The sequence below is a fragment of the Streptomyces sp. NPDC054863 genome (assembly GCF_053610825.1).
This window is the reverse complement of record NZ_JBSGZD010000035.1, coordinates 1-42,849: the sequence shown is the minus strand read 5'-3', so window position 1 is coordinate 42,849 and position 42,849 is coordinate 1. Positions and strand designations below refer to the sequence as shown.

Sequence of the window (42,849 nt, the reverse complement as noted above, 5' to 3'; positions counted from 1 at the left end):
GTGATCGGCTTGGCGTACCGATCACCGCCAATGAGCAGCCAATCGCCGGCCGATCAGGATTCGGCGGCCAGGGCCTGGCGGACGGCTTCGGCGTAGTAGCCCTTCGGATCCCCGTCGAGCTCGGTGATCTTCTCCGAGGACAACGCCACCCCGAGGTTGCGCAGTTCGCGGCTCAGGGCTTTCCCGAGCTCCCTCAGGCGGCCTCGGTCATCGAGGTCGCCCCAGCGGTCCCAGCGATCGGGGTCCGCCTTGCGGAGGTACACGTGGAGCTGGTCCATGGTCAGGTACGCCGGATCCCCCTCCTGGTCGAACGCCTCGACGAAGGCCCACACGATGGACGGGACGTCCTCGGCGATCACGTCCGCGTCCACGACGCTGTCGTCTCCGGCCGCCGACGGGGCGCCTGCGGAGGGGCCCTTGAGTTCGCGCCAGGCGTCGATCAGTCCGGCTTCGGTGAGTGTGTGGGTCACATCCGGAAGGCCCATCCGGGCTCGCTCGGCACCGACCCGGGCCGCGTACTCGGGCGAGATTTCGCGTACCTGGTAGCGCAGTGCGCGGTTGGGCATACCGGGCAGCCCCATGGCATAGATCTGCCCAGCGTCGTTACGCTCCGTGTGGGTGGCAGGGCGCAGCAGATCGGCGCGGTACCCCTCGGCGAGAGCGCCGCCCCCCAGGAGTTCGGTGACGTCGACGCCGCGGCAGGCCCCCAACATCTTCGCGCTGAGCTTCGGCCCGATCGCGCCTCCGAGGTACTCCTTGGTCCCGAACTGGCTGCCCGCGTAGAACCAGATGGCCTCCTTGCGGCCCAGCAGCAGCAGCTTGATGAGGAGCTGCTTGTTCTTCTCCGAGAGCTGCGGCCACTCATCGACGAACACGCAGAACGCGGGGTGTTCCGGGCTGACCCTCCACTTGTTGCCCCAGCCGTACGCCGCGCGCTGCTGAGCACGGGAGCTGCACAGCTTCAGGAGGAACTTCAGGACGGCATTGATCTGCTTGTCGTCCATGCAGGCGTCCAGGGTGATCGCCGGACCCAGATCTCCGACCCCGGTACCGACGGGATCAAGGTTGATCACCACTGCATCGCGGGTGGAGGTGGCGGCCTCCGCCATCGCGAGCATGATCCCGCTCTTACCTCCGCCCGAGTCCGCCACCATCATCAGCATCAGCCCTGCCAGGGTGTAGGCGAGGGCGGCGGCGTCCATTCCGACACCGAAGTCGTGGGTGTCAGAGATCGAGCTGGACAGCGGCGCCCGGTAGGGCACCGTACCGACCAGCTCGGGAGTGAACGGGTCGCGCATGAGCATGCGCACGGTGCACGCCTCACCGGCGTCCGGGTCGGCCTCGACCAGCAGGCCGGCACGGCGCAGCTTCAGCACGGTGATCACGTTCTTGTTGGTCTCCACCCCGTTGAGCTGGTCCGGGGTGCCCGTGCGGAAGGTGACCCGGGCCGACCAGCCCCACGGTTCCTTGCGCCCGTCGGTGACGGATTCGATGTCGCAGCGCTCGTGCACGAGTGCACGACGCAACGCCTCCTCCGCCTCCTCGACCGTCGTGGCGTCGGCGATCCGGTACGGACGGAGCTCCTCGGGCAGTTCCTCCCCCGCAGTCGTGGCGTCCACCGCAGGAAGGGCCAGTTCGGGGCGCAGCAGCCGTTCGGGCACGTCGCGCTGGGCCAGGACGGGCGGGTGCCGGCCGACCCACCACAGGGCCACGACCGCTGCGGGAAGCATGAGGAGCAGCATCTGCGGGCGCGCAACGATCATCGCCGCGACCGCGACCAGCAGGGCGACCAGGGCCACGAACCTGCGGGTGCTGCTCGCCCGGCGAGCGCTGGTGATCTTCGCGCGGGATGGCTGGACGGGCGCGAAGGGCTGCTTGAGGAGGTCACGGAGCGCCTGTTCTCGCCGTTTGCGCTCGTCGCGCAGGGACTTGACCTCGTGGCGCTGCTCCGTGCTCCAGCCCTCGTCCGCACCCCGGAGCTCCAGCTTCGTGATCCGGGAGCGGACCTCGTCGAGCTCCTCGCGGGCAGTCTCGCGCAGGGCGTTGTACGCATGGAGCTGGCGTTGCACGAGGAGGCGACGGATCTCGTCGTCGGTCTGGTGGCGGGTATTGACGGTGTGCCTCAGTCCGGCCAGGAGGTGGCGGCAGCCGTTCGCGAGGCGGGTTCCGACGGCACTGGCCGGGGTGCTCTCCGAGGCGACCTCGGTCGTCTCGGCAGCCGGGATGCCCGGATCTGCAGAGGCAGGAGCAGGGGGTACTTCGACGGTCTTGGGGGTCTCGGGTTCTTCGCCGGCCATCAGGGGTTCTCCACAGCAGTCTCGCAGGCGGCCCCGTGCGGGCACGGCCGGTTCCTCCCGTCCGTGCCCGCACGGGAGTTGATCAGAAGAAGGAACCGATGAGCATGCCCCCGGCACCGTTGACCAGCGGAGTGATGGTCACCGCGCCGACGAACGGTCCAAGGGTCAGACCGCACGGAGCGCCCCAGAACAGCTCCTTCTTCGGCTTCCTTTTCGCCGACTTGAAGATGACGACGAACAGGACGATGAGCCCGAGCATGAGGACCGCGCCGAACGGGGTCAGCGTGCCGAATTCCGCAGTGCGGGTAATACTGACCTGCTCCGCTCCGGTTCCTTTGGTGAGGGCCCAGTCGCCGCCAGCGCCCACCTTCTCCCGCGACCAGGTCATGACCGTTCCGATGAGCCCACCCGCACATGCACCGGCTGCGGCAAAAGCGGTGGCGGAGAGTGCGAACGGCATGAGCAGATTCCACTGCCGGGAGTTCGACTTGAAATAGAACCAGCCCACCCTCGCAACGAGGATCAGGAATCCGACGGTGAACATTCCCAGCGTTACGGTTTTCACGATTACAGCCCTCCCACGAGGAATCCGGCCAGGCCGAAGACAATGGACAAAAGTGCAGGGAAATACATGACCGGGGCCAGGACGGAACCCCACAACACCAGTCGAGTGAACGGCCGTTGGATGCGCAGATGGCCGACCCCGGCGATCAGTGCGAAGAAGAAGGCCGCGGCGCCGCCGTGGTTCCCCGTCTCACGGCTGTAGGTCATCAGGATCAGGGCCAGACCCGGGCCGGTGCTGTAGAGCGAGCGCTTGAACGCGATGCCGTTCTCGGTCTCCCGGACCCACCGCCAGAACCAGTCGAGGCTCCAGTCCCGCTCCTTGGGCGGCGGACCGGGCGTCGCATCCCGCAGCGCTTCGGCGGCGTCCCGCATGTGGAGGGCCGCATCGGCGAAGGCTTCGGACTCCATCTGCCGGTCACGGTCGTCCTGCTCGGGGCGGGACTCGGGGTCCGCCTGCCACCACTCGGGCTCGGACTGGCTGCTCACTGGTGCCTCCCTACGGCGGCAGCACCGACACCAAACGCCCGCCACAGCCAGGCCCTCACACGCAGCTCGTCGCCGCCGTACGACGGCCAGCTGCGCACGGGCACCGGGGGCCACCCCTCGAAGGGGCGCGGCGGGAGGATGGTTCGGGTGTAGCCGTCAGTCTGTGATCGAGTCTTGTGTCGGGTCATACTGTGCAGACCTCCTGGTGACGCGCAGTCATTTCTGGGGAGTGGGGTCCGGCGGGGGCCTAATCCCCGCCGGACCCGTCACGAGACGATCACGTCCCGTGAGAGTAAAGACCTGAAGTCTGTTTGATCCAGGCCAAGTTCACGGCCCCTTCACGGGCGATAGCCCTGGGCGATCAGCTCCACGGCGTCCTTACGACGCTCACTGGCCGTGCTCTGGGAGACCCCCAGGGCGTCGGCGATCGTCAGGAGATCCACCGACTCGGAACCCCCGCCGGCCGCGAGGAGCATCCGGGCAACCTGCCGCGCGCCCCGCTCCGACGGCTTGAGCTTGGCCAGGTCCTCCGCTTCGCGGGCACGCAGCTCTGCTTCGGCAGCAGCCCGCCGCGCTTCGGCAGCCTCGTGCCTGGCCTTCTCCTCCGCAGCGACCGCCGTCTCCGTACGGGCCCGAGCCTCGGCCTCCCGGCTGAGTTCCACTTCCGCGTCAGCCCGCTTCTGGGCAGCGGCATACTCCGCTTCGGCGGCATCCTTGTCCGCTTCGGCAGCAGCACGGCGCACTTCGGCGGCGTCCTTCGCCACTCCGGCAGCACGGCGCTCCGCTTCGGCCGTCTCCTCCGCCTTGATCGCATCCGCCGAGACAATGGCCGCGCGGGACTTGGCGGTTGCGAGGGCGTCGGCTTCGGCCTGGGCGGCCCGCGCCTGAGCTTCGGCAGTTCCCGTACGAGCGGTGACGCGATGGTGGGCGACCTCGACATTGCCCTTGTTCTCCAGAGCTGCGACCGTTGCCCGGCTGGCGCGGTCGTCCGCACGGATCTTCGCTGCGAGTGCCTGCTCCGCCGCCTGCTCGGACCGGATCTGCGCTTCCTCCTCGGCCTGCTGGGGCAGGGCCAGGGCATCGCCCACGCTGTACCCATAGCGAGCCATCTTGAAGGGAAGCCGCTCGTCGGACGGCGCCTTCCTCCAGCCGCCCTTGCCCGCGTACTTGCGGTCCAGCCAGACCCGGTAGGCGATGCGCTGCTGCTCCAGCCTCCTGGCCTGCGAATACGGCACGTCCCAGAGCATCATCCGGCGGTGCATCGCGATTGAGGAGAACGGCGAGTACAGCCACCGGACGATCGGAATGCCCCGCGGTTCGTGTCCCTCCGCCAGGCGCATGGAGTGCATGTAGAGGCGGCGGCCGGCCTCGACGGAGGCGATGAACATCAGCGGGATGATGCCGTGCATCGCCGCGCCGATCGGGTCTGCGGTGATCGGCCCGTCCGCTGCCGCCGCGTTGAAGACGATCGTCGCACCGGTGAAGAGATGCGCCAGGAACCGGAGGACAGGCCACGGAGTCCGGCGGTGGATCAGGTAGAGGTCCAGCACCAGGAGGACGACGATGCCGACGTCGACGCCGATCGGAAAGACGTGGGCGAAGTGCCCGAGACCGTGGTCGGAGCCGAGGGTGACGAGCGCGGAGTACGAACCGGAGAACCCGATTCCGGCGAGGACGGCACCGCCCAGCAGGGCAACGATGCCGAGCAACCGAACCGTGCGACTGTCGGCCAACAGCTCCGGATCAACCTGGGCCGGAGCGGTTCCGGACGCCTCCGGAGCGGGGGACGGTGTGGTCGGAGTGGTCACAGATGCCTTCGAAGCGGCGGGCGGTGCAGCCGGAACGGGCACCGCCGGGGCCGAAGTGCGTGGCTCCGCAGTGGTGGTCATCTAGCTCTCCCTGGTGGTCGGTTGCGATGGTGCGTGCCCCCGGGCGGAATTCGATCCCGCAGCATCACGCATGGTCCAAGGGCTGCGCCACAGTGGCCTGCCATCCGATAGTCGGCTGGTGCACTTCTGTGATGCGGGTCGCTCAACTTCGTTAGGTATGGGCGGAATTACGGACGGTCAGCGGCTGGCGAGGTGCGCAGCGATCTCGTCGGCCTTCGCTTTGAGGTCCACGAGCGCCTGGCGGGCGTTGGCCAGAGCAGCGTCTGCGGACCGGGAGTCGGCGGCGGCGGTCTGGCGGACGGATTCCATCGCGGCCACCGCGGCGCGGTGTTCGGCAGCGGAACTCACGACGAGCACCCCTGCGCCCACGAGCTGCACTTGCTGCACACGTACTGGCCGGTGCGGGGGTCGAGCTCCATGGGGCGCCCGCAGCAGCCCGGGGCGCTCACGTCCGGTCCTTCTTCGGGGTGCCGGCGACCGGCTTGGTGTCCCGGAAGGATCCGCCACGCGACGGCTGGTAGACGGTCTCGTGCTTCGGGTCCCGGGGGTGGGAGCCCGGCTTGATCGAGATCTTCCGGTCGTTCAGAGCCACGTCGTCCACCCGCCCTTCGAGGAGCGGCGGACGGAGGTACGGGCGACGCTCTCGGGCTCCGGCTCCGGGCCGCGCAGGTCGTCGTCGCGCTCCATGTCCTCGATGAGGCCAGCGCACGGCCGGGTGAGCGTTTCCAGGGTCGTGCCGATACGATCCATCACGGATCGCACCTCCTTTGTGTAGGCAAAGGGGTTCGGTCAAGGCCCTCGGCAACGGTGTTCCACCACCAGCCGGGGGCCGCCTCGTTTCCGGGGCACCACCACCATGACACAGAAACCACCGGCGGTGCAACTGGAACACTGGCGGTGTTTGCCGTTATGCTCGTCCCCGTGACCGAGATCCCAGAGGAACGGCAAGCGGCGGCACTGAGGGCTGTCGCGGAGGCAGGCGCCCGACGAGCGGCCCTGATCAAGGAGGCAGACAAGATCCTGGCCGAGGAGATCAAGCCGCTCGTCCTGGAGGCGGCGAGGCTCGGAGCCGGGCGCAACCGGACCCGAGAACTCGCGCAGGTGGGCCCGACGATGTTCTACCGGTGGCTCGAAGAGGCCGACATGCCGGTTCGGACCAAGCAGGCGCCCGGCAGCGAGAGCTGACCGCGATCACGGAAGGGACCGCATGACTGAGCACGTCGTTGACCTGAACTCCCTGCCGGATACACGCACGGCACGGACGAATTCGCTGACGCGGGAGCAAGTCCGCCGCGGAAACGCCTTCCACGAAGCCGCCCACGCACTCGTCGGCATGGCGTACGGCATCAGCCTCCAGCGCATCCTGCTGACCGAGACCCCCCTCCCGGACTCCGATGGGGGCGTGGTGATGAGCGGGCTGGTGACCTGGAACCCCTGCTGGGTCGACGAGGTCGAATTCGCCGTGCAGTACGCCGCAGGAGCAATCGCTGAACAGCGGCAGTTCGACGCGGCCGGCCTCGATGCCGAAGCGGCGGAATGCCACGACCGCGACGCGGCGGTCGCCGTCCTGACGCAGTCCGACTACGACTTCGTTCTCTCCGGAACGGCCCCTGCGGGCGGAGTCACCTGGGAGCAGATCACTGCGCGGGCGCAGCAACGCGTCAGCAGTCTGTGGCCGGAGATCACCCTGGTCGCAGAGGCATTACTGGCCGCGCCCGGCATGGAACTGAGCTCGATCGAGGTCTGTGCGCTCACCGGCTGGACGAATGCAGCCCCGGGAACTCCACCGGGATCATGAGCCCTGGCCTGAGCTCCGTGTACTGGGCGTAAGCTCACCAGCACTATCAGCCAAAAACGTTTGAGGCCCGCCGTGGTAAACCCCGGAGTTGACGCTCCGTGCGGCGGGCCAGACCAAGCACAGGTCTGCTGCGGAGTGTACCCGGAGGACACCTCGGGACGCACGAGCCAGCAGACCGGACAGGACCGGACGCCGTGATCGGCGCTTTCAAGAACAGCAGGTTCCCCTTTCGAAGGGGTGTCCGCTTTGGCCCGTACACCCGAGCCATGACATACACCCCTTCGCCGAAGAACACCTCCACCACCGCTGGTACCAGGGCGGTGACGCGATGAGCAACGAAGCCCAGACCTACGTCGCCACCCTGAAGATCGGTGACATCACCGCCAAGTACGTACTCGGCCGGCTCGCCGATCGGGCCGACGAGAAGTTCTCGTGCTTCCCCTCGATCGCACTCCTGGCGGCCGAGGCCGAGAAGTCCGACCGTGTCGTGCAGCGAGCCCTGGCGAAGCTGCGGGAGATGAAGCTGATCTCCGACAAGGAACGGACCCGGCCGAACGGATCGAGCACGTCCAGCCGGTACTACCTCCACGGCCCGTGGGACGACTACGGCGGCACCGGCGTGCCCTTCGCAACGATCACCACGCCCAAACAGCGACGTGCCGAGCAGTGGGCCGAACCGCCCATCGAGGGGACGTTCCGGGCCGGGACAGCAGCAGCCCTGGCCCTGAGCGTTAACTCGGACGTTTCCGCAGGCCAGAGTGGGGTGACGTCTACGGCACCCGGCTCCCGGGAATCCGCCCTCGGCGTTAACTCGGACATTCCCGCAGCTCAGCAGGGGGTGACGCCCACGTCACCCCCCCTGGTGACGCCCACGTCACCCTCCCCCATGACGCCCACGTCACCCCCTGAACCAACAGAAACAACCCCCACACCAGAACCAACTTCAGCGCCTGCGGCGCGAGCCGCTGGTGACGCCCGCAGGGCTACTACAGGTAGTAGTGCGCGAGAGAAGAGCGGCTCCGCCGCGGCCAACGGCGCCAAGGCGCCGAAGCAGTCGTCATCTCGGTCGGGGAAGGCAGCCAAACCTCAGGTGCGGATGTCGCGGAAGCAGGCTGCCGCGGTGGCCGTGGTCGAGGCGGCCTGGCCGGCCGAACTTGCCGCACTGCTGCCACAGCACCGCCCTCCGGCGTTGCGCGACGCGATCCTTGAAGCCCTCGACGGTGGGCGGAGTCCGGAGCAGTTGGCGAACCGGGTGGCCCGACGGTGGGTCGTACACGGCTACATGGCCGACGTACTGCCTGGTGGCAAGGGCATCAGTTCCCCGGTCGGCGTGGCGGTCGGTCTCGTACGGCCCTCGAAGGACTGCCCGGACCCGATGTGCGAGGACCGCACGATCATCGACACCGGTGCACCCTGCCGGGCCTGCACCCAGCGGCGTGAAGACCACAAGGTCGACCGCCGCCAGGGCCGTCTGCCCAGCCCGCGCGCAACGGGGTCAGCCCCGCAATGGTGGCAGTGCGAGATCTCCACGTGCCAGAACCCGGGCAAGGGACCGCGCCCGCAGGACGGCCTGTGCCCGACCTGCCACGCCGCCCTTCAGGCCGCAGCAGATGAATACGCCGCTGCAGAAGCCGCCCGCGAGCGCCAGAAGGAAACTGTGCTCCTGGACGAGCTCCTGGAGGATGCGTACGCGGAGTACCAGGAACGCGAGGAACAGGCCGCTGCTGACCGTGCTGCTGCTGACCGCGAGCGTCAGGAGCGTGCCGAGACTCAGCGGCTCCGCGAGGAGATCGCCCGCCAGCACCCCGAGCTCGCGTCGTTCGCACAGACCGCCACCTAACGGCCCCAGGGGGCTTCTGAGTGTCGATCTCCTGCCCCGATGCCCACCGGGGTGACGGGTCGGGAGATCGGCGCTCAGAAGGACGTAGATCGCTTCTGAGGTAGCGCCGCTCAAGGGCGCCGCTCCATGTGAACTTTCCATGCCTCAGGGGAAGTTCACATGGAACTGGCTCCAGACCTTTGTGGTCCGGAGCCAGTGGTGTACTTGTCCAACTCCCTCCCTTACACGGGAGGGAGTTGAAACTCCCCCCTAATCGCACCGTCGAGGAAGCATTCCCAGACAAGGGGTGTGACGACGAAGGGAGGGTTGGTCAGGTCCTCGTTATCGCGCAGTGCGACGCGGCCGTCAGGAAGGTGAGCGATCTCCAGGCAGCCGCCGTTTGCGGAACTGGCCGAGGACTTAAACCAATTGAGGTGGGTCAGGAAAACGGGGTCCTGTCCCGGGTCGCTAGCCATTACTGACCTTTCGGGATTTCACGTAGGAATATTGCAGATTCTTCGGGGTCGAGAGCCGTAGCCCTCAGGAGATCGAAAGTCGCGGTAAACTTTCGGACGTCATGCTTCTTTTCGAGATAAAGGTTCCCGGCTGGTGAGTCGACGTAGACCACCGGCGGCTCTGTCTCGGATTCCAAGAGCGTGAATGCCCCTCCCAGGCCGGGGTGGGCCCCCTTGGCGACGGGGACGATCTGGAGGGTTACGTTAGGCAGCTGGGCAATCTCCAGGATGTGCTCCCGCTGTGCCTGCATCACGTCTGCCCCTCCGACGGGACGGGTGAGAGCTTGCTCATCCAAAATCACCCAGAATTCCAGAGGTGATTCGGTCTGAGTGATCAGCTCTTGCCGCTTTGTTCGTACCGCCACCATGTCGTCGATATCGTGCAGGCGGGTGCTCGGTGAGGACTTCAGAATGGCGCGGCCGTAATCGGGAGTCTGGAGCAATCCATGTACGAGGTCGGGCTCCCAGGCTCGTTCAGTAAGAGCATCTGTTTCCAGCGCAAAAAGAACTTCGAGACCTGAGGGCAATACCTCGCGATAGGGGTCCCACCAACCAGGCTGACGCGCGTGCGAAATCATGCCCACCAGCATCTGGACTTTCCGCTCGTCCTTGACGCCGTACAACTCACAGAGCTGGATGACTTCCTCAGGCTTGGGGACGACCCGGCCTTTCCCCGTCTCCATGCGGCTGGCCCGCGTCATGGACGTGCCGAGACGTACGGCAACGTCCTCCAGGCGCAGGTTGGCGGCAGTCCGCAACCGGCGCAGCTCGGCTCCGAGCTGCCGGCGGCCGACGGTCTGAGTGGTCGGTTTGGGTGTCGTCACGCGCCGCCTTCCCTTCGTCGTGCGGTGCACATTTACCTGCGCACTTGCCTGCGCCCAGTCTGCCGCACCAGGCCGTTTAGCTGCACACATGGTGGTCCCCTTCTCCGCATATTCCGTGGGCATGTACTGAAATTGCCTCGCACTCGCTGCGCACTTGCGCAGCGAGTGCGCAGGGCGTCACTGTAGAGCTATTCAGATGCACGAGGTAGCGGTCTGATCACGAGAGGTGAGTGGTGGCCGCGCAGATCCGCAACCCGGAGACCTTGATGCCCGAAACGGCCCGTCGCAGCCGCAGCCGCGACATCCGGTCGTACGACCTGGAACCGCTGACTATGACGAAACAACAGAACCAGCAGCTCAACGGCCTGCTTTGCGTGCGATGTGCCGGTACCGGCATCCTGCAGGACGCTGGATACGCCTACACCCGCGACCGCGAAGGCGGTCGACTCGGCTGGCGTGTGAAAGCCTGCCCGCCGTGTCTGGCAGCTGGAGGTGCCTGGTGAGCGCCGCCGCCACGTGGCTGACCGCCGCGGCCGACGATCCGAGCGACGTCTACGCCAAATGGGCAGCTGGGGAACAGGTTTGGCTGCCCACTGGACGCGTCTGGGACGTTATCGCCGTAACCGGCAGCGGGCCGGCCATCCTCGACGCCCTTCCCGAAGACTGCCGGGGGCCGGTCATCGCCGACCTCCCCGCGCAGCGCTACTTCTTCTTCGTGCCGCTCGGAACGGCCCGCTGGTGGACCGACCCCCGAACCGTCCAGCTGGGCTGGACGTCAGACGTCAGCGTCCCCGACCCCGATCAGGAGCCGGATCGCATCGAGCGGTGGATCATCCCACCCGACGGAAGCGGGAACCTCACGGACCCGCAGGCTCTGCGCGAGGCGATCAGCCAGGTGGCTGCCCAGGATCCTGACCACCCCATCGGCCAGATGCGGAAGGACGCCCAGTGGTGAGCCTCACCGAACTCCACGTCGTCCCCCCGCAAGGCATCCTCGACGCGTCTGGTTACCTGCGGAACACGCCGACCGGTAGCCACACCACGAACGGATGCCTGTACGCCTGGGCCTACGGAACACAGGACGCAGATACTTCCTTCCGTATCTATCTCAACACCGGGATCATCTTCGGGCGTTGGGGACTCGCACACGGAACTGCTCACCGCCTCGGGGAACTTGCGCAGATCCTCGCTTGGCACGCAGTTGCCATCGTCAACCCCTCCGAGATCACCGTGATCGCGGAGCTCGACGCCGACAAGGCCGTCGTCACGGCTCTCCCCCGCACTGCGAAGCGCGCCCACGAACTGGTCCATCCAGCCATGGTCGCCAGCATCCGAGCGCGCTCCGACACCTGGGGGCGCCGCCAACTCGAAACGGGTCCGGCCCTCTACGCCGGACTCTCCCTACGCCGAGGCCAGCCGAACACTTCTCAGGAGCACCACACCATGTCGAACGACGAAGCAGAACCCGCGCGCCTTCGAACGCTCGACTCGCTGCCCGTTCGCACCCCCGGTCGCAGCCTCTACCCCGAACACCGACCGCCGCGCGGCACCGTCAGCGACGGTACTCCCCGGCAGGACGAGCGCCGGTGAAGTTCGCCGAGATCATCTACGTCTTCGCGCTCTCCGTCGTGCTGGCCCTGCTGGTGTTGGGCATCGTTGTCCACGCGCAGTAGCTTGCTCCCCCGAACGCCCCGCTTGCCCGGCCTCCATTCCCCCGGGTGAACGGAGGCAGCGAGGCCCCGGAACCGTCGGTGGTTCCGGGGCCTCGCCATTTCTGGGCTGAGTCCAGGCCCTCGCTTGACGACGCGACGGCTGTTCGACCGGTGAAATCACAGTCGTAGGCAGGTCGGCGCTACGCTCGTCCCGACCGGGAACACGGAAGCCCCGCCTTCTGCCAGACGGGGCCCCGTTCGGCCGCCACCACGAACAACTAGGACTTGTCCGGCCGATCATGTCCGGAGCCAGATGGTGAGGGTTGCGGCGGTGGCGGTGCCGAGGTAGATGTAACGGCGCTTGTCGTAGCGGGTAGCCACTGCCCGGTGCTGCTTGAGCCTGTTGATGGCGCGCTCGACGGTGTTGCGTTTCTTGTACCGCTCTTCGTCGAAACTGGGTGGCCGCCCGCCGCGTGAGCTCTTGCGCTGGCGGGCGGCCTGGCTATCGGTTTTCTCCGGGATCGTGTGCCGGATCCCCCGGCGCCGCAGGTAAATTCGGACGGGCCCGTTGCTGTATGCCTTGTCGGCGGCGACGCTGTCAGGCTTCTTACGGGGCCGGCCCGGCCCGATTCTCGGGACGCGGATCTTCTCCAGGACCGGCTTGAACTGGGTGCAATCCGCCCGCTGACCTGGTGTGATGATCAGAGACAGCGGGCGACAAAGGCCGTCCGCGCTCAGGTGGAGCTTGGTGGTGAACCCGCCCCGTGAGCGGCCCAGCCCCTCACCTCCAGCACCACCTCCACCAGGCGGGCGTGCAGACTCTGCCACGGCACTTCGTCCTGATGTTCTGGCTCCTCGGCCCCCTTTGAGCATGGTGCCGGCGGTGGGTCGGTGCGAGCGCCCGCCGCATGCTGATGCGCCCGCACGATGGTGGAGTCGACCGAGACGTCCCAGTCGATCTCGCCTGCGGCGTCGGCTGCGGCCTGGACCTGCTGAAGCAGACGTTCCCAGGTGCCGTCGGCCGACCACAGGCGGTGCCGTTCGTAGACGGTCTTCCACGGCCCGAACCGATCGGGCAGGTCGCGCCACTGCACGCCGGTCCGCACCCGGTGCAGAATCCCGTCGATCACCTGCCGGTGATCCCGCCACCGGCCACAACGCCTGTTGCTGACCGGCAGGAACGGCCGCAGCCGTTCCCACTCGGCATCACTCAGATCACCCCGCCCCATGCTCCATTCAACGGCTGGGGCACGCTGCCCGTCACGTGGCCGGTGCGACACCTTCGTGGCGGCCGCTCTGCGGCCTGCAGAGGAGGACCCGGCGCGTCGGCGGGTCGATCTTTGTGACGACGACGGTGATCTTCTCTCCGACCTCGAAGTCTTCCAGCGGACTCACCGCAGGCTGACCGTGGGCTTCTCTGAAGGGGAGCAGCCCTACAATCCCGTCCCCAAGGTCGACGAAGACGCCGATGGAAACCGTCTTCTCAACCATCCCCGGGAGTTCCTGGCCCACCGCTGTCTGGTCGGCGAAAGCCTGGAGGGGGTCGGGCTGCAGTGCCTTCAAGGACAGTCTGGCCTCCAGGTTGTAGGTGTCGAACTGGAGGAACTCGCACGAGACACGCTGGCCTACCTGAACGACATCGGTGGGAGCGTCGATGTGCCGCCAGGACAGTTCGGGGATAACGATGAACCCGACACCGGGGAAGAGCGGATGGGCAGGCCCGTCATCCAGGGCCACGAAGACCCCGAACCGTTCGATCGCTGCGACGGTGCCGGACAGGATGTTCCCGCAGTGCAGGGACTCCAGAAACGCCCAGAGTTCCGGGCTCTCAGACTGCCAATCCATACCGCCACCCTGGCACACGACGTCGAGGGCCGACCACGCCCTCGACGAACTGCAGCCCCCGCTATGCCCCAGTAGCCGAGACCATGATCGACCGGACAGGTCCTAGCCGTCGCGGCCGGGAGTCAGCGGGACCTGAGCGAGCACTTCCCACTTGATGTGCTGGCGGTCGTGCCACTGCGAGACGAGCGTGAGAGCAGTGACGGGGATAGTCAAACCATCGCTGTCGACATGCAGGTCGGACAGGGCATCCTTCAAGGCTTCTCGATCAGCGACATGCGCGTCCGCGGTGGCATAGGCGATTGAGGCATGCGGATAGTGCCCAGCAGATATTGACGGCCAGCGATTACCCACCACAGCGTCCATGGCCTCCTGCGTACGGGTCCGCAGGTGCCGCCAGGCGCTTCCGGGACGGCCGGCGCACTCGATGGCGACCTGTCCGATACCAGGCCGGGCCAGTCTGACCGTGAACGGGGAGACCTGGGCAGCGGCGACACGCACCTTCTCAACGATCTGCTCCACCTCGGATCCACTGGCGCTGTCCTCCGGTCCGCCGTGAACAACCGTCAGATGTATCCACTCCGGGGCGACCGGGGCGAGTCCAGGACGATGCGTCAGCGCACGGTAGGGGTCAGTGAGTTGAGCGCGAACAACCTCTGTATCGGGAGGGAGTACGTGCCAGTGAAGATCACGACGTCCTGCCGGCCACCCATGCGTGCGCCCCTCCACTCGCCCGAAAAAGTCCTCCATCATGTTCCCCCTGACTCCAGACACCGACTTCGCGATCACGTTAATGGCCCTGCCAGCCACGGGGGTCGCTTCTCCAACAACAGCCCCAAAGAGCCCTCCGGCACCCAGCGGCCACAGTGACTGCCGCCGGTGTCCCCAACCCTGACCAAGGCGCGTTCGCAACCTGGGCGGCCTGGAACCCCAGCCATCCGAGGGCCTTTTTGCGTTCCGGGCTCTGTGGTGAGGCGCCGAGACGGGTGACAGCACGAGCGTTTCCCAAATTTGGGAAACGGCTGACCGCTACGCTGCCTCCCGTACGCGCAGGTCAACGCCACGCCTCTCATTACAGTGATTTGCCTAGAGGGTGCCTGAGCAGCGACGATCCGGCGCGGAAGTGATCGCATAGGTGGAGGTTGGCGTGGACGCAGTCGCGAACTACTCGGAGAAGGGAGGCGTCGGGAAGACGAGCAACTCCGCGGGCATGGTGGCCGAAGCCGCCGAACGCGGGCTGAACGTCCTCGCCGTCGACCTCGACCCCCGAGCCACACTGACTGAGGAACTGGGAGTCAAGGACCCGCGCTTCACGCTCAACGACCTCCTCTACATCGACCCCGAAGCCGAAACGCCTCCCGGCGATCCCGCCGAACTGGTCCACGACGCGATCGTCCGGGCCGGCGCCGGATGGCCGTCCAACGTCTGGGTGCTCCCCTCCGAACGGCCCCTCGGCCGCCGCGAGAATGACTCCACCATGTTCGAGGGACGTCTACGTCGGGCCCTGGAAGGGCTGGACGGAGAGATCGACTTTGCTGTGATGGACGTCCCGCCACGAGCGGGCGGCAAGCTCGCCACGTGCGCGCTCATCGCCGCCAAAAAGATCCTCATCCCTGCCACCCTCACCGCCGACGGCCGACTCGGAGCTGAGCAAGCGCTCCGCACCTTCCGATTCGTCAGCTCCCCTGGCAGCGGGATGAACGAGAACCTGGAGATCGCCGGGGTGGTGAGGAGCATCCTGCCGAAGAAGGACGACATGCGCGCCGTCAACCACCTCGTCAACGACCAGCTTGTGGAAATCTTCGGCGACAAGCTGCTCGATCACCTCACCGCCGATGAGGGGCACTACTCGGGGATCGTCAGCTACTCCGTCCGGGAGGAGTGCCGGATGGCCTGCACGCCGATCACCTCCGCTCCCGGCCGCGAGGCCAAAAAGCTCCGCCGCTGGTACGGCCAACTCGTGGATCACGTCGTCACACAGAAGGACGCCTGATGGTTTCCAAACTGCTTCAGCAGGCCGCAGCCGCTGGGCCCTCCGGGAAGACTGGGAAGGGGGGCCTTCAGAAAGCGGCGGACCGAGCCGACCCCGCCGACACGGCCGTGGGCCTCGTGCCGCTCCCGCGCGCTGCGCACGAGGGGGCTGCGGAAGAGCGCTTGGCCGTACTCGAAGGCATCATCGGCAAGGCTCAGGACAACGCTGAACTCACCGTTCGGCAGGCGAAGGACAAGTTCAGTCGGGAGGCCGGCCCCGCGCTGGCACTCATCCACGACGACGAACTATGGCGCCCGGACTACAAGAGCTTCGTCGACTACGTGCAGCGGCGGTGGGACTACTCCTCTACCCACGGATACCTTCTGGTCGCCACGGCCAAGGTGCAGACAGCGCTCCCAGAGGGCACGAGCGCGAACACCGGGCAGGTCCAGGTCCTCGCGCCCGTGCTCCGGCACAACGGGCTGGACGCTGTTAGCGAAGCGTGGGCGAAGTCTGAGAAGAGGAACGGGCAGCCCACCGCAGCTACCCTCAAGGCCGCCGTCGACAGCCTCGGGTACGGCAAGCCGAAGCAGACGATCCAGGGCGAGGTGCTGAGCAGCACCACCCAGGCGGCCACCGCACCGAGCGCGGTGGGTCAGTTGGAGAACGCCGTGGCCCTCGCGAAGAAGCACCTGACGCGGGGGCTGATGAAGAAGGCGTTCGAGGAAAACCCGGAGGATGCCCGACGTCTTGCTGAGGAAATCGCCTCATGGGCGGCAACGGTGACCAAGGCCGCCAAGTAGCGCGCTTACACACTCGGGGCCGGTTTCCCAAACTTGGGAAACCGGCCCCGAGCGTGTATCCAGGGGTGCCGTGCCCAGGTCAGGGGCCGGTGAGGAGGCGACGGCCCGGCGGAAGCGGCGGCGCTGTTCGGGGGTAAGGCGGTTCAGGTCGGCGGTGCTGGGGGACCAGGTGCAGCGGGGGTGTTTCGCCGGGCGGGACGGCTCGTTGGGGAAGTATGACCACGACCTCGTACCCCGGCTGCCGCGTTTCCTTCCTGGCCGACACTGCCGCCGACGCAGCGTGCCAGCTCGACGACGTCGTCCAGGTGGCGGGCTGGCCCGAGGCAGCAAGCTGCGCCGTCGACGATGCGCTGGAGGGGATCGATGTCCTGGCTGTCGCCCTCGCTCGGCTCGGACCAGAGGCCGACCAGATCCTCGTTCCCGTCCGAGCCGCGACCGCACACCTCCGTCAGCACCTGGGAATCCTGCCCGAGGTCCCCGAGGTCCCCGCGGTCCCCGAGGCTGTGCTTTCTGAGTCCGGGCCCGCGCCTGACGAAGTGGTGACGTCGGCAGCTGCGGCTACCGGCGGACCACCGCCGGCACTTCCGGCTCAGCGCGCCGCGCGGCCGAGCCGACGGGGGCTCGGTCCGGTGGGCCGTGGAGTTCTTGCCGGACAGGTACTGAGCACGGAGGGGGAGCGTTCGGGTCAGCCCGGCCGGTGACGATGCAGAACACCGTGCATCCGGTGCTCTGCATCGAGTGTTTTGCACCCGGGTGCTGTGCATCGAGGGCATCGTGCATCGAGTGGACTGCATCCGATGTTCTGCATCGAGTGCATCGGGTGTCCTGTCCAGTGCTCGTCCCGCCTCCTGAGCCGATGCCGGACGGTGCGGCATCGGCCCCGGACAAACCGGGTGGTCAAGGGGTGGTCAAGGGTCAAAACGGGCACTGCAGGCCGGGGTGGGGGCTACATGGTGCTGGGGTGCGCGAGGTATGTCCCGGCCCGTGCCGCTTCATTGGCCTGGTGCACGATGTCGCCCACCAGCCGCGCCACGGCATCGGACGTGCCCTCGTGCTCGTCGGCGAGGAGATCCCGGACGATGCGGATGATGGTCTGCGCGATGCCGTGCACCGATGCCGGGCCGTGAACGGCGCCCTTGGATGTGACTTGGGGCACGGACAAATTGGTGTGGTCGAGCCCGGTCGAGCCCAAAACGGACACGGATCGGGGGCGGCCGTTAGACCGCGGGCAAGGGGGTCTCTTCCACGGTGGCCGCGGTTCGTACGCCGCCAGGTGTCGCCGGGGTGCGCTGTTGCACCCGGGGTGGCCGGGGCGGTGAACGGACCGGACCTGTATCCGTGACGCCGGCCCCTGGGCCGGAGGAAGTCCGAGGACACCGATGACCACCACCGACCGCACCCGCCAGAGCGCCGCCCCCACCGAGCCCGCCACCGAAGCCGCCAGTGGTGGGACGTGGTCAAGGGGTACCGAAGAGGCCGCGGAGCACCCGAATTCCAGTGCCGCGACCAGTGCCGTGAACCTCGCGCAGGTGCTGCCGATTTCCGCAGGCCGCAAGGGGCATCCGGGCCCCTCGGGGAAGGCTGACACCTCTCTCCTCGCCCCTGTGACGTCAGTGACGGGAGCGAGGTCTACTCCGACAGCGGCCAGGGTGCGGGCGGATGCACTGCGGATGCTGGGATGCGTACGGGTCGCGACGGTGGCGCAGCTGGCACAGGTGATCACGTCGAAGGATGCGGACGGCCGGTCGTACGTACGCAGGGCGATGCGCAAGCTCGCAGAGCAGGGCCTCGCGGAGACAGTCGGCAAGTACGGCAAGCACCCGATCTGGAACCTGACAGCAGCAGGGCAGAAGGCACTGGCCGAAGCCAACGAACTGCCCCCTCGTCCGAAGGCCGGCACCGGAGCGAAAGCGGTGAAGGCCGGGTTCGGTGCGCACGGCGTCGCCGTGACGGACACGATCCTCGCCTACGGCGGCCGACAGCACCTGATGGACTGGCAGGTCGAGGTCAGCCACTCCATCAAGCAGCTCGGCCTGGCGCTCAACACCGACGCGGTCCTCGCCCTGCCGACGAAGACGAGCGAAGTCCGCCTGTTCGAGCTCGACAACGGCACCATGTCGCGCGCCCGCCTGGCCAAGGAAATCTGGGACTACGAGCGCTACGCCGGACACCGCGTCTGGGAGGGCGCCCGCGGCACCAACGGGAAGACCTACCCGTTCTGGTCCCGCCACCGCTACACCCGCAGCGCCCGCTTCCCGACCGTGTACGTGGTCCTGGCGGGCAAAGCGGAACACCTGCTGGAGCGCCGCCTGGAGGCGCTCGCCGCAGCGGTGCACGGCATCGCCATCGGCGTCCTCGCCACCACACTGCCCCGCCTCCAGCGTGGCGAGCCGTGGACGGAGATAGGCGTCGACGACGCGGACCGGCGCCGCGAGCGCTACCCCGAACCCGTCGGCCGCTGACCCAGGCCCGCCTGCTGCCTCGACAGCCGGGTTGAACGAGGAGGAGAGACCATCCCCCAATACGGGCCGCTCTGCCCAGCTCGTATTGGGGGATTGGGGGATCAAGGAGCCGTTTCCCCAGGTGATGGGGTCGCATTGGGGGATTGGGGGATTGGGGGATTGGGTCCGCAGAGCGACCGTGGTGCGGGACACTTGCCGGTGTGACTGCACCTTCGCGTGAGCGGCAGGTCCTCGGACTTGGCCGCGGCGTCTCCTCTCTCATTCCCGGCGAGCCCACCGCCCTGTCTGCCGACGCACAGGTATCCGCCGTGCTCGCCGGACTGCGCACGGTGCCCGTTCAGGCCGCCGTGCTCCAGGCCGCCGCCGTGCTGCTGTCGCATCTCGTCGACACCACCGACGATGACGGTGTCCGCGAGGCGACCACCGCGACGCTCGCCCACCTCAACCGGGTCCTCAGCGACGACGGCCCGGCCACCGGCTGAGCCCCGACCCCGACCGGGCACTCGCCCGCCACCTCAACCGGCTTCCGGTCGAGCGCCCATCCGTCGGGGTACGCCCTCTTCCCAGCTGAGGGCGTACGCCGACGTCCTCGCCCGCGCCCCGTAGCCGGGCAACTAAGAGCAGGAGAACAAGAAGGGGACGAGGGCGGCTGCGCCGCGTGGCCGGGCGCCCTCGTCGCGGGCGGCCACGTTGGTGCCCCTCCTGCCGAGTGGGCGGCGGGGGTGGGGTGCCGGGTGGATACGAGGGTGGCTACTGCCGTATCCGGTCTCGGTGGAGGTGGATACGGACGTTGCAGGGTTGCCGGCCGGGGTGGATACGGCGGGTGGCAGGGAGACGCTGGGCACGGGTGTGTTCAGGGCGTGGTGCCCGGCTCGGAGTGCGGTTGTGTGCGGTCCGGATCACGCTGGAACCATGACCGTGATCACCGTGCACCGATTGGTCGACGACGCCAGGCGGGTCACCGTTCAGGTCCAGCCCGGTGGCGTCGTCCACGATCTCGGGCGGGCCTATTCGGATACGGATCTGGCCGAGGCGCTCAGGCGGGCAGGTCTTCAGGATGCGGAGGACCTGATCGCCGATCCGGGGGCGGTGGTCTGGGAGGGAGAGGGCCCGCACGTCTGGGGCAGCGAGCAGCCGCGGCCGCCGGGTGTACGTCCCGGGCGCTGACGTGGTGGAGCTGCCGCTCATCGCGCCGATGCTGGCCACGCCCGGGGTGCTGCCCGCTCCCGCGCGCGAGCATCTGTACGCGGTCGAGACCAAGCAGGACGGCATGAGAGCGATCTTGTACGTACCGGGCGACGGGACGCTGGTCATCCGGTCGCGATCGGGTGCTCCGGTGACGGCGGTGTACCCCGAGCTCCACGCCCTGGCCGACGTCCTCGCCGGGGTGCCGGCCGTGCTTGACGGGGAGATCGTCGCCCTCGACCCGCAGGGCCGCCCCGACTTCGAGCGGCTCCAGTCGCGGATGGGCGCCTCCCCGGCGAAGGCCGCCCGGCTCGTCGCGACGGTGCCGGTGCACATGGTGCTCTTCGACGCCCTGCACCTGGAGGGCCGCAGCCTGCTCGACCGCCCGTTCGCCGACCGCCGCAACGCACTGGAGGACCTTGGGCTCCAGGGGGCGCACTGGTCGACCCCGGCCGCGGTGGTCGGCCACGCCCGCGAGGCGTACGAAGTGACCCGTGAACACCATCTGGAGGGGATCGTTCTGAAGCTGAGGTCAGCCCCATATACGCCGGGGGAGCGCTCGAAGTCGTGGATCAAGCTGAGACATGTGCGGACCGCCGACTGCGTGGTCGGCGGGTGGGTGCCCGGTCGGGGGGCACTGTCCGGGCTGCCCGGAGCGGTCCTTCTCGGCGAGAGCGACGGGTCCGGCGGGCTGCGGTATGTGGGCAGCGTCGGCACCGGCTGGTCGGAGCGCGAGCGCGCGGACCTCGCCCGCCTCCTGGCCGTCGCCAAGGTCGAGGACTGTCCGTTCACCACGGTCCCGGACGTGCCCGGTGCCCGCTGGGTGCTGCCCCGCCTCGTCGGCGAAGTCCGCTACGCCACCCGCACCCGGGCCGGACGACTGAGACACCCCGCGTGGCATCGGCTACGCCCCGACCTGGCACCCGAGAACCTCTGACCCAGCCCCGGTCAGCGCACCGCGTACGTGCCAACCCGGTGGCGGGCGGTGTGCCGCTCCAGCTGCGCACGCACGCCCGGGTCGCGGAGGCGGAGCTCGTTCACGTGCAGCAGCGGGTTGCCCTCGCCGGTCGGCGGGCCCGGCGGCAGTAGTCGCACCTGCTGTGCGATCCCGTCCTTCCACCCGTCCGGTGTCTGGTGCCCGACGAGTTGGCGTATGACTGCCTCGGTGCCCAGGTAGATGACCTTGCGGCGGGCCTGGAGGTAACCGCGCAGGATCTGCCGCAGCGCGGCCGGCGTCTTGGGGGTCAGTTCGACCTCGACCGCGAACAGCAGCCCGGTGTCGGGGCGGATGACGACGAGGTCGGGCCAGTGCACCGACCGCACCCCCAACGGCACCGCCAGGGTCTCCCCGCGATCCGCGCCGACCGGCGCCAACTGCGGCGCCCCGACGTCGGCCAGGAGCTGCGCCGCCCGCCCGGGAACGGCGTCGGCGGTGCGCACCTCGCGCTCGGTGAGCACGACCGGCTGCCCGGTGCCGGCCTCCTGGCGCACCCCGACATCCGCAAGGGCGAGCCGGTGCAGCAGCCGTTCGCTCGGAGGGTGCGGTGCTCCCAGCCCGGTGCCCGAGAGGCGGGCGCCGCGTTCCGTCGTCCACACCACCGTCCCCGCCCACCGCGTCTCCGCCGACCGGAACAACAACCCCGCCTCCACCATCAGCCGCACCCGCGTCCGTGCCGTCTCCACCTGCCCGCCCCAGCACGCCGCCGCGGCCTGGCGCAGCGTCAGCGACCCGTACCTGGTTGCCAACGCGAGCAGCTGCTCGTCCGCGGCCGTACGCACCCACCCGTCGCCCCGGGCCTCCCCGGTGCCCTGCACCGTACGGCGCCGCTGCGCCCGCTTCCGGTACCCGCTCACCCGCACCGCGCCCTGGTCCTTCTCCATCTTGATCTCCCTCTAGTTGCCGTACCGGCCTGCTGAGGTGCAGGCCCGGGAGGGCAGCTTTTCGGGGGAAGCGGACACCTCCGTCGTGCAGCGGTCGACCGGCAGGCGGTCGACGCCGTGGTGCGCCCGGTGGTTGCGGTCGGCAGTGCGGGCCGCCCGGCGGACAGGGGCACACAGTGCCTCGGCAAGGCGTCGAACAGGACGGCGGCCTGGGCTGGTCCAGGCGTACGCTCGTGATCACAGCTGCACTCGGCAGCACAAGGGGAGGGGAACCCGCATGACGAAGAAGGACCCGAACTGGAACCTGAGCGACGCCGGCGACATTCAGTGGCGCCGCTTCGACGGCGACCCGGGGTGGGGGAGCACGGGCGATGCAGGCTCGGGCGATGCAGGCTGGGGTGTTGTGCCCGACAGTCGCTGGGACTGACCCGGTCGGTACCGGCCGGGTATGTTCGGCCGTCTGGCCCGGCGCCGCAGTCTCGTACCTGCGGCGCCGGGCCTTTGCGTTCCTCGGCAGGGCAGGAATCGTGCGAACGCCCCCGCGCGAAGAGGCTGTTCGTCGATGATGGCAGCATGATCGACCTTCCTGTTGTACCCGGCCGGGTGGCCGGGCTGCCGCGTGATGTGCGCGGCTATCCCGTTCCTGCGGAGAACGGCTGGGTGCGGGGCAAGCCGCAGCTGGCGCTCCAGGACTTCCGCCGGGCGGGCACGCTGTGGGCGGGTGCCTGCTGCGCGATCTGCGGTCTGCCGATGAACGGGGAGACGCCGTACCGGCTGTTCGCCGACGACGAAGTGGGCCCCACGCTCCAGGACGACGCCTGCATCAGGGATGACGGGCCGGGGCACCGGGAGTGCATGCTCTTCTCCGGTGCGGTGTGCCCCTTCTTCGTCTCGCCTGCCTCCCGGCGTACCCAGGGGCACGCGGCGTCGCCCAAGGGCACGAAACGTGGCACCCGCGCGTCGTTGATCGGCTTCCGGCAGGTCCTGCTCCGAGTGGAAGAGGAGGCGCCGCACCTGGTCTCGTTCAACTACCGGGGCGTCGTGGAGAACTTGTCGTTCGAGCTGGGCAAGGAGCTCCATGCCCAGCTGCGTCCCAGCGACCCGCCCCGCGGGACGGCCGCGGTACGCCGGTACTGGAAGACCGAGCCGGAGATCAAGCGGGCCTGGGCGCAGACCCTGCAACAGGCCCGCCAGCACGGTGTCGCGTCCCACCTCGGCCACTGACCGGCCTCCGGCCCGCCTTCCTCTCCGGCGGGGGCTCTGTGCCCGGGGGAAGCCGTGTCAGGTTGCTCCGGGCCGGCGAGATCCGTGACCGATCTCCGCAAGGCGTCGTTGGAGAGGCTATGGAGAAGACCCGTTCCGTGAAGTCCATGGTCCCCATCTGCGCCCCCGAGGACCGAGTCGACGTCTCCCGGCGTGCCTCCCCACTCGGCGACTACACCAACGTGTCCAACCAGTTCCTGACGCAGGAGCTCCTTCCCCTCCTGCTGTCGGCAGGCCCCGGTGCCACCGTCGAGTTCAAAGACGCTCCCGACGACTACGCGGGCCCGGTCTACGCGACGAAGAAGGACGCCGTGCAGGTGCTCCATCTCAACGGTGAGCCCGTCGGCCTGGAGGCCCTGCCCGCGGCACCGTAACCGTGGGCGCTGGGCGACTCCCCAATTGGGGAGTGATGCCCACAGGCCAGTTCTCGCAGGGGGCTTGGGCTTCCCGAAGGGGTTCGCAAGGTCTCCGAACGCAGGGCTCCTGTCCACAGGCTGATCGTCAGAAGCTGTCGATCATGGATACGAAAGCACCGGGCCGTGCCCGGAAGAAGAGGGACCGCCGGGGGCGCGCCGCGTGCCCGGTCCACTACCACTGGCTCACCGAGTACGAACGCGCTCTGCTCGTGGACGGGTTCCCCGTCGGCCTGCCGGCGCAGGTTCGCCTCCTCCTCGATGAGGGAGGCTGGAGCACCTCCGGTGTCGCGTCGCTGGCGCGCCTGAGGCCGTTCATGGTTCGCCTCCTCGCCCGGGGCTGGCGGCTGCCCGTCGGACCGGGACCGCGCCGCACCGTGCGCTACTGGGCTTCGGACCTGGTCTGCCCCGGGTGCATCGCCCATCGCCGGCTGGAGCGGGAGGAGCAGCAGGCCGCTGAGGACCGGAGGGCCCACCGCGAGCAGCTGCGCGAGCGCCGCCGGGCCCTGGAAGAGGCCCGGCGGCTGCGCCAGGAGGAATGAACGCCGCCGGGCCCCGGGGTACTTGTTCGCCTCGGGCCCGGCGGCGGTCACAGGGCGAGCGCGAGCGCCAGGAGCGCGGCGAGCGCGACCACACCGGCGATGGCGGTGTTCACCGGCGCGTCCAACTGGGGGCGGGTGTGCGTCAGGAAGACGAGGAATCCGATGGCGGTCCCGCCGGAGAGGAGGAGTACCAGGATCAGCAGGGCGGTCGTGGTCGGCATGAGGAAGTAGTCCTTCGCGGGTTCGTTGAGGCTCCGGAACACCTCGAAAGGAGGGGCTGGAGCGGGACGGGGACACCGTGCTGGATCGGGGGCTTAGCCCCGCAAGTCCTGCCGGTGGCCGTACTCAACGGCCTGACGAACGCTCATTCAATGTTCCTGAGCTGCGACTTTGTATTGAATGCGCGCGTGTACCAGGTGTAGGGGCAAGCCGCGCAAGTTCGTATGTCCGTCGCCGGACCGTCCTCGTGGCGGTACGGCTCCAACGATTGCAGCAGCAGGTGAAACACCCACTGAAACGCCGGGTGAAACGTGGAGCCGCGTTTCACCGCTGACCTGCGGTTTCTCCATGTCCTTCCGCTACGCGTACGGGCGTTTCACGGGGGCGTTTCACCAGCGAGCACCTGGACGCCGCCCACCTGCAGTGTGATCTAAAAAAGCTATGAGAGTGCGTATAAATCCAATGTTCATGCGTGAAATGCATGAACATTGGTAGGGTGCGAGGTATGGGAATGAGCTTGGAGGAATCGCTGCGGCTGACCGTCGCGGCGTTGATGCAGGCGACGGGGGAGTCGCAGCGGGTGGTCGCCGAAGTCCTCGGTCTGACCCAGACGCAGGTCTCGCGCCGTCAGTCCGGCGCCGCGTCCTGGCAGTTGGACGACGTCGACGCGCTCGCCGACCACTACGGCGTCCACCCCCTCGACCTGCTGAAAGGCCCGACGAGCGCGTGTGAGGCCCTGCCCGCCGGACGGCTGCGCACGCTGAAGGACAAGAAGGGGGCGACCCGATGACGGACAACTTCGAAGCGATCGATTCGCTGCTCGCCGCCGTCGCCCCGCAGGCCGTACTGCCCGAAGCGGCGGTGCGCCGGGAGCTGCGCGAGCGTGCCCATCTGTCCAAGGCACAGATCGCGAAGGCGCTCGGAGTGAGCCCGAGCACCGTCGCAGGATGGGAGTCGGGCCGCGACCCGGTCGGCGAGGTCCGTACGAAGTACGCGTACCTGCTCGACGGACTCCGCGACAAGCTCGCCACGGCGACCACGACGGTGGAGCCCCTCGAAGAGCCGGCCGCCGCCCCGGTCCCGGCAGACGCTTCGTCCGTCCCGGCCGCGCCCGAGGACGAGCCCGACGGCGACGTGGAGGTCCTGGCCGTCCCGGAGCCGTGCGTGCTGTGCGGGCGTCCGGCCGGTCACCGGATGGACGGCTTCGCCCAGCACCTCGACCCCGCCGACTGCCAGAACGTCCCCGCAGCCGAATCGGCTCCCGTTCCGGCGGAGCCGGTTGCCGATGCCGCTCCCGTACGTACGTCTCCGACGCCGCCGGCTGCAGATCGCACGACGGCCCGGCCGACCACGCGAGCGGGTGCGGGAAAGCCGCCGCGCGGGCGTGCGTTCCAGGACGAGACGGGCCCCGGCGACCTCATCACCCGAGCCGTGCAGGACGCCCTGTCCGAGCACGGCGGTGATGTCGAGGCCGCGACGGCCGCGCTGATCAAGCGGGCGATCCCGGACGCGATGGCCCTGCTGGACGAGACCCGCAAGGGCGGCCGGTACGACGTCGTCGCGCACCCCGCGCTGCCGAACATCCTGCGCAAGCAGACCTCCAAGGGCGCCGACCAGGTCTGGGAGGCCCGCCCGAAGTGGACCCGCGCCGAACTCCCGCCCGGTGCGCGCGAGGTGATCGCGCTCGACATGAACGCCGCCTACCTCTCCGCGCTGAAGACCCACCTGCCGATCGGACAGCTGGAGCATTCCTCCGGCTTCGACTTCGACCGCCGCCGCGCCGGGGTGCACCTGATCACCCCGCCCGCCTGGGAGCACGGGGACGTCCTGCCGAACCCGATCGGCAACCGGGACGAGCCCGGCCCGCTGTGGGTGACCGAGCCGACGCTGCGCCTGCTGCTGCGCCTGTCCGGCCCCAAGCACCGACTGTGTGAGGCCCCGGAGATCCACGAGTCGTACACCTCCGGCTCCACCGAGGGGCTGCTGGAGAAGTTCCGGGTGACGCTCACCGAGGCCCGCGCCACCGCCCTGGCCGACGGCGACGAGGTGACGCTGGAGTACGTGAAGGCGATGTACTCGAAGTTCGTCTCCACCCTGGGGGAGTCGAACTTCAACCGCGAGATCTACCGCCAGGACTGGATGCACCTCATCCGCTCCCAGGCGTTTTCCAACCTCTGGATGAAGGCGTGGAAGGCCCACGAAAGCGGGCTGCACGTCGTACGGGCCATGGGCACCGACGAACTCCACGTCATCGGCGACTGGCAGCAGGTGTTCCCCGAGGGCCGGGGCGTCACCGAGGTCAAGGTGAAGGACACGTACACCGTCGGCACCACCACCGACGACACGGGGGAGGAGAAGTAAGTGCCCGAGAAGAACATCGAGTTCGGGAAGTTCGGCGCGCACGGCATCAAGGGCGGCAGCGCGCTCGCCCGCCAGCTCGACCGGCTCGCCGGAGGCATCGCGACGCCGGTCACCTCAAAGCGGGGCTGGTCGGCCCGGCTGAACTACCTCACGAAAACCGACCACGCACGGGCGGCGGCGAAGGCCGCCGGCCTCACCGTCACCGACCGCACCCTCAAAGCCTGGCGCGAGGGCAAGCGCCAGCCGTCCCGGGCAAGCCTGGAGAAGATCGAGCGCGCCTACACCCTCGTACGCCGCCAGAACGTCGCCACGCACCTCCTCAAACGCCTCAACTCCGGCGGCGGCACCCGGGTGGAGATCCACCCGATCAACCAGTCCCAGGTCGACCAGCGCCTGAAGCGCGACGTGGGGTACCGCACGATGAACGTCCGCCGCTGGGACAAGATCGTCGGCTCCTGGGCTGCCAGCGACAAAACCGGCCTCGAAGCGGCCTGGGACGACGTCATCGGCGACCTCGGCTCCAACTGGGGCCAGTACGAGTACGTCACCAACGTGGGCTTCGCCGCCTGACCCGCACCACGATCCCTCCCAGATCCGGAAGGCGCATCATGGACCACCGCAACGAGAACCCGGCCGACCCGGACGGCTTCGCCGCACGCCGGGCCGCACAGCCGCCCGCCTCCAAGTCCCGCCGCCCGTACGCCTACAACCCGGACTCCTCCACCGCGACCTGCCGGGCCTGCCACCAGGGGGAAACCAACCTCACGCCCCAGGAGGCCGGCCCCTGGCACGCCGGGCACCAGCGCGCCTGCACCGGCAGCCCCGGCGGCCCCGGCCTCGTCGCACAGGAGGGCAAGATCCTCCGATTCCGGCGATGACCCCCGGCCGCCGGACACGTTGAACCTCTTGCCGCGCCCCACGGCCACATCGGATTGGAAGGACCACCATGGACACCCTCACCCCGGAGCCGCTGACCATCCCCACCATGACTGAGCTCGCGTGCTGGCCGCAGGAAGAGATCCTCGACTGGCTCTACCTCCTGGAGGACGACGAACGCGTCCCGGACGTCGACGTCGCGCGCGCCCACGCCGCGGTCAGCGCGTTCCTCGGCGTCGACTAGTCGCTGCTCGTACCGCACTCCACACCAAGCGCAGGGCCCGCTCCCCGGACATCTCAGGGGGAGCGGGCCCTGCCGTTCCTTCCGGCACTGCTTCTTCGGCACCCGGTTGCCGCCCGTTCTAGGTGGCCTCGTCCGGGTCACTCGACGGGCACTGTCGGGCGCGCGTGTTGTTCCAGTTCACCGCCGCCTCGATCTGCTGGCCGGTCAGCCCGGTCTCGCGCCGGAGCTGCTTGGGCTTGATCCCACCGGGATAGGCGAGCATCGCGCGATAGATCTTCCCCGCCCACAGCTCTTCCTCGACGTAGGGGCGCTGGGCGTACTGCTGCTGGAGTGCGGTCAGGTGCGCGGGCGAGCACACGGTGACCAGCCGGTTGCCGTCCATCTTGGGGTCGCTGGCGTGGATGGAGGAGGAGTCTGCGACCAGCGCCAGCCGGGCCGTCTCGTCGTTCAGCAGCTGCCCGCACAGATCGCAGATGTCCGCGAGCAGCGGGTCGTCGTCCGAGGCCATACCGACGGTCTACTCCGCCGCTGCGCCGCTGGGGAGCCCCCGTGAGGGGGCGCATTGGCGTACTCCTCGCACCCTTCACCGAGCCCCGGTCGCCCGGCTTCAGTGCCTTCTCGACGGCACCTCCGAAGTCCTCCGCGCGGGTGAATTTCGCCTCGCGTACGCGAGCGCAGCAAGGGTGTGTGCCCCCAACTCCCCCTGAAAACCCGCCTCTTGACACATTTCGGGATCTACCGGCATCTTTCGGGCACCGCTCATCGAGGGCGGCACCGAGCGAAAGGTTGGACACGATGACGAAGCGATCGACGTACGACGAGAGCCAGGCCGCCGGACGGCTGCGGGTACCGGTGGCCGCCTGGCGGTGGGCCGTCCACACCGGGCAGGTCCCCGCCCCCGACGCCGGGCCCGGCCTCTGGACGCGGGCGGCGGTCGAGGCCGTCGACGCGGAAGGCGTCCGCGCCGCGCTCCGCGGCCCGATCGGCGCCTCCACGGCGGCCGACCGGCTGACCGCCGCCGTCGGCGACCCGCTCCCGGTGCTGCGTCCGGCGGTGACGTCCCGCCAGATCGGCGACCTCGCACGCGCCGGATTCCTGACCGTCCTCGGCCCGGACGCCGACGCCCCCGACGTGCACCCCGACCAGGTCGCCGCCCTTGCCCGCCGCCGCGACCTGGAGCAGCTCCTCGACCGCCACCTCTACCTCGGCCCCGAACAGGCCGCCGTGCGCCTCGGCGTACGCCGCACCGAACTGAACGAGCTGCGCCGCCTGGGCTGGCTGCGCCCCAACCGCACCGTCACGATCACCTACAGCCGTTCTCGCGGCGGTCCCGTCGACGTCGACCTGTACGCCGGCCTCGACGTCGCGCTGCTCCCGCTCGTACGGTACGAAGTCGATTGGCCGGTCCTGCGGGCGGTCGGCAAGGGCCGCCGCTCCCCGCTCGCCGCGCTCGCCCCGGACGAGGGCGAGCACCTGGTCTCGCTGGCCGGCATTGGTCGCATCGCGGGAGTGGGACGGGCCGCTGTTGCCCAGTGGCGCAGCCTGCCCGGCTTCCCCTCACCGGCTGGCGGTACGGAGGCCAGTCCGCGCTTCCGCTGCGCCGACGTGGGGCCGTGGCTGCTGGCTCACCGCAAGCTGGCCCTTCCCAGCACTGCCGCCTGCTGAGGGCCGTGCGGGCGGGCGGCTGTTCGATGGGGAGCCTCCCGGAGACGGCCGCCCGAGCCCGGCAGAATCTCGGAGGGTGAGCACACGTATCCCCCGGCGCCCCTGTTCCTGGGAGCCGCATCTGGATCTGGTCCCTCCATCGCGCGCGTGGCTCTCGGAGGTCGCTGCAGCACTCGACGAAGTGGCGGCCACGGCGGGCTTCCTGGAAGGCCGCCCCTGGTCCTCGATGCAGGAGCTGGAAGAGGACCCGGGACGCCTTCTGCACATCCACACGGCCTGGACCCGCTTCCCGCTTCACGACGACGGCGTCATCCAGACGGAGATCGGGCCGATCCAGGGAAGCGACGGCATGTCACTGTGGGGCTCGGGCCTGGTCCGTATCGGTGTCAACGGGCAGCACGTGGAGCTCCTGGTGCGCGGTGTTCCGGCCGCAGGCGTCGCTGCTATGGCCTCCGCCTACATCGACTTCGCCGATGCGTCATACCGGGCGTAGGTCTGCACCCGGTTTCGACCCAGGCGAGTGTGCGCGGGGGGCTGGCGCTGTCCGGCGTACGCCAACGCCCCGCTGCGTCAGCTGTTCACGGCGGCGGCGATGAGCTGGCGGAGTTCGCCGCCGGCCTGCCCGTCGCCGAACGGCTGGGCTTCGTCGTGGAGTTCGACCAGGCGGTCCGCGACGCGCTGGGAGGCGATCGTGCCGAACAGGGCGAGGGCCCGTTCGGTCTCCAGGAGCGCGCCGTCGGTTTCGCCGACGGTGAGGTGGGTGCGGGCGAGCCCGAGGTGGTCGAAGGCTTTGCTGCGCACCCGGTGCTCGGGCCGGTGCTCCAGTGCCTGGTGGATCAGTAGGACGGACTTCTCGGCACGCCGGGTGCGGGCGTCGCCGGTGCTGTTCTTCGCGGCGATCTGGTGGGCGATGCCGAGGGTGGCGGAGAGTTCGGCGGCGTCGAAGAACGCGAGGTGGGCCGGTTCCTCGCTGGTGGTGATGCGGGTGAAGGCGTCCTGGGCCTGGTCGGCGGCGCGTTCGCTGGCGTCGAGGTTGCCGAGGATGGCGTGGAAGCGGGCTTCGAGGGAGGCGAGTACGGACGTGGTGGCGGGGGTCAGGTGGCGGCGGGCCCCGTACTGGGCGAGCGCGACCAGGTCCAGGGCGTCGTCGAAGTGCTCCAGGTGGGACATCTGCCGGGCCATGCATTGCAGCAGGTGCGCCCCGATCGCCCGGTCCTCGCCTTCGGCGGCGGCGTGCAGGGCGGTGATGAACAGGTGCTGGGCGCTGGAGTGGCGGCCCGCGTCGAAGGTCATCCACGCGGCCACCGAGCCGAGGTCGGCGACCGCGGAGAACAACGCCTTCCCGGTGGCAGCCGTGTACACGCCGGTGTCGAGGAGGGTGACGGCGTCGTTGAGCTGCCCGATGACCGCCTTGCGGGAGAGCGCGCCGCCGTGCCGGTTGTCGAGATCGCGGAACGTTGCGGTGACCGCCCTGATCCCCTCGACCTGGACGGTGCCGACCCGCTGTCCCGCGGCCTGCAACGGCGAGGGCTCTTCGGCAGTCGGGGCGGTGGAGGGCCAGCGCTGGAGCGGCGCGAGCAGGTCCTCGCCGGCGCGGACGGAGTGGGCTTCGTCGGTGGTGCGGGAAGTGGGCAGCATGAATTCGCTCCGGGTGATCTCTGCCAGGGCACCGATCGTGCTGGTCGCTTCCCACGGCAGATCGAGGTGGCGAGCGCCCGCAACCCCGTGAGGTCCGGGAAAGCCCAGGTCTGAGCAGATCAGAGGCAGTCCGGCACGGGCGCTGAGGACCTCGGCCAGGAGGGCGGGAACCGGCGGGCGCGGCATCTCCCCCTTGAGCCACCGCCTCACGCGGGATTCGTCCGGGGCGATCCCGCGCTCCCCGCGGTCGGCGGCAGCCACCGTGACGGCGCGTGCCAGCTCCACGTTCGACATGCCGGTGCGCACCAGCCAGTGCGCCAGCAGCCCGTTGGGCCGCCGCTCTCGCGCGGGCCTTCCCATAGGACGCCTCCGTGAGCCGAATCTGCCCAGCGTAGAAGGGGCTGTCCCCGTGGGGAACGGGGCCGGGTTTTTCGCCGAGGATTCGCCGGTCCACGCCGGGTTGCGCGCCGGGCAACCCGCCGGTCTCCGCCGCTCTTCGCCGAATTCCGGTTGCCCGCGGTGGCTGCTGCTCTGGTGGTGCGTGGCCGCCGACCGGTGCCGCGCCTGGCCGCAACGGAGGCCCTCATGCACTCCACCCCACTGCGCACGCCCGAACTCCCGCAGCAGGACCGCGCGTCGGTCGTCCTGACTACGCCGCCGTCCTGGCTGCGCGACGTGCTCACGTTCGCCACCGGCATCGACGGGGACGCCCGGGTGGTGGGCAGCGCTGCCGCCGCTGCCCTGCTGTCCGGGGAGTTCGGCCCCGCCGTTCCCCCGGCCGGCGGGCTGATCGCCGTACGGCAGGGCCACGTGGCCGACGTCCAACAGGCCCTGCACCGGGCGGGGCTGACCCAGTGGCACGCGGTGGGGGACTGGCCGGGAGTACCGGACGCCCCGGCCGGTCGGGGCGCCGGGGAGGATCTTGCCCTGCTACTCCAGTGGCTGAGCATCGGCCTCGACGAGACGGGGGCGGCCCGGGTGGCGGAGCACCGGCCGGGAGCGCTCGACGACGCACGCGCCGGCCGCCTGCGCCCCGTCCCCGGCGCGACGAACGACGCCGTGAACGCGGCGACGAACGCCTGGCACGCCCTCTACCCGGCGCTCGGTAGCAGTGGCGGCATGCTCCGCACCCCCGAGGAGATCGGCCACGAGCTCCAGGCGATATCGCCACAGCCGCGCACCCGTCCCGTCGCCTTCCCCCCGGCCGCCGACACCGCGGTCGCCGCCGTGCTGGCCTGGCACCAGGCCACGCCGCACCACCTCCACGAAGTGCCCCTCGTCCAGGCCACCGAGCGGTCCGACGGCGACCCCTGGCACGCCCCGGACGGCCCGTGGCGGGCGTGGCTGCAATCGGTGGCCTCCCCGGACACCCCGGACAGCAGTGACCCGGTGATCCACGCGATGCTCCACGCGCAGACCGGCCCCCAGAAACCCACCCACCAGGGGTGGCTGACCTACCAGCACGCCCTGACCGCCGCCCTGCTGATGGACACCGGCAACTGCCCGGCCACCGACCGCAGGGCCCTGCGGGTCGCCGTGCTCCTGCACGACGTCGCCAAGGCCCACAACCACACCGTCATCGGCGTACACGGCGCCGTCGGCTCGACCCTGTGGCCCCAGCACTGCCCGCTCAACCTCACCGACACGGAAACGGCCCTGGTGTCGTGGCTGATCCGCACCCACGACTACCTCGGCATCGTCGACCGCACCATCAAAGACCCGCAGGTCCGCGGCGGCATGAGCCTGGAGCGCGTCGTACGGGACCTCTCCGCACTCGGGCGCCCCTGGGAACAGGCCCTGGCGCTCCACCGGGCGCTGTACGACGCCGACATCGGCTCCGTCCCCGCCCTGCGCCACTTCCTGCCGCTCACCCCACTGCTGCTCGACGTCGTCCGCGCCGCCCACACCCCCGCTGTGCAGCGGCACGCGAAGAGCCGGCCGACGCCGATCGTCTGCTTCATCGGCCCACCGGGCGCGGGCAAGAGCACCCAGATCGCCCGGCTGCGGCGCCAGATCCCCGGCTGCGAGGTCCTGGCCACCAAGCTGCTCCTCACCGACCCGGTCCGGGCCCTGCTCACCGCAGACGAACAGGCCCTGCTCGACGCAGAGGCCGACCACCACGCCCGCACCCACCGGGAGGGGGTGCTGGCACCGTTCGCCTTCGACCAGGTCACCTTCCAGCTCGCCGCCCGCACAGAGGCGCCGCTGCTGCTCATGGACGGCTGCCCGCGCGGACTGGAGCAGGCCCGCCTCTACGCGGAGGGCCCGCAGTACGGGCGGACGCTCTTCGTGGAACTCACCTTCCCCACCGACGTGGCAGGGCAGTCCGTGGCCCGGCAGATCAGCCGGGAGAGGGCGGCGCGCGGCACGGTGACCGGCGAGCGCCGTACCCGCATGGACCGCCGCATCGAGACCTTTCTCGGCACCACCACCGACGGCCTGGCGTTCCTGCGCGAGGCCGGCGCCCCGGTCGTGACCCTCGACGCCACCCGCGCCGAAGAGGACCTCGCAGCCGAGCTCCACCAGCACCTTCAGTCCCACTTCGGCCGTACGGCCCCGACCCCGGGAGGCACCCGATGGATCCCATCCCCCGCACACATCTGAAGGAACTCGGCATCGAGGAGGTCCTCAAGCAGTTCACGGCGGACCGGGAGCCGGCGGCCGTCGGCGTCCAGGGGAGCTTCGTGCGGGGCACCTTCGACGTGCACTCCGACGTCGACGTCGTCCTCGTCTACCCCCACGCGGCCCAGGCCCCGGACGTGCAGCCGCACCGCTTTCAGGACCTGCAGGAGCGCATCTGGTCGATCTGGCGGCTCAACCTCGACCGCGTCGATCCCGCCCACTGGTCCGAGGCGCAGCGCTACTGCTACGGCCACGAAACCCTGGTCTACCGCGACCCGTCCGGCCAACTGGAAGCCCTGTGCGGGCAGGCCCGCTTCACCGACCGGCAGGTCCGCGAACGCGTGGCCTGGTGCGTGGGGAAGATCGTCAACCGCCGCTTCTACCACCTCGACGACCACGGTCCCGAGTTCCACGGGATGGAATCGGGGCTGCCGGACATCACCGAGGCCCGGGGCGACTTCGTCGCCGCCCACCAGTGGATCAACGACACCCTCGGCCTCCTGGTGAACCTGGTCTTCGCCGTCAACGGGCGGCCCACCGCGTCACCCAAGTCCCGCATCAGAATCATGCGCGCCCTGCCATGGTTCCCCCGGGAACTGGGCATCCGTCTGGAGCGCCTCACCCTCGTCCGCGCGCACACCGGCCAGGACTACCGGCGGCGCAAGCACCTCCTGCGGCAGATGCTCAGCCTCCTGTGCGACGAAGCACTCCAGCGCGGCCTGCTCGGGGACGACCTCGCCGACCTCTACCACGCGGCCCTCGGCCCCAACACCGACGACACGGTCCGCTGATGAGAGCTGTTGGGCGGAAACGCCCCGTATCCGCCCAACAGCTTTGACAGGATGCCGATATGGCGATGAAGCAGATGCGTCGGACGACCTTGTGCACCGCGACCCGGACCACCGCTCAGGGGCGGTGGGAAGTGCTGCTGGGCGAGAAACTGTCGGGGTTCGGGACCGGCAGGACCGTCGTGATCGGCGGACACATCGACCCCGGCGAAAACCCCGAGGAAGCCGCCGTACGAGAGCTTGAGGAAGAGTCCGGGCTGCGGCCGTCGGGCAACGTCCTGCACGTCGCGAACCTCACCTTCACCTTCCCCGAGCAGCGGTGGGACCACAGCACCCCGGTCTTCCTCGCCACCGAGCCCGAAGGACAGTTGAGGGAGTGCGAGGAGATCCGCCCCTTCTGGTGCCCCATCGAGGAACTGCCGCTGCACAACATGTGGGCCGATGTCGCCTACTGGCTCCCGCAGGTCCTGTTCGGCATCCGCGTCAAAGCCGCCATCACCTACACCTCCAGCGACCGCCTGGTGGTCACCGACGCCTGCCTCGCACCGCTCACCGACCTCGACGAACCGCTCTCGCTCGGCGCCCCCATCACGGCGACGGCCTAACAGCGGAGCTGCTCCGGCAAGGGCACGCTGCGCATCGCAGCTGCACTCCCAGGGCCCCTGTCCCTTGTACGCACGCCGGCCCCGGGCAGAGGAACTGCGCGGGGCCGGCGTGCGTCTCGTGCGGGATCGTGCGCGGGCAGAGCCGGGCCCGGGAACATCAACTGTCCGCTGGCGGCTGTTCGCGCTGCTTCTTCCTGACCCAGTCGTGCATGGCCTCGATGAGCGCGTCGGACGGTGAGCGGAGTTCGGCGGCAGCGAGTCTCTCGAACTCGTCCCGCAGTGCCTTCGGGGGGCGGAACCCCATGACCTTCGTCTGTCCTGTTGCTGGGCGTCCCATGGCTCCCTTCCTTTTCTGTTTAACAGAATCCAGTCTCCATGTGGGCGGACGGGATTGACAAGGCGGGCGGATGTCCTGTTTTCTGTTTAACAGAAACCGGCGTTGAACAGCCTTGCAGTGGAATCTTCGCTGATGCTTGCGGTTGGGATCGCTGGCCATCAACTGCCGAACAGGAGAGTCAGTGAGTACCTACCTGGAAGATCTCGCCGCCGCCAAGCGCGCCCGCCACGGCGTGTGGGGCTGTACGTGCGGGGCCGATAATCCGCGCCATTACGATGCCTGCCACGACTGCCAGCGGCCCTCCTGGACCTGCGCGGCCTGCGGCACGGTCAACCCGTCGCACTCGACGTGCACCGAGTGCGGCGGCCAGACCCCGGCCGAACTCCTCGGTGACGAGGGCGAGCCCACGTACGCGGAGTGGTGCGCGCTCCAGGTCGGCCCGCGCCGCGTCGGCGGCACCTACGACCACGGCTACGACGGCAGCGCCTACGAGGTCCTCGCCCTGGAGCGCGGCCCGCGCCCGCTCGGGACCTGGCCGACATGGTCGATTACGGTCCGCGGAGACGACGGGCAGGAACGCACCCACTGCACCGGCTGGGACCCCCGCCGGGACCGCATCGTGTCCCAGGCCCCGGCCGACGTCACGATCGTGTCCATCGGACGCCTGCACGATGGTGTCGAGGGCGAGTACGCCGACATCCTGCAGCACGCCACCATCGGCCTCGACCTCCGGGAGCACTTCGCCGATCCGCACCGGGTCAGCTCCGAGCTCCGCCAGCAGACCGCCCACGACCAGGCTGTCCGCGACACGGTCATGGACACCCCGGGCATCCGTCCGCTGCTCGCCGCGACCGCCCTGCAGATCGAGGCGTACCTCGCCGGGCCGACGACCGCCCCGATCACGGTGGTGACCCAGTGCGCCGGCGGACGCCATCGTGCAGCTACGACGGCTCTGGCCCTGCGCGCGGTGGTCTCCGGCGACGTCGAGCAGGCCGCTATGTACGGGATGGCCGAGGCTGCCCAGAAGTTCACTGACCGCGGCCTGACGGTCGATGTGGCCCACCGCGATCTCGACAAGGAGGTCGTCGACCGCTGACGAGGAGTTCCTGACGCCCGGCCCGGGATCCTCCCCCGGTACGTCGGGAAACCAGACGGCCCCCGGGTGTGCACGTTCGCCGGGGGCCGTCTGATGGAGGTAGTGCTCGGGGGCACTGCCCTCTCCAACGATGCTTCCGGCGGGTGGGTCACGGTCCGCGCGGGGAACCCACCACGCCTTCCCCGACATCAACCATGGTGGTTACGTCGGCACTTTGGTACCAACCATGGTCGTGGCCGCCTCGGTTGCTGCCATGGTGAGTACCGGTCCTCGACAGTCGGCCCCGGTCTTCCTCACGGCCAAGAGCCTCCTGGCAAGCCGGGGGTTCCTTCCTGCTGAGCAGCCGGGCAGCCGGGTCAGGAGCTCCTGCTGGGCACCCTTGCGTTCCTCCTTCGGAACCCACTTGGGTGCCACGACACCGTCATCCCACAAAACCCCTGATCAGATCCGGTTCTGAACCCGTTTCAGCGTCGTCACAACCCTCTTCTCTCCCCTTGTTGTCAGTGGTGGGGGAGATCATCGGGTCCGACGGGCCGGATGCCCTTCCCCAGCCCCCGGGCTGCCAGCGCACCTGGGGGCGTCCGGCGACGAGCCGGCCGAACGGGAGGGGCCGCGGCGACACGAGAGGCAGGGGCGGGAGTTCATGGCACGCAGGACGAATTCGGCGGGATCCTCCAACGGGCTGCGCGGGGACGTGCTGTCCGTGCTCGGGGTGCTGAAGGTGGCCACCACCGACCAGATCCAGCGGATCGCTTCACCGCACCTCTCGTACCGGCACACCGACAAGAAGACGCCGTCGAAGCGCAAGACGGCCCGCACCGCCTCCCACGGAGGCGCGTTCGCGGACCTGCGTACGGAGGGCCTGGCGCAGAACGGCGGCACCACCCCCGGCGGCGAGCGCCTGCGCCACCTCACGGACAAGGGCGTGAAGGCGGCTGCGTACGCGCTGGACCGGCCGGTGTGGGAGATGGGCGGCACGGGTAGTGGTGCGGGCTCCAGCGGGGCCGATCACCTCATGTCCGTGAACGAGACGATGATTTCGCTGCTGAGGCCGAAGCCGGACCTGCTGCAGCTCGCTGACGACGAACCCGAAGAAGCCTTTGAGGCGGCCCGTGCAGCGGTGGCGGCTCCGGCCGGGCTGGGCACGCTGGCCGACTACATGACCGAGGTGGGTCTGCCCGCCACGGGCACCTGGACCACCCCCGGCAAGGGCGGCGCCCAGGCCGACCTCGTCGTCACCGCCCCGGAAGACGGCATCCCCCTGCTGTTCGTCGAGGTCGACAACTGCCACATGAGCGCCCAGAAACTCGCCGGGAAGATCGCCCAGTACAGGGCGTTCTTCGAACGGCCCGCCACCAGGGCACAGTCCGCGCACGCTCCGGTGAACCCGATGTGGCGCACCCGGTGGCAGGTGCCCGACCCGGAGTACGGGGAGAACCCGTACCCGCCCCTGCTGTTCGTCTTCAATCGCCTCGGTGAGCGCAACCCCGACACCGTCATCCCCGCCGTGGAGAAGCTCACCTGGCGGCACTGGGCAGGCAGCGAGCACCGGGGCTACACCTCGTACGACGGGAAGATCCCTATCGTGGTCACCGGGTTCAACATGCTCCGCGAGCACGGACCCGCCGGCGCGGTCTTCCGCCGCTTCGGGCGCGAAGGACTCCAGCCCCTCCATGAGGCGATCGGCAACCCCCGCCGGGACGCCGCCCTCATCCGCCAGCGCGCAGCCGCCCGCGAGGAAGACAAGCGCAGGGAAGAAGCCCTGGCACAGGAGAACCGCGAGCGCCAGGAGCACGAGGAGGACCGCCGTCGGCAGAAGGCCGCCGCCTGGCCGTGCCCGACCTGCAGCCGCACGACCTGGCCCGAGCGCCGGGGCAGCGACGGGCGGTGGGAAACCTCCGCGGAGCGCGGCGGCGACTGCGACCTCTGCGCCCGGCGCAGGGAACGCACCCGCCAGGAAGCCGAGGAGCGTGCCGCTGCCGAAGCAGACGCGAAGAGGGAAGCGAAGAAGAACGGCCTCTTCGGATTCCTGCGCTGAACCTCAGAGGTCTGTGCGGATCCGCCCGACTGGCACCGGCTGCTGCCCGTGCCAGTCGGCCCCGTCCGGGTCGCCTGGCATGATCGGAGCATGTTCTCCCTGCTCCGCCGCCGCCCCGCCGCCCCATGCTCCGCATCCACCAGCCGCCCGGCCCCGGGCGAAGAGGCCCTGGTGTGGGCTGATGCTGCGGTGCTGGAGCGGGCGGACCGTATCCGAGCGGCCTGGACCACCGCGGGTATGGACACCGGCCTGCTCGGCCCGGCTCCGGCCTGGCTGGACACCGCCCGCACGGGCACCCCGGTGCCGCTCGGCCCCGACGACCAGACGATGCTTGCCGCCTACCTCGGGACCCCCTGGATGAGTGTCGCCTCGCAGGCGGGCTGCGAGGCGGCCCTGCGCGAGGTGGAAGCCCTTGGACTCTGGCGCGAGCTGCGCGCGGAAGGCGTCACCGCCATTCCGTGCGAAAAGACCAGGAAATCCCCCGAGCAGATGCGCGCCCTGCTGGAGAACGCGCGCGCATCCCGCCCCTGCCCTTCCTGACCTGCCCGAGCCAGTACCTCCCGGCGCTCGCTGCCTCCTGCGGGAACTACAGGGGGCAGGTCGGTGACGGCCTCGACCCAGGGCACTGATCACAGCATTTCGGCGATGCCCCACGGGCCGCAGAGGTCGTTCAGCCACCGGTCGGGCAGCTCCCCGTCCCACCGCGCGCTCAGCGCAAACCGGGCCGACGACAGCCGCTCCAGAGCGATTAGCGACACCGGGTGCGCGAGCAGCTCGTGCCGCCCGTGCTTCGCGATCGCCGACTGTGGCCCGTAGTCCGCGTAAAGCCGCACCAGTCGTTCCTGGTACCGGCTCACGAACTCCTCCAGCCGCTCCGGGTATGTCTCCCGCTCCTCCTCAGTGATCACCGACCACAGGACCGGCAGGACCTCCTCGGTCATGCCGTCGTCGAAGCGGACATGCACCGCGAACGCGGCGTACGAGCGCACCGCGACCGCCAACGCAGCGTCCGCGTCGCCCTCCCGCACGTCCTCCGCCGCCCAGTCCACCGGACCGCTGGTGTACGCATCCGTGCTCATACCGTGCTCCTCCTGGCCGTGCCCGCCGCCCACCGCATCCCCAGCTTGTCCAGCTCCGCCCACCGCTCGTCGGTGAGCTTGTCGGCCCGCTTGCGGAAGTTCTCCACGATCATGCCCAGCTTCACGCTCACCACCTCGCCTTCAACGCCGCCCTGAGCGCCTCCCGGGCCGTCATGCGGCTCCAGCTGCTCTACGTGCTTGCGGGGCACGTTCAGATGCCCCTCACGGGCGTGGAAGGCCCTCGCGGCCCGCAGGTTGAGCATCCACTTGTCGTCCTGCGTCCGCCGTTTCACCGGCTGCTCGTCCTCGCCGGCGGGTTCGAGTCCGAGGGAGTACTCCAGGAGGTACTGCTGCGCGGGTACCAGCTGGTCCCAGCCGTACCGGCAGGACTGCACCCATTTCCCCAAGTCCTCGCCCTGGACGACGAGTTCACCCGGCCCGGTGGGTACGGTGCCGCCGTCCTTCAGGTGCTGCTGGGTGAGGCGCAGGCGCCGCTGCCAGGAGGTGTCCCAGGCCGGGCACCAGCCGGGGTCGATCTTGTCCAGAGCGTCGCGCCGCGTCTCGGTCAGTGCCCCGGCCTCCGACTCGATGGGAAGGCCCGCCTCGCGGCGTTCCGCGATCGTGTCCGCGATCTTGGCGGCCTTCCTCGTGTTCTTCAACCAACCGCCCAGCTGCCGTCCTTCCCAGACCGCCGTCACCGGCGGCAGCAGATGCCCGTGCGCTTCCATCCAGCTGCGCGCACACTCCAGCCACCCCTCGAACGAGGCTTCCAGCTCCAGCGGATTCCAGACCATCCCCAGCTCATCGAGCTCGGTGACGCGGGCGGGATCGAGCTTCCCCGCCCGGTAGTACCGGCGCTGATCCGCGTGCCAGACCCCCAGCGGATACCCAGCAGGTTTCCAATCCGGAGGGGTGATGAACGCCTGCGGCACCAGGAGCCCGTCACCACCGACCTTCTCGCGGTACTGCACGGACGCCTCGATCCCGCGCCGCCAGTACGTGTTCTCCGGCTCGATCACCCGCAACCGCACGAACCGCGCGAGCTCGGCCGGGTCCCACGGCTCCGCGAACCGCAACACCTCACGGGCTGGCGCACGGAGCGCGTCCTCGGCAACCTCCTGCTCCGCGCCCTCGGTATCCGTAGCGTCCGCCTCGGCGTCCTCGTCGTCCTGCCAACTCCCGCTGCGCACACGGGGATCGGCGAGCGCTTCCACGACCCGGGAGTCGTAGGCACGGAGCGCTGACAAGATCTTCGCGAGGGGCTCGTGACCCTTCGAGGACAGTTTTCCCTCGGATTCCCCACCCGGAGGAGAGAAAACAAAGACCACCAAACTCGCTAGTTTCTCTTTCCCCGGACGCAAGCGCAGGGCACGTCCTACCATTTGCACGATGTCGACCATCGAACCCCGCGTGTCACAAAAGGCGACAGAATCACAATTCACGGTGTCGACTCCTTCCGCGATCACGCGAACGGAGCTGATCACCCGCAATGCCGCCGGATGCATTCCGTTCTCGTCCTCGATGACGTCGGCCCCGAACTCCTCCAGGACGGCCCGCCGGTGGGCGGGGTCGTGGTCGCCGTACAGCCAGTCCGCCCACACCCGCTCCGGCGCATGGAACGTCTCCGGATCGTCCTCCCAGAGCCGCCGCGCGACGTCCACGAGCCCGCCCGCCATGGCCTCGGCGTCCGCCGTCCGGCTGTGGAAGGTCAGCGTCTTCCGCATCTGGTGCTTGGCGGCGGCCTTCACCAGCCCTGTCTGCAACGCCGCCAGGCGTGCCCCGCGCAGGGCGTCCGATCCGTTCTCGGACTCTTCCAGCGCGATGCGCAGCTCCGGGTCGTCCACGTTGACCACCACGACCTGAAAAGGCGCTACCAGCCCCTTGCTCACTGCCTCCGAGAGCGGTAGCTCGAAGCACACAGGGCCGAAGATCGGGGAGTCCGGCTCCATGCTCGCGATCAGGCGCGGCGCCGACCGTCCGGCCCGCTGCGCGTCCTGGGTGGTCTCCCAGACCCGAGGGGTCGCCGTCATGTACACCCGGCGCTCCGCCGGGATCCGGGACTGGTCGTGCACGGCAGCCCACGGCTTCAGACCGTCCCCGCTGGTGCGGTGCGCCTCGTCCACAATGATCAAGCTCCACGGCCCGATGCCGAGCTTGTGCGCGTCCTCCAGGACCCCGTTGCCGAGCGAGTGGTACGTGGCCAGCACCGTGACCTGATCCAGCGACTGCACCCACCCCGCCAGCTCAGCGGCATCGGTCGTGCACGGCACACCCTCCGACTTCGAGGCCGGCAGCGAGCACGCGCCCACCATCGCCCCCGTACGGCCTGCGGCCCGCCACGCCTTCGCCGTCTGCACCAGCAGATCGAGGGACGGCACCAGGACCAACACCCGCTTCGCGTGTAGCTGTTGGGCCACCGCAGCGGCGATGCGGGTCTTGCCGGTCGCAGTCGCCGCGATCACCTGCGTCCGCAAGCCCTCGGACGGCATCACACCGCCGGCGGGCACCTGGAGCGCCCGCAGTACGGCGTCGACCGCTTCCTTCTGGTGCGGGAACAGCGGATTACCTGACATGACCAGTCCCTTCACGACCTGCATTCGACGGATGAACCGGAACGGCATCCCGGGGCGTACAGAATTCGGTTATGGTGGCAACCAGGAGATCGTGAAGAGGCTTTATCCGGGCGCTTTACGATCCACGGATCGAGTCTCTTTCTCCAGACCCCACCGACGCTCCGGGGGTGGCCGCTCATCACATAGCCTACCCTGCCACAGAAGTTTGACGCACTACCCTTGCGAGGGCTAGTGCGGAGGGGGTCGGGTCTGCTACGGTGAAACCTCACCCAATCGGGAAGCAGCCGATTCCGGGCCTGGTTCGAACGGCACTCCGGACCAGAATCAGCACCCGCCCACCCCTCCTGACCCCCACTCAGTCCGCAGGAGACAGCAGACCCGCCCCAACCCCGCAGCCAGCCAAGGCCACTGCGAAGCAGGGGCCGCAAGGCCGGATCGCGGAGCGATCGGGCCCGCCGGAGCGAAGCGCCGGCCCCGGGTCGCGGAGCGGCCCGGATACGT

49 protein-coding genes are annotated in these 42,849 nt (G+C 69.2%); 29 read left to right on the top strand and 20 right to left on the bottom strand.

Annotated features, from left to right (window positions below; translation table 11 throughout):
* Positions 1-53 precede the first annotated feature (53 nt).
* The 7 genes from ACWGIG_RS10045 to ACWGIG_RS10015 form a co-directional block, all read right to left on the bottom strand.
* Positions 54-2,297 (bottom strand): hypothetical protein, encoded by a 2,244-nt coding sequence (locus ACWGIG_RS10045; protein ID WP_453321058.1) that lies wholly within the window; start codon positions 2,295-2,297, stop codon positions 54-56.
* 82 nt (positions 2,298-2,379) lie between these two features.
* On the bottom strand, positions 2,380-2,841 hold the full coding sequence (locus ACWGIG_RS10040; RefSeq protein ID WP_453321057.1) for a hypothetical protein: 462 nt from the start codon (positions 2,839-2,841) through the stop codon (positions 2,380-2,382).
* A gap of 23 nt (positions 2,842-2,864) precedes the next feature.
* The gene (locus tag ACWGIG_RS10035) at positions 2,865-3,347 is read right to left on the bottom strand and encodes a hypothetical protein (RefSeq protein ID WP_453321056.1); all 483 of its coding nucleotides are present in this window, start codon (positions 3,345-3,347) and stop codon (positions 2,865-2,867) included.
* A gap of 338 nt (positions 3,348-3,685) precedes the next feature.
* Positions 3,686-5,236: a DUF2637 domain-containing protein gene (locus tag ACWGIG_RS10030; RefSeq protein WP_453321055.1), complete on the bottom strand. Its 1,551-nt coding sequence runs from the start codon at positions 5,234-5,236 to the stop codon at positions 3,686-3,688.
* Positions 5,237-5,413: 177 nt separating this feature from the next.
* The gene (locus ACWGIG_RS10025; protein WP_453321054.1) at positions 5,414-5,584 is read right to left on the bottom strand and encodes a hypothetical protein; all 171 of its coding nucleotides are present in this window, start codon (positions 5,582-5,584) and stop codon (positions 5,414-5,416) included.
* A 97-nt stretch (positions 5,585-5,681) separates the two neighbouring features.
* Positions 5,682-5,828, bottom strand: coding sequence for a hypothetical protein (locus ACWGIG_RS10020; protein ID WP_453321053.1), 147 nt, complete (start codon positions 5,826-5,828; stop codon positions 5,682-5,684).
* Complete coding sequence (locus ACWGIG_RS10015) at positions 5,819-5,989, bottom strand: hypothetical protein (protein ID WP_453321052.1); 171 nt, start codon at positions 5,987-5,989, stop codon at positions 5,819-5,821. The genes ACWGIG_RS10020 and ACWGIG_RS10015 overlap by 10 nt, the downstream gene beginning before the upstream one ends.
* 168 nt (positions 5,990-6,157) lie before the next feature.
* On the opposite strand from ACWGIG_RS10015, the gene ACWGIG_RS10010 reads away from it, so the two are divergent.
* From ACWGIG_RS10010 to ACWGIG_RS10000, 3 genes are all read left to right on the top strand, one after another.
* Positions 6,158-6,421, top strand: a complete 264-nt coding sequence (locus ACWGIG_RS10010; protein ID WP_453321051.1) for a hypothetical protein — start codon at positions 6,158-6,160, stop codon at positions 6,419-6,421.
* 22 nt (positions 6,422-6,443) lie between these two features.
* The gene (locus tag ACWGIG_RS10005; RefSeq protein ID WP_453321050.1) at positions 6,444-7,034 is read left to right on the top strand and encodes a hypothetical protein; all 591 of its coding nucleotides are present in this window, start codon (positions 6,444-6,446) and stop codon (positions 7,032-7,034) included.
* Between the two features lie 328 nt (positions 7,035-7,362).
* A complete protein-coding gene (locus tag ACWGIG_RS10000) occupies positions 7,363-8,874 on the top strand; it encodes a helix-turn-helix domain-containing protein (RefSeq protein WP_453321049.1) in 1,512 nt (503 codons plus the stop codon).
* 221 nt (positions 8,875-9,095) lie between these two features.
* Here ACWGIG_RS10000 and ACWGIG_RS09995 read toward each other — a convergent pair whose 3' ends face one another.
* Together ACWGIG_RS09995 and ACWGIG_RS09990 are read right to left on the bottom strand one after the other, a co-directional pair.
* Positions 9,096-9,329, bottom strand: coding sequence for a DUF397 domain-containing protein (locus tag ACWGIG_RS09995; RefSeq protein WP_453321048.1), 234 nt, complete (start codon positions 9,327-9,329; stop codon positions 9,096-9,098).
* A complete protein-coding gene (locus tag ACWGIG_RS09990; RefSeq protein WP_453321047.1) occupies positions 9,329-10,192 on the bottom strand; it encodes a helix-turn-helix domain-containing protein in 864 nt (287 codons plus the stop codon). The genes ACWGIG_RS09995 and ACWGIG_RS09990 overlap by 1 nt, the downstream gene beginning before the upstream one ends.
* A 233-nt stretch (positions 10,193-10,425) precedes the next feature.
* Here ACWGIG_RS09990 and ACWGIG_RS09985 point away from each other — a divergent pair, with 233 nt between their 5' ends.
* Genes ACWGIG_RS09985 through ACWGIG_RS09975 form a run of 3 tightly spaced genes read left to right on the top strand, consistent with a single transcriptional unit; the run spans position 10,426 to position 11,782 of the window.
* Positions 10,426-10,695, top strand: coding sequence for a hypothetical protein (locus ACWGIG_RS09985; protein WP_453321046.1), 270 nt, complete (start codon positions 10,426-10,428; stop codon positions 10,693-10,695).
* Entirely contained in the window at positions 10,692-11,147 is a 456-nt protein-coding gene (locus tag ACWGIG_RS09980; RefSeq protein WP_453321045.1) for a hypothetical protein, read from the top strand. Before ACWGIG_RS09985 ends, ACWGIG_RS09980 begins: the two co-directional genes overlap by 4 nt.
* A complete protein-coding gene (locus ACWGIG_RS09975) occupies positions 11,144-11,782 on the top strand; it encodes a hypothetical protein (RefSeq protein WP_453321044.1) in 639 nt (212 codons plus the stop codon). The genes ACWGIG_RS09980 and ACWGIG_RS09975 overlap by 4 nt, the downstream gene beginning before the upstream one ends.
* A gap of 359 nt (positions 11,783-12,141) precedes the next feature.
* Here ACWGIG_RS09975 and ACWGIG_RS09970 read toward each other — a convergent pair.
* From ACWGIG_RS09970 to ACWGIG_RS09960, 3 genes are all read right to left on the bottom strand, one after another.
* Positions 12,142-13,073, bottom strand: a protein-coding gene (locus ACWGIG_RS09970; protein WP_453321043.1) for an IS5 family transposase whose coding sequence is annotated in 2 segments (ribosomal slippage) — positions 12,142-12,678 and positions 12,681-13,073 — 930 coding nt in all. Because the reading frame shifts where the segments join, the coding sequence is not laid out codon by codon here.
* Between the two features lie 31 nt (positions 13,074-13,104).
* Positions 13,105-13,689 carry a S1 RNA-binding domain-containing protein gene (locus ACWGIG_RS09965; protein ID WP_453321042.1) on the bottom strand — a complete coding sequence of 195 codons (585 nt, stop codon included), beginning with the start codon at positions 13,687-13,689 and terminating at the stop codon, positions 13,105-13,107.
* A gap of 102 nt (positions 13,690-13,791) precedes the next feature.
* Entirely contained in the window at positions 13,792-14,436 is a 645-nt protein-coding gene (locus ACWGIG_RS09960) for a 2'-5' RNA ligase family protein (protein WP_453321059.1), read from the bottom strand.
* Between the two features lie 397 nt (positions 14,437-14,833).
* Between ACWGIG_RS09960 and ACWGIG_RS09955 the strand changes: the two genes are divergently transcribed.
* Positions 14,834-15,679 (top strand): ParA family protein, encoded by an 846-nt coding sequence (locus tag ACWGIG_RS09955; protein ID WP_453321041.1) that lies wholly within the window; start codon positions 14,834-14,836, stop codon positions 15,677-15,679.
* The gene (locus ACWGIG_RS09950) at positions 15,679-16,461 is read left to right on the top strand and encodes a hypothetical protein (protein WP_453321040.1); all 783 of its coding nucleotides are present in this window, start codon (positions 15,679-15,681) and stop codon (positions 16,459-16,461) included. Before ACWGIG_RS09955 ends, ACWGIG_RS09950 begins: the two co-directional genes overlap by 1 nt.
* A 946-nt stretch (positions 16,462-17,407) precedes the next feature.
* On the opposite strand, the gene ACWGIG_RS09945 is transcribed toward ACWGIG_RS09950, so the two are convergent.
* Positions 17,408-17,617 (bottom strand): hypothetical protein, encoded by a 210-nt coding sequence (locus ACWGIG_RS09945; protein WP_453321039.1) that lies wholly within the window; start codon positions 17,615-17,617, stop codon positions 17,408-17,410.
* Positions 17,618-17,840: 223 nt separating this feature from the next.
* On the opposite strand from ACWGIG_RS09945, the gene ACWGIG_RS09940 reads away from it, so the two are divergent.
* From ACWGIG_RS09940 to ACWGIG_RS09925, 4 genes are all read left to right on the top strand, one after another.
* Positions 17,841-18,923: a replication-relaxation family protein gene (locus tag ACWGIG_RS09940; protein ID WP_453321038.1), complete on the top strand. Its 1,083-nt coding sequence runs from the start codon at positions 17,841-17,843 to the stop codon at positions 18,921-18,923.
* A gap of 200 nt (positions 18,924-19,123) precedes the next feature.
* Positions 19,124-19,405, top strand: a complete 282-nt coding sequence (locus tag ACWGIG_RS09935) for a hypothetical protein (protein ID WP_453321037.1) — start codon at positions 19,124-19,126, stop codon at positions 19,403-19,405.
* A 430-nt stretch (positions 19,406-19,835) separates the two neighbouring features.
* Positions 19,836-20,090, top strand: a complete 255-nt coding sequence (locus tag ACWGIG_RS09930) for a hypothetical protein (RefSeq protein ID WP_453321036.1) — start codon at positions 19,836-19,838, stop codon at positions 20,088-20,090.
* A 1-nt stretch (position 20,091) separates the two neighbouring features.
* Positions 20,092-21,045 (top strand): ATP-dependent DNA ligase, encoded by a 954-nt coding sequence (locus tag ACWGIG_RS09925; protein WP_453321035.1) that lies wholly within the window; start codon positions 20,092-20,094, stop codon positions 21,043-21,045.
* An 11-nt stretch (positions 21,046-21,056) separates the two neighbouring features.
* Here the strand turns inward: ACWGIG_RS09925 and ACWGIG_RS09920 are convergent, their stop codons facing one another.
* A complete protein-coding gene (locus ACWGIG_RS09920) occupies positions 21,057-21,989 on the bottom strand; it encodes a hypothetical protein (RefSeq protein WP_453321034.1) in 933 nt (310 codons plus the stop codon).
* Between the two features lie 277 nt (positions 21,990-22,266).
* Here ACWGIG_RS09920 and ACWGIG_RS09915 point away from each other — a divergent pair, with 277 nt between their 5' ends.
* From ACWGIG_RS09915 to ACWGIG_RS09900, 4 genes are all read left to right on the top strand, one after another.
* Positions 22,267-22,416: a hypothetical protein gene (locus ACWGIG_RS09915; RefSeq protein ID WP_453321033.1), complete on the top strand. Its 150-nt coding sequence runs from the start codon at positions 22,267-22,269 to the stop codon at positions 22,414-22,416.
* Between the two features lie 146 nt (positions 22,417-22,562).
* A complete protein-coding gene (locus ACWGIG_RS09910; RefSeq protein ID WP_453321032.1) occupies positions 22,563-23,213 on the top strand; it encodes a hypothetical protein in 651 nt (216 codons plus the stop codon).
* Between the two features lie 119 nt (positions 23,214-23,332).
* Positions 23,333-23,626: a hypothetical protein gene (locus tag ACWGIG_RS09905; RefSeq protein WP_453321031.1), complete on the top strand. Its 294-nt coding sequence runs from the start codon at positions 23,333-23,335 to the stop codon at positions 23,624-23,626.
* A 143-nt stretch (positions 23,627-23,769) separates the two neighbouring features.
* Positions 23,770-24,207: a hypothetical protein gene (locus ACWGIG_RS09900; protein ID WP_453321030.1), complete on the top strand. Its 438-nt coding sequence runs from the start codon at positions 23,770-23,772 to the stop codon at positions 24,205-24,207.
* Positions 24,208-24,254: 47 nt separating this feature from the next.
* Here ACWGIG_RS09900 and ACWGIG_RS09895 read toward each other — a convergent pair whose 3' ends face one another.
* The gene (locus ACWGIG_RS09895; protein ID WP_453321029.1) at positions 24,255-24,428 is read right to left on the bottom strand and encodes a hypothetical protein; all 174 of its coding nucleotides are present in this window, start codon (positions 24,426-24,428) and stop codon (positions 24,255-24,257) included.
* A gap of 503 nt (positions 24,429-24,931) precedes the next feature.
* Between ACWGIG_RS09895 and ACWGIG_RS09890 the strand changes: the two genes are divergently transcribed.
* From ACWGIG_RS09890 to ACWGIG_RS09870, 5 genes are all read left to right on the top strand, one after another.
* Positions 24,932-25,216 (top strand): helix-turn-helix domain-containing protein, encoded by a 285-nt coding sequence (locus ACWGIG_RS09890; RefSeq protein ID WP_453321028.1) that lies wholly within the window; start codon positions 24,932-24,934, stop codon positions 25,214-25,216.
* Positions 25,213-26,787, top strand: a complete 1,575-nt coding sequence (locus ACWGIG_RS09885) for a helix-turn-helix domain-containing protein (RefSeq protein WP_453321027.1) — start codon at positions 25,213-25,215, stop codon at positions 26,785-26,787. The genes ACWGIG_RS09890 and ACWGIG_RS09885 overlap by 4 nt, the downstream gene beginning before the upstream one ends.
* A complete protein-coding gene (locus tag ACWGIG_RS09880) occupies positions 26,788-27,357 on the top strand; it encodes a transcriptional regulator (protein ID WP_453321026.1) in 570 nt (189 codons plus the stop codon).
* A gap of 38 nt (positions 27,358-27,395) precedes the next feature.
* Entirely contained in the window at positions 27,396-27,665 is a 270-nt protein-coding gene (locus ACWGIG_RS09875) for a hypothetical protein (protein ID WP_453321025.1), read from the top strand.
* A 107-nt stretch (positions 27,666-27,772) separates the two neighbouring features.
* A complete protein-coding gene (locus ACWGIG_RS09870) occupies positions 27,773-27,907 on the top strand; it encodes a hypothetical protein (RefSeq protein WP_453321024.1) in 135 nt (44 codons plus the stop codon).
* Positions 27,908-28,025: 118 nt separating this feature from the next.
* Here the strand turns inward: ACWGIG_RS09870 and ACWGIG_RS09865 are convergent, their stop codons facing one another.
* Entirely contained in the window at positions 28,026-28,415 is a 390-nt protein-coding gene (locus tag ACWGIG_RS09865; protein WP_453321023.1) for a hypothetical protein, read from the bottom strand.
* A 287-nt stretch (positions 28,416-28,702) separates the two neighbouring features.
* On the opposite strand from ACWGIG_RS09865, the gene ACWGIG_RS09860 reads away from it, so the two are divergent.
* Positions 28,703-29,572 (top strand): hypothetical protein, encoded by an 870-nt coding sequence (locus tag ACWGIG_RS09860; RefSeq protein ID WP_453321022.1) that lies wholly within the window; start codon positions 28,703-28,705, stop codon positions 29,570-29,572.
* Between the two features lie 76 nt (positions 29,573-29,648).
* A complete protein-coding gene (locus tag ACWGIG_RS09855) occupies positions 29,649-30,065 on the top strand; it encodes a hypothetical protein (protein WP_453321021.1) in 417 nt (138 codons plus the stop codon).
* Between the two features lie 77 nt (positions 30,066-30,142).
* Here the strand turns inward: ACWGIG_RS09855 and ACWGIG_RS09850 are convergent, their stop codons facing one another.
* Complete coding sequence (locus tag ACWGIG_RS09850) at positions 30,143-31,570, bottom strand: transcriptional regulator (protein WP_453321020.1); 1,428 nt, start codon at positions 31,568-31,570, stop codon at positions 30,143-30,145.
* Positions 31,571-31,795: 225 nt separating this feature from the next.
* Here ACWGIG_RS09850 and ACWGIG_RS09845 point away from each other — a divergent pair, with 225 nt between their 5' ends.
* From ACWGIG_RS09845 to ACWGIG_RS09835, 3 genes are all read left to right on the top strand, one after another.
* Entirely contained in the window at positions 31,796-33,814 is a 2,019-nt protein-coding gene (locus ACWGIG_RS09845) for a hypothetical protein (protein ID WP_453321019.1), read from the top strand.
* On the top strand, positions 33,787-34,623 hold the full coding sequence (locus ACWGIG_RS09840; RefSeq protein WP_453321018.1) for a nucleotidyltransferase domain-containing protein: 837 nt from the start codon (positions 33,787-33,789) through the stop codon (positions 34,621-34,623). Before ACWGIG_RS09845 ends, ACWGIG_RS09840 begins: the two co-directional genes overlap by 28 nt.
* 65 nt (positions 34,624-34,688) lie before the next feature.
* On the top strand, positions 34,689-35,225 hold the full coding sequence (locus ACWGIG_RS09835) for an 8-oxo-dGTP diphosphatase (protein WP_453321017.1): 537 nt from the start codon (positions 34,689-34,691) through the stop codon (positions 35,223-35,225).
* Between the two features lie 157 nt (positions 35,226-35,382).
* Here ACWGIG_RS09835 and ACWGIG_RS09830 read toward each other — a convergent pair whose 3' ends face one another.
* A complete protein-coding gene (locus ACWGIG_RS09830) occupies positions 35,383-35,562 on the bottom strand; it encodes a hypothetical protein (RefSeq protein WP_453321016.1) in 180 nt (59 codons plus the stop codon).
* Between the two features lie 181 nt (positions 35,563-35,743).
* Between ACWGIG_RS09830 and ACWGIG_RS09825 the strand changes: the two genes are divergently transcribed.
* The 3 genes from ACWGIG_RS09825 (at position 35,744) to ACWGIG_RS09815 (ending at position 39,236) form a co-directional block, all read left to right on the top strand.
* On the top strand, positions 35,744-36,658 hold the full coding sequence (locus tag ACWGIG_RS09825) for a RapZ C-terminal domain-containing protein (RefSeq protein WP_453321015.1): 915 nt from the start codon (positions 35,744-35,746) through the stop codon (positions 36,656-36,658).
* Between the two features lie 643 nt (positions 36,659-37,301).
* Entirely contained in the window at positions 37,302-38,696 is a 1,395-nt protein-coding gene (locus ACWGIG_RS09820; RefSeq protein WP_453321014.1) for a replication-relaxation family protein, read from the top strand.
* A 90-nt stretch (positions 38,697-38,786) separates the two neighbouring features.
* Complete coding sequence (locus tag ACWGIG_RS09815) at positions 38,787-39,236, top strand: hypothetical protein (protein ID WP_453321013.1); 450 nt, start codon at positions 38,787-38,789, stop codon at positions 39,234-39,236.
* An 89-nt stretch (positions 39,237-39,325) separates the two neighbouring features.
* On the opposite strand, the gene ACWGIG_RS09810 is transcribed toward ACWGIG_RS09815, so the two are convergent.
* Both ACWGIG_RS09810 and ACWGIG_RS09805 read right to left on the bottom strand, forming a co-directional pair.
* Positions 39,326-39,775, bottom strand: a complete 450-nt coding sequence (locus ACWGIG_RS09810) for a hypothetical protein (RefSeq protein WP_453321012.1) — start codon at positions 39,773-39,775, stop codon at positions 39,326-39,328.
* On the bottom strand, positions 39,772-42,348 hold the full coding sequence (locus tag ACWGIG_RS09805) for a Helicase associated domain protein (protein WP_453321011.1): 2,577 nt from the start codon (positions 42,346-42,348) through the stop codon (positions 39,772-39,774). Before ACWGIG_RS09805 ends, ACWGIG_RS09810 begins: the two co-directional genes overlap by 4 nt.
* Positions 42,349-42,849 lie beyond the last annotated feature (501 nt).

Coding starts and splice junctions, on each gene's coding strand:
- ACWGIG_RS10045 (WP_453321058.1), bottom strand. CDS start 2,297: ATGGCCGGCGAAGAACCCGAGACCCCCAAGACCGTCGAAGTACCCCCT.
- ACWGIG_RS10040 (WP_453321057.1), bottom strand. CDS start 2,841: ATGTTCACCGTCGGATTCCTGATCCTCGTTGCGAGGGTGGGCTGGTTC.
- ACWGIG_RS10030 (WP_453321055.1), bottom strand. CDS start 5,236: ATGACCACCACTGCGGAGCCACGCACTTCGGCCCCGGCGGTGCCCGTT.
- ACWGIG_RS10005 (WP_453321050.1), top strand. CDS start 6,444: ATGACTGAGCACGTCGTTGACCTGAACTCCCTGCCGGATACACGCACG.
- ACWGIG_RS10000 (WP_453321049.1), top strand. CDS start 7,363: ATGAGCAACGAAGCCCAGACCTACGTCGCCACCCTGAAGATCGGTGAC.
- ACWGIG_RS09995 (WP_453321048.1), bottom strand. CDS start 9,329: ATGGCTAGCGACCCGGGACAGGACCCCGTTTTCCTGACCCACCTCAAT.
- ACWGIG_RS09965 (WP_453321042.1), bottom strand. CDS start 13,689: ATGGATTGGCAGTCTGAGAGCCCGGAACTCTGGGCGTTTCTGGAGTCC.
- ACWGIG_RS09960 (WP_453321059.1), bottom strand. CDS start 14,436: ATGGAGGACTTTTTCGGGCGAGTGGAGGGGCGCACGCATGGGTGGCCG.
- ACWGIG_RS09950 (WP_453321040.1), top strand. CDS start 15,679: ATGGTTTCCAAACTGCTTCAGCAGGCCGCAGCCGCTGGGCCCTCCGGG.
- ACWGIG_RS09940 (WP_453321038.1), top strand. CDS start 17,841: ATGACCACCACCGACCGCACCCGCCAGAGCGCCGCCCCCACCGAGCCC.
- ACWGIG_RS09930 (WP_453321036.1), top strand. CDS start 19,836: ATGACCGTGATCACCGTGCACCGATTGGTCGACGACGCCAGGCGGGTC.
- ACWGIG_RS09920 (WP_453321034.1), bottom strand. CDS start 21,989: ATGGAGAAGGACCAGGGCGCGGTGCGGGTGAGCGGGTACCGGAAGCGG.
- ACWGIG_RS09915 (WP_453321033.1), top strand. CDS start 22,267: ATGACGAAGAAGGACCCGAACTGGAACCTGAGCGACGCCGGCGACATT.
- ACWGIG_RS09910 (WP_453321032.1), top strand. CDS start 22,563: ATGATCGACCTTCCTGTTGTACCCGGCCGGGTGGCCGGGCTGCCGCGT.
- ACWGIG_RS09905 (WP_453321031.1), top strand. CDS start 23,333: ATGGAGAAGACCCGTTCCGTGAAGTCCATGGTCCCCATCTGCGCCCCC.
- ACWGIG_RS09900 (WP_453321030.1), top strand. CDS start 23,770: ATGGATACGAAAGCACCGGGCCGTGCCCGGAAGAAGAGGGACCGCCGG.
- ACWGIG_RS09895 (WP_453321029.1), bottom strand. CDS start 24,428: ATGCCGACCACGACCGCCCTGCTGATCCTGGTACTCCTCCTCTCCGGC.
- ACWGIG_RS09890 (WP_453321028.1), top strand. CDS start 24,932: ATGGGAATGAGCTTGGAGGAATCGCTGCGGCTGACCGTCGCGGCGTTG.
- ACWGIG_RS09885 (WP_453321027.1), top strand. CDS start 25,213: ATGACGGACAACTTCGAAGCGATCGATTCGCTGCTCGCCGCCGTCGCC.
- ACWGIG_RS09875 (WP_453321025.1), top strand. CDS start 27,396: ATGGACCACCGCAACGAGAACCCGGCCGACCCGGACGGCTTCGCCGCA.
- ACWGIG_RS09870 (WP_453321024.1), top strand. CDS start 27,773: ATGACTGAGCTCGCGTGCTGGCCGCAGGAAGAGATCCTCGACTGGCTC.
- ACWGIG_RS09865 (WP_453321023.1), bottom strand. CDS start 28,415: ATGGCCTCGGACGACGACCCGCTGCTCGCGGACATCTGCGATCTGTGC.
- ACWGIG_RS09860 (WP_453321022.1), top strand. CDS start 28,703: ATGACGAAGCGATCGACGTACGACGAGAGCCAGGCCGCCGGACGGCTG.
- ACWGIG_RS09850 (WP_453321020.1), bottom strand. CDS start 31,570: ATGGGAAGGCCCGCGCGAGAGCGGCGGCCCAACGGGCTGCTGGCGCAC.
- ACWGIG_RS09845 (WP_453321019.1), top strand. CDS start 31,796: ATGCACTCCACCCCACTGCGCACGCCCGAACTCCCGCAGCAGGACCGC.
- ACWGIG_RS09840 (WP_453321018.1), top strand. CDS start 33,787: ATGGATCCCATCCCCCGCACACATCTGAAGGAACTCGGCATCGAGGAG.
- ACWGIG_RS09835 (WP_453321017.1), top strand. CDS start 34,689: ATGAAGCAGATGCGTCGGACGACCTTGTGCACCGCGACCCGGACCACC.
- ACWGIG_RS09830 (WP_453321016.1), bottom strand. CDS start 35,562: ATGGGACGCCCAGCAACAGGACAGACGAAGGTCATGGGGTTCCGCCCC.
- ACWGIG_RS09820 (WP_453321014.1), top strand. CDS start 37,302: ATGGCACGCAGGACGAATTCGGCGGGATCCTCCAACGGGCTGCGCGGG.
- ACWGIG_RS09815 (WP_453321013.1), top strand. CDS start 38,787: ATGTTCTCCCTGCTCCGCCGCCGCCCCGCCGCCCCATGCTCCGCATCC.
- ACWGIG_RS09810 (WP_453321012.1), bottom strand. CDS start 39,775: ATGAGCACGGATGCGTACACCAGCGGTCCGGTGGACTGGGCGGCGGAG.
- ACWGIG_RS09805 (WP_453321011.1), bottom strand. CDS start 42,348: ATGTCAGGTAATCCGCTGTTCCCGCACCAGAAGGAAGCGGTCGACGCC.